The organism is Marinococcus sp. LNHM5E3-2.1, assembly GCF_056034365.1.
Genome location: NZ_JBQLIB010000002.1, coordinates 57,672 through 115,342 on the forward strand (window position 1 = coordinate 57,672; position 57,671 = coordinate 115,342).

The 57,671-nt window shown below is 47.9% G+C and carries 56 protein-coding genes (2 of these 56 cut by a window edge); 19 read left to right on the plus strand and 37 right to left on the minus strand.

Annotation, left to right across the window (positions count from 1 at the left end):
- Together ACTRXH_RS04520 and ACTRXH_RS04525 are read left to right on the plus strand one after the other, a co-directional pair.
- A protein-coding gene (locus tag ACTRXH_RS04520; protein WP_474280825.1) for an ABC transporter ATP-binding protein crosses the window boundary here: on the plus strand, positions 1-906 show its 3' portion. 228 nt of this gene lie to the left of the window's left edge; only the last 906 of its 1,134 coding nucleotides appear in the window; the start codon falls outside the window, past its left edge; its stop codon occupies positions 904-906.
- Positions 907-1,081: 175 nt separating this feature from the next.
- Positions 1,082-2,188, plus strand: a complete 1,107-nt coding sequence (locus ACTRXH_RS04525; protein WP_474280827.1) for an AI-2E family transporter — start codon at positions 1,082-1,084, stop codon at positions 2,186-2,188.
- Between the two features lie 62 nt (positions 2,189-2,250).
- Here the strand turns inward: ACTRXH_RS04525 and ACTRXH_RS04530 are convergent, their stop codons facing one another.
- The gene (locus ACTRXH_RS04530) at positions 2,251-2,679 is read right to left on the minus strand and encodes a small multi-drug export protein (protein ID WP_474280829.1); all 429 of its coding nucleotides are present in this window, start codon (positions 2,677-2,679) and stop codon (positions 2,251-2,253) included.
- A gap of 773 nt (positions 2,680-3,452) precedes the next feature.
- Here ACTRXH_RS04530 and ACTRXH_RS04535 point away from each other — a divergent pair.
- A complete protein-coding gene (locus ACTRXH_RS04535; RefSeq protein WP_474280831.1) occupies positions 3,453-3,665 on the plus strand; it encodes a hypothetical protein in 213 nt (70 codons plus the stop codon).
- Between the two features lie 113 nt (positions 3,666-3,778).
- On the opposite strand, the gene ACTRXH_RS04540 is transcribed toward ACTRXH_RS04535, so the two are convergent.
- The 6 genes from ACTRXH_RS04540 to ACTRXH_RS04565 all read right to left on the minus strand — a co-directional run bounded on the left by ACTRXH_RS04540 (position 3,779) and on the right by ACTRXH_RS04565 (position 9,546).
- Positions 3,779-4,261 (minus strand): (2Fe-2S)-binding protein, encoded by a 483-nt coding sequence (locus ACTRXH_RS04540; RefSeq protein ID WP_474281103.1) that lies wholly within the window; start codon positions 4,259-4,261, stop codon positions 3,779-3,781.
- Positions 4,258-6,534, minus strand: a complete 2,277-nt coding sequence (gene pucD / locus ACTRXH_RS04545) for a xanthine dehydrogenase subunit D (RefSeq protein ID WP_474280833.1) — start codon at positions 6,532-6,534, stop codon at positions 4,258-4,260. Before pucD ends, ACTRXH_RS04540 begins: the two co-directional genes overlap by 4 nt.
- The gene (locus tag ACTRXH_RS04550; RefSeq protein ID WP_474280835.1) at positions 6,531-7,397 is read right to left on the minus strand and encodes an FAD binding domain-containing protein; all 867 of its coding nucleotides are present in this window, start codon (positions 7,395-7,397) and stop codon (positions 6,531-6,533) included. The genes pucD and ACTRXH_RS04550 overlap by 4 nt, the downstream gene beginning before the upstream one ends.
- A complete protein-coding gene (locus tag ACTRXH_RS04555; protein ID WP_474280837.1) occupies positions 7,373-7,975 on the minus strand; it encodes a nucleotidyltransferase family protein in 603 nt (200 codons plus the stop codon). Before ACTRXH_RS04555 ends, ACTRXH_RS04550 begins: the two co-directional genes overlap by 25 nt.
- The gene (locus ACTRXH_RS04560; RefSeq protein ID WP_474280839.1) at positions 7,972-8,973 is read right to left on the minus strand and encodes an XdhC family protein; all 1,002 of its coding nucleotides are present in this window, start codon (positions 8,971-8,973) and stop codon (positions 7,972-7,974) included. The genes ACTRXH_RS04555 and ACTRXH_RS04560 overlap by 4 nt, the downstream gene beginning before the upstream one ends.
- Positions 8,974-9,183: 210 nt before the next feature.
- Positions 9,184-9,546, minus strand: a complete 363-nt coding sequence (locus ACTRXH_RS04565; protein ID WP_474280841.1) for a Na-translocating system protein MpsC family protein — start codon at positions 9,544-9,546, stop codon at positions 9,184-9,186.
- Positions 9,547-9,832: 286 nt separating this feature from the next.
- On the opposite strand from ACTRXH_RS04565, the gene ACTRXH_RS04570 reads away from it, so the two are divergent.
- Both ACTRXH_RS04570 and ACTRXH_RS04575 read left to right on the plus strand, forming a co-directional pair.
- Entirely contained in the window at positions 9,833-10,201 is a 369-nt protein-coding gene (locus ACTRXH_RS04570; protein ID WP_474261573.1) for a DUF485 domain-containing protein, read from the plus strand.
- On the plus strand, positions 10,198-11,763 hold the full coding sequence (locus tag ACTRXH_RS04575) for a solute symporter family protein (RefSeq protein WP_474280843.1): 1,566 nt from the start codon (positions 10,198-10,200) through the stop codon (positions 11,761-11,763). Before ACTRXH_RS04570 ends, ACTRXH_RS04575 begins: the two co-directional genes overlap by 4 nt.
- Before the next feature lie 169 nt (positions 11,764-11,932).
- On the opposite strand, the gene ACTRXH_RS04580 is transcribed toward ACTRXH_RS04575, so the two are convergent.
- Together ACTRXH_RS04580 and ACTRXH_RS04585 are read right to left on the minus strand one after the other, a co-directional pair.
- Positions 11,933-12,886, minus strand: coding sequence for an AEC family transporter (locus tag ACTRXH_RS04580; protein WP_474280845.1), 954 nt, complete (start codon positions 12,884-12,886; stop codon positions 11,933-11,935).
- A gap of 169 nt (positions 12,887-13,055) precedes the next feature.
- On the minus strand, positions 13,056-14,549 hold the full coding sequence (locus ACTRXH_RS04585) for a potassium/proton antiporter (protein ID WP_474261576.1): 1,494 nt from the start codon (positions 14,547-14,549) through the stop codon (positions 13,056-13,058).
- A gap of 271 nt (positions 14,550-14,820) precedes the next feature.
- Between ACTRXH_RS04585 and ACTRXH_RS04590 the strand changes: the two genes are divergently transcribed.
- Positions 14,821-15,123: a hypothetical protein gene (locus ACTRXH_RS04590; protein ID WP_474261577.1), complete on the plus strand. Its 303-nt coding sequence runs from the start codon at positions 14,821-14,823 to the stop codon at positions 15,121-15,123.
- A gap of 95 nt (positions 15,124-15,218) precedes the next feature.
- Positions 15,219-16,109 (plus strand): alpha/beta hydrolase, encoded by an 891-nt coding sequence (locus ACTRXH_RS04595; RefSeq protein WP_474280847.1) that lies wholly within the window; start codon positions 15,219-15,221, stop codon positions 16,107-16,109.
- 29 nt (positions 16,110-16,138) lie between these two features.
- Here the strand turns inward: ACTRXH_RS04595 and ACTRXH_RS04600 are convergent, their stop codons facing one another.
- Entirely contained in the window at positions 16,139-17,041 is a 903-nt protein-coding gene (locus ACTRXH_RS04600; RefSeq protein ID WP_474280849.1) for a cation diffusion facilitator family transporter, read from the minus strand.
- A gap of 184 nt (positions 17,042-17,225) precedes the next feature.
- On the opposite strand from ACTRXH_RS04600, the gene ACTRXH_RS04605 reads away from it, so the two are divergent.
- A complete protein-coding gene (locus ACTRXH_RS04605) occupies positions 17,226-18,218 on the plus strand; it encodes an alpha/beta hydrolase (RefSeq protein ID WP_474261580.1) in 993 nt (330 codons plus the stop codon).
- A 59-nt stretch (positions 18,219-18,277) separates the two neighbouring features.
- Here the strand turns inward: ACTRXH_RS04605 and ACTRXH_RS04610 are convergent, their stop codons facing one another.
- Entirely contained in the window at positions 18,278-19,369 is a 1,092-nt protein-coding gene (locus ACTRXH_RS04610; protein ID WP_474280851.1) for a M24 family metallopeptidase, read from the minus strand.
- 211 nt (positions 19,370-19,580) lie between these two features.
- Here ACTRXH_RS04610 and ACTRXH_RS04615 point away from each other — a divergent pair, with 211 nt between their 5' ends.
- Complete coding sequence (locus ACTRXH_RS04615) at positions 19,581-20,141, plus strand: hypothetical protein (protein ID WP_474280853.1); 561 nt, start codon at positions 19,581-19,583, stop codon at positions 20,139-20,141.
- Positions 20,142-20,307: 166 nt separating this feature from the next.
- Here the strand turns inward: ACTRXH_RS04615 and ACTRXH_RS04620 are convergent, their stop codons facing one another.
- On the minus strand, positions 20,308-21,009 hold the full coding sequence (locus tag ACTRXH_RS04620) for a peptidoglycan-binding protein (protein WP_474261583.1): 702 nt from the start codon (positions 21,007-21,009) through the stop codon (positions 20,308-20,310).
- Positions 21,010-21,357: 348 nt separating this feature from the next.
- On the opposite strand from ACTRXH_RS04620, the gene ACTRXH_RS04625 reads away from it, so the two are divergent.
- A complete protein-coding gene (locus ACTRXH_RS04625) occupies positions 21,358-21,480 on the plus strand; it encodes a hypothetical protein (RefSeq protein ID WP_474280855.1) in 123 nt (40 codons plus the stop codon).
- Positions 21,481-21,505: 25 nt separating this feature from the next.
- On the opposite strand, the gene ACTRXH_RS04630 is transcribed toward ACTRXH_RS04625, so the two are convergent.
- The 5 genes from ACTRXH_RS04630 to ACTRXH_RS04650 form a co-directional block, all read right to left on the minus strand.
- A complete protein-coding gene (locus ACTRXH_RS04630; protein ID WP_474280857.1) occupies positions 21,506-22,543 on the minus strand; it encodes an HD-GYP domain-containing protein in 1,038 nt (345 codons plus the stop codon).
- Between the two features lie 150 nt (positions 22,544-22,693).
- Positions 22,694-23,149 carry a universal stress protein gene (locus tag ACTRXH_RS04635; protein ID WP_474280859.1) on the minus strand — a complete coding sequence of 152 codons (456 nt, stop codon included), beginning with the start codon at positions 23,147-23,149 and terminating at the stop codon, positions 22,694-22,696.
- A gap of 72 nt (positions 23,150-23,221) precedes the next feature.
- Entirely contained in the window at positions 23,222-24,766 is a 1,545-nt protein-coding gene (locus tag ACTRXH_RS04640) for a CocE/NonD family hydrolase (RefSeq protein WP_474280861.1), read from the minus strand.
- A 1-nt stretch (position 24,767) separates the two neighbouring features.
- Positions 24,768-25,607, minus strand: a complete 840-nt coding sequence (locus tag ACTRXH_RS04645) for a YitT family protein (protein WP_474280863.1) — start codon at positions 25,605-25,607, stop codon at positions 24,768-24,770.
- An 86-nt stretch (positions 25,608-25,693) separates the two neighbouring features.
- On the minus strand, positions 25,694-27,175 hold the full coding sequence (locus ACTRXH_RS04650) for a BCCT family transporter (RefSeq protein ID WP_474280865.1): 1,482 nt from the start codon (positions 27,173-27,175) through the stop codon (positions 25,694-25,696).
- A 273-nt stretch (positions 27,176-27,448) separates the two neighbouring features.
- On the opposite strand from ACTRXH_RS04650, the gene ACTRXH_RS04655 reads away from it, so the two are divergent.
- The 5 genes from ACTRXH_RS04655 (at position 27,449) to ACTRXH_RS04675 (ending at position 31,366) form a co-directional block, all read left to right on the plus strand.
- Positions 27,449-28,024 (plus strand): GbsR/MarR family transcriptional regulator, encoded by a 576-nt coding sequence (locus tag ACTRXH_RS04655; protein WP_474280867.1) that lies wholly within the window; start codon positions 27,449-27,451, stop codon positions 28,022-28,024.
- Positions 28,024-28,905: a beta-keto acid cleavage family enzyme gene (locus ACTRXH_RS04660; RefSeq protein WP_474280869.1), complete on the plus strand. Its 882-nt coding sequence runs from the start codon at positions 28,024-28,026 to the stop codon at positions 28,903-28,905. Before ACTRXH_RS04655 ends, ACTRXH_RS04660 begins: the two co-directional genes overlap by 1 nt.
- A gap of 17 nt (positions 28,906-28,922) precedes the next feature.
- Positions 28,923-29,894, plus strand: a complete 972-nt coding sequence (locus tag ACTRXH_RS04665; RefSeq protein WP_474280871.1) for a 3-hydroxyacyl-CoA dehydrogenase NAD-binding domain-containing protein — start codon at positions 28,923-28,925, stop codon at positions 29,892-29,894.
- Entirely contained in the window at positions 29,884-30,354 is a 471-nt protein-coding gene (locus tag ACTRXH_RS04670; RefSeq protein WP_474280873.1) for a thioesterase family protein, read from the plus strand. Before ACTRXH_RS04665 ends, ACTRXH_RS04670 begins: the two co-directional genes overlap by 11 nt.
- 121 nt (positions 30,355-30,475) lie before the next feature.
- Positions 30,476-31,366, plus strand: coding sequence for an alpha/beta hydrolase (locus ACTRXH_RS04675; RefSeq protein WP_474280875.1), 891 nt, complete (start codon positions 30,476-30,478; stop codon positions 31,364-31,366).
- A gap of 13 nt (positions 31,367-31,379) precedes the next feature.
- Here the strand turns inward: ACTRXH_RS04675 and ACTRXH_RS04680 are convergent, their stop codons facing one another.
- The 4 genes from ACTRXH_RS04680 to ACTRXH_RS04695 all read right to left on the minus strand — a co-directional run bounded on the left by ACTRXH_RS04680 (position 31,380) and on the right by ACTRXH_RS04695 (position 34,760).
- On the minus strand, positions 31,380-31,760 hold the full coding sequence (locus ACTRXH_RS04680; RefSeq protein WP_474280877.1) for a DUF488 domain-containing protein: 381 nt from the start codon (positions 31,758-31,760) through the stop codon (positions 31,380-31,382).
- Between the two features lie 147 nt (positions 31,761-31,907).
- Positions 31,908-32,333: a zinc ribbon domain-containing protein gene (locus ACTRXH_RS04685; RefSeq protein WP_474280879.1), complete on the minus strand. Its 426-nt coding sequence runs from the start codon at positions 32,331-32,333 to the stop codon at positions 31,908-31,910.
- A gap of 291 nt (positions 32,334-32,624) precedes the next feature.
- Entirely contained in the window at positions 32,625-33,845 is a 1,221-nt protein-coding gene (locus ACTRXH_RS04690) for an NRAMP family divalent metal transporter (RefSeq protein ID WP_474280881.1), read from the minus strand.
- 126 nt (positions 33,846-33,971) lie between these two features.
- Entirely contained in the window at positions 33,972-34,760 is a 789-nt protein-coding gene (locus ACTRXH_RS04695; protein WP_474280883.1) for a carbon-nitrogen family hydrolase, read from the minus strand.
- A gap of 169 nt (positions 34,761-34,929) precedes the next feature.
- Between ACTRXH_RS04695 and ACTRXH_RS04700 the strand changes: the two genes are divergently transcribed.
- Positions 34,930-36,366, plus strand: coding sequence for a DUF2254 domain-containing protein (locus ACTRXH_RS04700; RefSeq protein ID WP_474280886.1), 1,437 nt, complete (start codon positions 34,930-34,932; stop codon positions 36,364-36,366).
- Between the two features lie 18 nt (positions 36,367-36,384).
- A complete protein-coding gene (locus tag ACTRXH_RS04705) occupies positions 36,385-36,870 on the plus strand; it encodes a cupin domain-containing protein (RefSeq protein WP_474280888.1) in 486 nt (161 codons plus the stop codon).
- Positions 36,871-36,943: 73 nt separating this feature from the next.
- Here the strand turns inward: ACTRXH_RS04705 and ACTRXH_RS04710 are convergent, their stop codons facing one another.
- Together ACTRXH_RS04710 and ACTRXH_RS04715 are read right to left on the minus strand one after the other, a co-directional pair.
- Entirely contained in the window at positions 36,944-37,978 is a 1,035-nt protein-coding gene (locus tag ACTRXH_RS04710) for a hypothetical protein (protein ID WP_474280890.1), read from the minus strand.
- 157 nt (positions 37,979-38,135) lie between these two features.
- A complete protein-coding gene (locus tag ACTRXH_RS04715) occupies positions 38,136-40,598 on the minus strand; it encodes an EAL domain-containing protein (RefSeq protein ID WP_474280892.1) in 2,463 nt (820 codons plus the stop codon).
- A gap of 243 nt (positions 40,599-40,841) precedes the next feature.
- Here ACTRXH_RS04715 and ACTRXH_RS04720 point away from each other — a divergent pair, with 243 nt between their 5' ends.
- Both ACTRXH_RS04720 and ACTRXH_RS04725 read left to right on the plus strand, forming a co-directional pair.
- Positions 40,842-41,927: a GGDEF domain-containing protein gene (locus tag ACTRXH_RS04720; protein ID WP_474280894.1), complete on the plus strand. Its 1,086-nt coding sequence runs from the start codon at positions 40,842-40,844 to the stop codon at positions 41,925-41,927.
- Between the two features lie 139 nt (positions 41,928-42,066).
- Positions 42,067-43,467, plus strand: coding sequence for a cell wall-binding repeat-containing protein (locus ACTRXH_RS04725; protein ID WP_474280896.1), 1,401 nt, complete (start codon positions 42,067-42,069; stop codon positions 43,465-43,467).
- Positions 43,468-43,514: 47 nt separating this feature from the next.
- Here the strand turns inward: ACTRXH_RS04725 and ACTRXH_RS04730 are convergent, their stop codons facing one another.
- The 14 genes from ACTRXH_RS04730 to ACTRXH_RS04795 form a co-directional block, all read right to left on the minus strand.
- Positions 43,515-45,875: an FdhF/YdeP family oxidoreductase gene (locus ACTRXH_RS04730; protein ID WP_474280898.1), complete on the minus strand. Its 2,361-nt coding sequence runs from the start codon at positions 45,873-45,875 to the stop codon at positions 43,515-43,517.
- A gap of 123 nt (positions 45,876-45,998) precedes the next feature.
- On the minus strand, positions 45,999-46,355 hold the full coding sequence (locus ACTRXH_RS04735; protein ID WP_474261603.1) for a Na-translocating system protein MpsC family protein: 357 nt from the start codon (positions 46,353-46,355) through the stop codon (positions 45,999-46,001).
- A gap of 56 nt (positions 46,356-46,411) precedes the next feature.
- Positions 46,412-47,665, minus strand: coding sequence for an L-lactate MFS transporter (locus ACTRXH_RS04740; RefSeq protein WP_474280901.1), 1,254 nt, complete (start codon positions 47,663-47,665; stop codon positions 46,412-46,414).
- A gap of 5 nt (positions 47,666-47,670) precedes the next feature.
- Positions 47,671-47,811 carry a hypothetical protein gene (locus tag ACTRXH_RS04745; RefSeq protein WP_474261605.1) on the minus strand — a complete coding sequence of 47 codons (141 nt, stop codon included), beginning with the start codon at positions 47,809-47,811 and terminating at the stop codon, positions 47,671-47,673.
- A gap of 107 nt (positions 47,812-47,918) precedes the next feature.
- Positions 47,919-49,082, minus strand: a complete 1,164-nt coding sequence (locus ACTRXH_RS04750) for an MFS transporter (protein ID WP_474280904.1) — start codon at positions 49,080-49,082, stop codon at positions 47,919-47,921.
- A gap of 148 nt (positions 49,083-49,230) precedes the next feature.
- A complete protein-coding gene (locus tag ACTRXH_RS04755) occupies positions 49,231-49,584 on the minus strand; it encodes a hypothetical protein (RefSeq protein WP_474280907.1) in 354 nt (117 codons plus the stop codon).
- A 343-nt stretch (positions 49,585-49,927) separates the two neighbouring features.
- Positions 49,928-50,695 carry a YveK family protein gene (locus ACTRXH_RS04760; protein ID WP_474280910.1) on the minus strand — a complete coding sequence of 256 codons (768 nt, stop codon included), beginning with the start codon at positions 50,693-50,695 and terminating at the stop codon, positions 49,928-49,930.
- Positions 50,696-50,740: 45 nt separating this feature from the next.
- The gene (locus ACTRXH_RS04765; RefSeq protein WP_474280913.1) at positions 50,741-51,967 is read right to left on the minus strand and encodes a polysaccharide pyruvyl transferase family protein; all 1,227 of its coding nucleotides are present in this window, start codon (positions 51,965-51,967) and stop codon (positions 50,741-50,743) included.
- Positions 51,968-52,004: 37 nt separating this feature from the next.
- Entirely contained in the window at positions 52,005-52,961 is a 957-nt protein-coding gene (locus ACTRXH_RS04770; RefSeq protein WP_474281105.1) for a glycosyltransferase family 2 protein, read from the minus strand.
- Between the two features lie 53 nt (positions 52,962-53,014).
- Positions 53,015-54,091 (minus strand): EpsG family protein, encoded by a 1,077-nt coding sequence (locus tag ACTRXH_RS04775; protein WP_474280915.1) that lies wholly within the window; start codon positions 54,089-54,091, stop codon positions 53,015-53,017.
- A 46-nt stretch (positions 54,092-54,137) separates the two neighbouring features.
- Positions 54,138-54,980, minus strand: a complete 843-nt coding sequence (locus tag ACTRXH_RS04780) for an FAD-binding protein (RefSeq protein ID WP_474280917.1) — start codon at positions 54,978-54,980, stop codon at positions 54,138-54,140.
- A gap of 94 nt (positions 54,981-55,074) precedes the next feature.
- A complete protein-coding gene (locus ACTRXH_RS04785) occupies positions 55,075-56,199 on the minus strand; it encodes a polysaccharide pyruvyl transferase family protein (protein ID WP_474280920.1) in 1,125 nt (374 codons plus the stop codon).
- Positions 56,196-57,326 carry a glycosyltransferase family 4 protein gene (locus ACTRXH_RS04790; RefSeq protein WP_474280923.1) on the minus strand — a complete coding sequence of 377 codons (1,131 nt, stop codon included), beginning with the start codon at positions 57,324-57,326 and terminating at the stop codon, positions 56,196-56,198. The genes ACTRXH_RS04785 and ACTRXH_RS04790 overlap by 4 nt, the downstream gene beginning before the upstream one ends.
- A 40-nt stretch (positions 57,327-57,366) precedes the next feature.
- Positions 57,367-57,671: the end of a glycosyltransferase family 2 protein gene (locus ACTRXH_RS04795; RefSeq protein WP_474280925.1), read on the minus strand. The gene runs 469 nt beyond the window's last position; the window shows 305 of its 774 coding nt (coding positions 470-774); the start codon falls outside the window, past its right edge — the gene reads right to left on this strand; its stop codon occupies positions 57,367-57,369.

Consider the following 57,671-nt stretch of genomic DNA (forward strand, 5'->3'; position numbering starts at 1 on the left):
GATATCGCGATGGTGTTCCAGAACTACGCCCTGTATCCGCACATGAACGTATACAACAATATGGCTTTTGGCCTGAAGCTCCGTAAGTTCAAAAAAGATGACATTGACCAGCGTGTAAAAAACGCAGCCGATATCCTCGGGCTGACAGACTACCTTGACCGTAAACCAAAAGCGCTCTCCGGTGGTCAGCGTCAGCGTGTTGCTCTTGGACGTGCCATCGTCCGCGACCCTAAAGTATTTCTGATGGACGAGCCGCTTTCCAACCTGGATGCGAAGCTTCGTGTACAGATGCGTACAGAAATCATTAAGCTTCACCGCCGCTTAAACAGTACAACGGTTTATGTAACGCACGACCAGACAGAGGCTATGACCATGGCGACCCGTATCGTTATTATGAAAGACGGCGTGGTGCAGCAGGTAGGCTCTCCTAAAGAAGTATACGATCACCCTGCTAACGTTTTTGTAGGCGGTTTCATCGGCTCACCAGCGATGAACTTCCTCGAGGGACAGATCAACGGCAATATCCTTGAACTTGGCGAACATAAGCTTGAAATCCCGGAAAACAAAATGCAGACGCTGCGGGACCGCGGATTTGCAGATGAAAAAGTAACCTTCGGCATTCGTCCGGAAGACATCCACCATGTAATGGGTGGTACTACTTCCTCGAAAAATAAACTGAACCTTGATATTGAAGTAGCTGAAATGAACGGGGCAGAGTCCATGCTTTACACCAGCGTTAACGGCAAACAGGTTATTGCCCGCGTGGATGCGAACAGCAGCATTCATGCCGGAGACAAACTCGACCTTTTCTTCAATATGGACCGCTGCCACTTCTTCAGCCCGGAAACGGAAGAAGTACTGACTCCGGAATTAAAAGATCTTTCCGCCACCTCCGCCACTCAGTAAAGCAGAATACGGCACCTGTTCCCATTCGGGACGGGTGCTTTTTTATGCTTTTTTAGAAAAATTTTGCTCCCATTAAGTACAGTTTTATGTTTCCGCCTGTATAATGAAGGGAACGTGTACAAACGTCTTGATTTTCGTTTATCCCTTATTAAGAAAAGAGTGGTGATTGTAAAACATGTACCAATACAAATGGTTTCGTGTATCGTTAGGTATACTGGTTTTTTTAGCCATTGCCTTTATGGCCCGGCAGGTAGACTATATTTTTCAGCCCTTATTCGTATTAGTAGGAACGCTCGCCGCTCCCATTATTATTTCCGGCATTTTAAGCTATTTGTTCCGGCCGTTTGTTACTATGATCTCCAAGTACATACCCCGTTCATTGTCCATCCTGCTTTTGTACGGTGTGCTTGTCGGTGTCATTGCTTTGATTATAAATTTAATCGGCCCGATTATTGCCAGCCAGTTTAATCAGCTGATCAACCAGATTCCCCGCTACTTTGAACAGGTACAGTCCTTTATCATGAACAACCAGAACCATCCGGCTATACAGCCAATAATGCAGGGGAATGACATCTCTATGGATTCTCTTGGCTCCCAGCTGCAGAATTCAGCCAGTACGATCACGGATTCGCTTGTTTCAACAATAGTTACAATAGGGAGTGCCATCGTCAGTTTCTTTGTTATCCTGTTTGTTATTCCGTTTGTGCTTTTCTATATTCTGCGCGAAGGCCATAAGCTTCCAGGCTTTATGCTGAAATTTGTGGATCGTGAACATCGCCCGGAGGTACACAAAATTTTACAGGATATGGACCGTGCGCTTGCGAACTATATTCAGGGACAGATTACCGTCAGCTTTATCGTGGGTATTCTTTCCATGATCCTTTTCTGGATTATCGGTCTCGACTACGTGCTCATTCTCGGCATCATCTGTATGCTGACGAACCTCGTTCCATTTGTCGGACCGTTTATCGGCACCATACCAGCCGTAATCGTCGGGTTATTTCAATCCCCGATTACCGCGCTGCTCGTTATTCTCGGTGTCGTTGTTATCCAGCAGTTTGAATCCAACCTAATCTCTCCGCAGGTTATGGGACGTGTGCTGAAGGTGCACCCCGTCACCGTCATTTTCGTTTTGCTTTTCGCAAGCAGCATGTTCGGCCTGCTTGGGTTGATTCTCGCTATACCGGCGTACGCCCTCTTAAAAGTGGTCGTTACCAACCTGTACCGGATTTGGCAGATCAACCGGCGCGGGCACAAACACCGCCGCGAAGAAATGATTTAATCATAGAAAAGGCCGGCAGCCGCATGATTGTGCGTGCTGCCGGCTTTTTGCTGTTCTAAACCTTAAAACCAACCGAGGCCAAGCTGCATCGACCCGGCAATGGCAATGCCGTAAATTAGAATACTCGTACCGGTGGAGAGAAACAATGTCCGCTTTGACATGCCAATGGCTTTGGCAATCACGGCAATGGCCCAGACGCCTGCAATCGGCGCCAGCAGCAGAATAACCCAGCCTCCGTACTGCTCTATTTTGCCCCGGAACCGGTTGCCGGCCAATTTTTTCATCCAATTGGAGAAAAAGCTGACTCTCTCCAGCTGGCGATAAAAAAGCGTCACGGTCGGCACCGCCATGAAGTTTCCCACGGCCGCCCACAAAACAGCCGATACAGGATCAAATCCTGCCCCCATCGCTGCAGGTACTGCAATGTAAATTTCAAACAGTGGAAAATAACCCATAAACCAGGCCAATGAAGCCATCAAGATATATTCCATTATTTCTCCCCCCTTTCCTACCGAAAATTTCACACAAAAATTATTTTAGCACGCGTTATTCCGGCTGGGAAGCGAAAAAACCTGTTAAGAAGTAATTAACTCCTTATATATATTAATATGTTCCAATTACTAAATATAACTATATATACATCAGTCATATGAATGTTTACTTGAAAAGCTCTGCTTCTGGAGCCGTCTTTTCAAAGCACTCTAAAGCACTAATATTTGTAAATTTTTTGCACATTTTAACCAAAGCAGCTATTTTTAAATTAACAGCGTGCAAAAATCCTCCAATTATCGGTTTTTTCGATAAAGAAAAAGGTGAAAACAGGTAAATAGTCCTTTAAAATACATATTTAATACTTTCCTCGTACTTTTTAATTTTTTTATCTCAAAATTACTTATATACCAGTATTTTCACATTTTACTATGTATCAGCATGCTTTTCAGACACCTTGAAAAAAAGATAGGCCTTTATTCTTGAAAGCGGGACCTAGTTCCCGCCTGCGCTTTTTTATGATTATTGTATTCCGTGTTTACCCAAAACAGTGAAGTGTTGATACTAAAGCATTTAACGCATATATTTTAGTACAATACTATAAATGCGCCCTGTATTTGCTGCCTCTCTTATCAGACCGGAATCCCCTCAAGCACGCTATCTGTAATTAGAATTGTTACTTATTTAGCATTTCTTCCAAATTTATATCGTGGTACGGTAACTGTAACGAACTTTTCCTTTCGACAATGGTGTAAAAAGTGTTAAGAGGGGGCGAATGGCAGTGTCGGAGAAAAATGAGACGCTTTATGTGGAATTGCTTGAATCTTCTGATGATCCGCATCAGAGCTTCATGGAGTTATCCCGTACGATTCTGGATCAGGGCGTCGACTCAGAGAAGAAAGTGGAAGTGATGCGAAGGCTTTTGCAGGCGTATGATACTGTGTCCCGCAGATACAAGACCGTTATACCACTTCGGAAAGTAACGTAAATAAAGATATAACAGGGGGAAGCCGGCAAGCTTGGGAATGCCGGCTTTTTGTATGGTTTTTTAATCTATGCAAGCATGCAAAAAGCCCGGGCGCGCAGCCCGGGCCTGATTTATTACTGGAGATTGGCGGCGGCTGCTTTCACTGCCCGGATAATGCCGCTGTAGCCGGTACATCTGCATATGTTTCCGGACAGCCCTTCCCGGATCTCTTCATCGTCCGGGTCCGGCGTATGCCTGAGCAGCGACTCTGCGGCCATGATCATGCCCGGCGTGCAGTAGCCGCACTGAAAGCCTCCTTCATTCATAAATGCCTCCTGTACTATACTGCAGCGCTCCTCTGTACCCATGCCCTCGATAGTCGTCACTTCTTTTCCTTCCACCTGGTAGGCAAGCAGCAGACACGAGCTTGTGAGCCTGCCGTCCACCCAGATCGAACATGCACCGCACCGGCCGATGCCGCAGGAAATTTTCGTGCCTGTTTCATGCAGCCGGTCTCTTAAAAGGTCGACGACCCGGTCCATCGGAAAAGCATCGACACTCACTTCTTCACCGTTTACGCGGAAGGTACACGCGTATGTGCCCTGCCGGTTCTCTATCCCCCGGGCATCTTTTCTGGTTTGTTCCAAGGCAGAAGCCCCCTTTGCTGAATCTGTTGCAGTACCCACTCTCTGGAAACAGGAAGCTTTTCCGGACGGGCTCCAATGGCCTGGTAAATAGCTTCCGCAATGGCCGGCGCCACTGCAATTGTTCCTATTTCCCCGACGCCCCTTGGTCCGTAAACGTCCCCTTCCATCACTTCTTCACGCGGCTTTACCGTCACATTATCCGGCAGGTCCTTTACCCCCGGCATCAAGTACGTATCAAAGTTTTCCGTCTGATAGTGCCCTCCGTTCATCACGGCGTCCTCCATCAACGTGTACCCGAGCGCCATGATGCCGCCGCCTTCAATCTGTCCCCTGTACCCCTGCGGATACATGACTGGCCCCGCCGATACGGATTGTTTCAAATCAAGCACCCGCACGGTGCCGGTTAAAAGGTTTACCTCTACCTCTGCGCTCACACCGCCGAAGGAATACAAATAATGACCGGAGTCAACTTCATCCGGCGTCACCGGAAAATCAAACGACGTATGCGTCTCAATATCCCCGTCCTGTACATATTCTGCCAGCGCCCTGTAGCTTAAAAAGAGCGAGGGCTCTGCGCCTCTTTTATGAATGCCACCTGCCTCCAGGTATAAATCTGCTCCAGCCGTACCGGTTACTCTCGATGCTTCGCTAAGCAGCTGTCTGCGAAAGGAGGTCTTCATGTTTTCCACGGCTGTCCAGACCATACTCGTGCCGCGTGAAGCGGTCGTTGAACCTGAAACCGGCACTTTATTTGTGTCACCGATTGTTATTTCAATATCCTCTTCCTTACAGGAAAATGTGTCTTTCATCACCGTTTCAATCACGGCTGTAATGCCCTGGCCGCATTCTTCAAACCCGAAAGCAGCTTCAAGCTTTCCATCCTTTGTAAGAGCAAGCCGCCCGCCAGAAGGGTCCAGCCGTCCATAGCCAAGACCACCCCCGTGCATGGATACAGCACCGCCCCGGCCGTTTTTCACCCAGAGGGTTTCTCCCGCATTACTCAGCGGCAGCTGCTGCCAGGCGGTGACGTCTTCAAGTATCATTTGTCCACCGTCCGTCGGAGCAATTTCCTGACCAAGCGGGCCGGCGTCTGAAGGCTTTCTCATATTTTTGGCCCGCAGCTTCGTTCCTTCCATTCCAAGCTTTTCTGCCAGCCGGTCCATCTGCCCCTCAAGCGCAAACGTTACCTGATTACCGCCAAAACCGCGAAATTCCCCAGCTACACCGTTATTTGTAAACACGGAAACACCGGTGGTCGTAATGTTTGGGATGGGATACAGCCCGCTGGCATGCTCGACAGCAAAGTCCAGAATCGCCGGGCCAAGTGTGGCATAAGCCCCGGTATCCGCATAAATAGTTGTTTCATGCACGAGTATGCGTCCGCTATCATCAGCGCCTGTCCGCATCGTAATTGTCATCGGGTGGCGCTTCAATCCTGCCCGTATCGACTCTTCCCGGGTGTTATGCACCCGCACCGGAAGCCCTGTTTTCAGTGCCAGCAGGGCCCCGTACGGCTGCAGGTTCAGCTCATCCTTGCCGCCAAACGACCCTCCGATTGGACTTGAAATGATGCGTATCTTCTCTTCCGGAGCGTCCAGAATTCTCGACAGCTGAAAACGATCTTTAAACCCGTGCTGTGTAGCCATGTATACGGAAATGCTCCCATCTTTTTCCGGGACAACCACCCCGCCCTCCGTTTCCATATAGCCATGCATCTGACGGGGCAGCTGATACGTCTCTTCGACAATACAGGTACAGCCCGTAAAGCCCTCCTGCAGATCCCCGCGTGTATAGGAAGCTTCATGCAGGATGTTCCCATTTTCGTGCAGCTGTTCCGCTTCGGGAGCCAGCGCTTTTCCGATCGAATCAAGCACAGCCAGCGGCTCGTATTCCACTACTACAGCTGCCAGGGCCTGATCTGCCGTTTCTTTTGAGTCTGCTGCCACTGCGGCTATTGCATCTCCCGTATAGCGTACTCTGTCTTCACAAAATACGGGCTGGTCCGGCATAACGATGCCAAAGCGGTTTAACCCCGGCACATCATGATGTGTCAGCACCGCATGAACGCCCGCCAGCGCTTCGGCCGCTGATGTATCGATTCTTTTAATACGGGCATGCGGGTATTCGCTTCGCAGCACTTTTCCGATCAGCATATTTTCTTCAAAACGGTCGGTTAAATACTTCAAGGCTCCGGTTACTTTCGGTACAGCGTCCGGCCGGCGCTGATTTTTTGGCTGTTTCATGTTTTATGCACACCTCCTTTTTCTGCATTATCTTCGAGCCACAGGTGGGATAAAAATAAGTGGGCAGCCGTCTGCAGGCGGTAGTTTCCTGAAGAAAACGGTTCATCCTCCGGCTGATAATCAGCTGCAAGAGCCTCAAAGAACGCTTCCGGGGTCCATCCGGATTCGGCCACACATGCTTCTGCATAGCGAAGCCGCACCGGGGCGTCTTTTCCGCCTACTAACGCAAGCCTCGCCCTCATGCTTCCGTCTCCCTGCCTGCGGGCGCAGCCGCTTACAGCAAGGAGCGAGGCAGTGAATGCTTCCCTGCGTCCGATTTTTTCAAAAAAGTGTATGCTGTCCGGCCCTTTTTTCAGCGTTTTTGGCAGCAGCACAGCTGTTAATAGAAACATACCGTCATAGGAAGCTGCTTCTTCCACTGGAATACGGGCATACGATTCCCCGTTCCAGATTTCGAGCTCAGCCTGCAGCGCAATCAGTGCCGGCAGGGTATCTCCGTGGCCGTACATAATGTTGCCGCCGATGGTGCCCCGCGTACGTACAGCTGGAGCAGCAATCCGCCGCAGCGTTTCCCCCAGTATTTCCCGGGAAATGACCGGCTCCTCTATTAATTGTTCGAGTGTCATACAGGCTCCGATCCGTACGTACTTTTCTTCTTCCTGCAGAGAAGAGAGCCCGAATATACGCTCAAGCACGATCACATTGCCGGTAAACGCCCTCCCTTTTTCCCGCTCGACCTGCCGCCACGTGCCTCCGGCGATCCATTCCGCATCAGGAAAATGTTCCTGATACAGAGCAAAAGCTTCCTGTACCGTTTCCGGCATCCATACCACCGGCGTTACTGGTGTGTGTGCAGCATCCATCTGTATTCCTCCTCGGTGTCAACGTCAAGCTGCTCGAATTGCCTAAAGCCTACGTACGGGCTTCCTGTCCACGTATGCGTCCTCCGCAGAATAGAAGCAGCCCCGCGGTCACCCTCCACACTCTGCAGAGCAGCAAACATTTGTTTTTTAAACAGCATAGGCGGCTGGTAATGCCTGCCGGTCCACATCCCGGTAAAATCGCACGTCTGTATCTGTGCCTGCGCTATTAACCGGTCAATCGTCTCCGCTGTCAGACCGGGCTGATCGGCAAGTACAACGAGAACCGCCTCCGCTCCAATACGTACTGCTTCGTTCACTCCAGCCCGGAGGGAATATGCCTGCCCTTTCACTGCCAGCGGACTGGCTGCAAGACGCACCGGACGTTTATTTTGTTCGAATATTCTGTTATCTATCCATACAGACTGATTCGTCACGACGATAACTTCCTCTGCGCTGCTCTTTAGCACCTGCTGCAGCGCACTGCTCCCGAGCGTCGTATTTCTCCACGGTTTTTCGAGTTTGTTATGGCCCATGCGGGAGCTTTTCCCTGCTGCTAAATAAATTACCGCCGTTTTCATGCCATCACCTCTCCAGTTTTTGCGGCGTTTTGAAGAGCAATCAGCTCTCCGATCACGCTTACCGCAATTTCTTCAGGGCCTTCTGCTCCGATCGACAAACCGATAGGGGTTGTAACAATCTCCGGCAGTACCTCTGTCTGCAGCAGGAGTTTCGTTCTCGCCTTTGAACCGAGTACACCAATATATGCCATTGGCTGCTGCAAAAGATGCGTCAGCGCCTCCCTGTCCCTTTCAAAATGATGAGTCATAATCACCGCTATGTCTCCGCGGCGAAACACCGTCTCTGACCACCATTCATGGGGAAACCCGAGCACCCTTCCGGCCTCCGGAACCTCATTTCTGACTGTTTCCAGGGCGGCCGGGCGCCAGTCGAGAACCGTTACCTCGTACCGGCACCGCGCCGCCATTTGTACAAGCGGAAGCGCATCCGGGCCGGCACCGAAAATAAACAGCCTCGGTCTTGGCAGGATCTTCTGGACAAATATTTTCTCGCCCCGGCTGTCTGAAACAGAAGAACGGCCGCTCCCACGCTTCATCACAGCCGCCTGCCCGGCTAACTGTTCTGTTTTTTCGTCAGGTTTCCCGCCGCAGACGAACCATCCGCTCTCTGCAGTCGTGGCCCACCTCAGCACTGCTTCTCCCTGTTTCACGAAAGCGTGCATGCTGCGCATAGAGCCTTTTAGCTCCTCCGTTACCGGCTCAAGCAGCACTTCAATCACTCCGTTGCACCCCGTGCCTTCTCCCCAGGAAAGCTCTTCATAGCCCCGCATGTCATATGAAACCACTTGTGCTCCCTCTGCATGCACGTCCTCAATCCGGCAATGCAGATCCCCTTCAAGGCAGCCCGAACTCAGCATCCCCACAGAGCTTCCGTCTGCCTTTATCAGCATGGACGTGCCTTCCTTCCGGTACGCCGATCCCTCCACATTCGTAATCGTTGCCAGTATTTGTTTTTCGCCTGCAGAAAGCTGCGGAATAATATCATGCAGATGGTCCATGCATCTCGCTCCTTTTATAAAAAAAGCCGGAGAAAGGCACAGGTATCTGCTCCTGCGTTTCTCCGGCCTCTTCATTCCCGTCTAACAGGAATCAAGCTTCCGTCTGGATGGAAAGAGAAGAACTGCCGGTCTACAGCAGGTCTTCTTCTTAACTATTTGTATTTATTTTACTTCCATCCAGGCAGCTTGTAAGGAAGGATGTCATATAACCTAACGCGATTTTTCTTCCAGGTAAATAACGGTCGCCGCTGCCCCTGATACAGGATCAAAATCCTTCAATACAGTTCTTACCGGCAAATTCAGCTCCTGGACCAGCAGATGATGCAGACGCTTCTTGAATTCGTCCACCAGTGCCGCATCCACCTGGCTGGTCAGAGCCTCATTGTGCTGTTCGAGCGCCCGTAGCGCGGGCACTCTTTTATGCTCCCCAAAAATAATACACTTGTTCTGTAACAGCTCGACCTTTAACGTTTTCACCCCAACATCGTACATCTCCTGGTTCACACTGTTGTACAACTGAGCAATTTGCTGCTTGATCCATTTTTCACTTTCAAACTGTTTTTCCCACACCATTACCCCGTCCTTTCGTTCATGACTTATTATAACGAATAACGCGGTCTTAGCCTATTTTCATGAAAGATTTTTTGTCGCCGGAATTATTAACTAGTAGTTTCGAACTAATTTATGTTTCTAACCTACTGTTATGCAACAATTTTGGATTTTTTCTGACATTTTCGATTGACGGAAGCGCTTTCATATTATAAGTTTAATTTGTCTCCTTCCTTTCTGCTGCATGTCGTTTCTGTTGATACTCTTACCTTACGCTAATTGAATTTTATTTGAAAAAGGAGGAAAAAATATGCCTGTCGAAAAAGAGTCTGATGCAACCAACGAAACCTTTACCTCTGGCGGCGGAGTGAAATATTCCGAAGCTGTGGAAAACCCTAAGTTTAAAAACCTCATGTCGAAAAAAAGAAAATTTATTGCGCCCTTAACGGTGTTCTTCCTGCTATTTTACCTGGCTCTTCCGGTTTTAATTCTTACCTCGGACGTGCTGAACAATTCAGCAATCGGACCAATCACCTGGGCGTGGATACTGGCATTTGCTCAGTTTGCCATGACCTGGACGCTCTGTATTCTTTACGTACGTAAATCCGCCAAATTTGATAAAGACGCCGAAGCTATCATCGAAGAAGAAGAACGCAAAGCTAAGGGGGATCATTCATGAATGCAACGGTCATAACACTATTTCTACTAATTGTCAGCCTCACCCTTGTTATTACGTACTTTTCAGCGAAAAAAACCAGCTCGGCCAGTGACTTCTATACAGCCGGCGGCGGACTGACCGGCTGGCAGAACGGCCTTGCGATTTCAGGGGACTACTTATCAGCTGCTTCCTTTCTCGGGATTGCCGGTGCCATCGCCCTATACGGCTTTGACGGTTTTCTTTTCAGCATCGGTTACTTAGTTGCTTACCTTGTCGTTATGTTTGTGGTCGCTGAACCGCTTCGTAACCTCGGCCAGTACACACTTGCTGACATGCTGAATGCGCGTTTCGATGCGAAAAAAATCCGCGGGGCAGCGGCATTCAGTACAATCACCATTGTCATTTTCTACATGATTGCCCAGCTCGTAGGGGCAGGAGCTTTAATTCAACTGCTTTTTGGCATACCATACATTTGGGCCGTTATTCTCGTAGGTGTCATGATGACCACATACGTGCTGTTTGGCGGCATGACTGCCACCAGCTGGGTACAGATCACAAAAGCTGTACTACTTATGATTGGTACACTGATTATTTCCATCATGGTTCTTTGGCAGTTTAACTTTAACGTCATTGCTATGTTCCGGGAAGCAGGACAGGCTACACCTGCCGGAACCAATTTCCTGAATCCGGGACAGCAGGATAACCTGCCGCTTGATTCACTGTCTCTCATGATTGCACTCGTACTTGGTACAGCCGGTCTTCCACACATTCTCATGCGCTTTTTCACTGTTAAAGATGCGAAAACAGCGCGGAGCTCGGTTGTTACAGCTACTTGGATTGTTGGTATCTTTTATCTCTTAACCGTCTGCTTAGGCTTTGGCGCAGCGATTTTTGTCGGTCGAACAGAAATCATTGATGCCAACCCGGCCGGTAACATGGCTGCACCGCTTCTTGCCCAGGCGCTCGGCGGCGATCTGCTGTTCTCCTTCGTCTGTGCCGTAGCATTTGCAACTATTCTCGCCGTGGTAGCAGGCCTCGTGCTTTCCGGAGCCAGCGCCTTCGCCCACGACCTGTACGGACAAATCATTAAAAAAGGGAAAGTCTCCGAACGTGAGCAGGTGGTTGCAGCCCGTACTGCTTCACTGACAGTGGCTGTACTTTCCATTGCACTTGCGATTTTCGCCCAGAACTTAAACGTAGCCTTTCTCGTGGCACTCGCGTTCTGTGTGGCCGCCAGTGCGAACCTGCCTGTTATTGTGTATACGATTTACTGGAGACGCTTTAATACAAACGGAGCTATTACCGCAATTGCGGTCGGCCTGATCAGCGCAGTCGGTCTGGTAATTATCAGTCCGAACGTTATGAACCCGGACGGAAGCGCATTTATCTCCGCTCAGGCGATCTTCCCGCTCACGAACCCGGCGATCGTATCCGTACCGCTCGGCTTTCTCGGCGGCTGGATCGGCACACTCGTTTCCAAAGAGTCGAGATCCGGACGCTACGACAAAGTGCTCTTCAAAGCCAACACCGGCTACCGCGAATACGACCTGCAGGGGCGTGAAATTAAAAAAGGAGAAGATTAATCATACAAAAAGCACCGGAGCAGCCGCTCCGGTGCTTTTTTACGCTCAATCAATATTTCTCGTTCTTTTAAAATAAGCTGACTTTTAATTTACAAATTTACAAATATGTTAACTAAAACTTTAACAAGTTCTCCTCTATAAAAAACCGAAGCACTCAGGGCGCTTCAGTTCATCCGGCGATATGCTGCGCGATAAACACGGTGACCGGTAAAAGAAGCAGGCTTATAGCCGTTGTGGCAATCAGCGCCACGATACCAAGCTGCTTGGAGCCGCCGTGGATGTAGCGCTCAAATAATACAGTCGCCAGTGTAAAGGTGGGCATCGATGCCTGCACGATAATAATTTTACCGAGAAGCGCCGGAATCGGCAGCAGCCACACCAGAAGACAGGCCGCAGCCGGCACAGCGAATACCTTCACGAGTACGGCTGTACCCATAAACCGCTTGTACCCGGTCTTCACCATTTTCCAGTTCGCAGACGTAATCGTCGGAATCAAAAGCCCGATCAGAATCATCGCAAGCGGCGCGGCCAGCCCCGAAATGGTGTTTACCGTTTCGAGAAAAATCACCGGAAGCATAATACCGGCGGAGGCAAGCAGCACCGAACTGACAAGCGTCAAAAACGGCGTATTTAAAATGGCTGTCAGCTGCCGGAACGAAAAGCGCCCCGGCTTCAACAGCAAAATACCAATAGTGAACACACTTGTCATGGTCCCGGCATCATACACCGCCGCGTACGACCCGGCTTCTGTTCCAAACAAAATTGTAATGAGCGGAATGCCGATAAACCCGGTATTACCGCACCCTGAAACGATCGCAAGCTGGCGGGCTTCCATGTCAGTATAATGAAACGAGCGCCCAATCGAATAGCCAAGAGCCATCCCGGTCCACGTAAGCCCTAGCGCGCAAGCATAAACCATCGCAAACGACGCCCAGGTGGAGCTGTTGAATTCGAGCTGAAAAATGCTGTATACGACTACAGCCGGGAGTGCGAAATTAATAGCCACAAAGGAGATAAAACGGCGCGTTTCCACCGATACATCGATCATTTTAGAGGTAACAAGACCGATCACCACCATCACGGCCATCATAAACACCGGCGTAATTATATCAATAATAGACATCCGTCTCGCCTCGGTTCTTTCATTATTTTCCTGAAGCTGCACGTGTTCTATCTTAATACAAATCAGTAGGATTGAAAACGAATGAAAGCTTGCTGTATCAATAAATTATATGCAAGCGCTTCCCCTATGCCAAAAAAAGCTGCCCTCCAGGCTGGAAGGCAGCGGTCCGTTACGGGGAGGTCTTAGGTTCAGGGTGCTTCTTGCGGTTGAGCAGCCGACGCAGATCGTCCTTTTGCTGTCTGGAAACGAGAATGTACAGAAAATCTCCTTCCTGGATCTCAGTATTACCGCCCGGGGTGACGAGTTCATTATTTCGCACCATCGCGCTTACGGTCGCATCATTTGGAAAATTGATTTCATACAGCTGTTTCCCTACAATCGCCGATTCCTCACTCGCTTCAAACTGCACCATTTCCGCATTCGCCGAGCCCATGCTGACGAGCTCGATGGAATGGTACGGTATTTCTTTTTTCGGCCCGACCAGATGGAGAAGCTTCGCCACATAGGAGATGCTTGAGCCCTGGATAAGCGCGGATGTCAACACGATAAAAAATACGAGGTTAAAAATCAGCTGGGCATTATCGAGACCGGCGACCACGGGAAACGTTGCAAGTACGATCGGCACCGCTCCGCGCAGGCCCGCCCAGGAGAGAAACGTTCGCTCCTTCATCGTATAGCCGAGAAATGCCGTAGATATAAAAACGGCAAGCGGCCGTGCGATAAACATTAGAACAAAGGAGAGCGCAATGCCGGCAAGCATCACGTCTGCCGTAAATACCTGACCCGGAAAAGCAAGCAGACCAAGAATAATAAACATCAGAATCTGGCTCATCCAGGCGAATCCTTCATTAAACTGAAAGATCGAGTAACGGAACGTCAGCTCAGAGTTGCCGATGACAAGCGCAGCTATGTATACTGCCAGAAACCCGCTCGCTCCAACAGCCGCTGTCACGCTGTAGGCCAGAAGCGCAAAGGCCACCGAAAAGATCGGATACAGACCACTGGATTCGAGACCGATATGATTGATCGAAAACGAAGCGAAGCGGCCAAACAGCAGCCCTAAAACAATGCCCGCCCCGATCTGCCAGAAAAATGACGGAATGAGCATCCAGATGTTGGCATCCATGTTTGTAAGAAGTTCAATAAAAGAAATCGTTAAAAAAACAGCCATCGGGTCGTTCGTTCCCGACTCGGCTTCAAGCGTGGCCCCGAGCTTGGCTTTAATATTTCGTTCCTTCAGAGCGGCAAAAACGGCCGCCGCATCGGTCGAGCCGACAATCGAGCCAAGAAGAAGCGCTTCATACCAGGTAAAGTCGAGCAGCAGATATGCCATGCCTCCTACGCATAAGGAGGTAATCACCACGCCCGCGGTCGCAAGCGAAATCGACGGCACCGCCACCCGGCGCACAGTCGCCCATTTTGTCTGCAGGCCGCCCTCAAACAGAATAATCACAAGGGCAAATATACCGACCAGCTGGGCTACTTCAGCATTATCAAAATAAATAATTTCCAGGCCGTCGCTTCCGATCAGCATGCCGATCAGAATAAACAGCACGAGGGCAGGCAGACCGAGCCGGTTCGAAAATTTAGCAACAATAACTCCGGCCACCAGCAGTAAACCGACAAGCAGAACGGCCCCATCGTTTGCTTCCAAAAAGTCCAATATGTTTCGTTCCTTTCATGACACATATTCTGCATGCGTTATGTTTATAGTTTTACGGTGAATTAATAGGAGAGCATTCGAGCCGACTGTGAAGAAGAAGGCCGCTGAATCAAACGGGGAAAATGGTACATAATAATATACTCTTTTTATCTTAACATTGATTTTTTATTCTCCATAGCGATCAGCCCTTTTGCGTTTTCATGCGTAACGAAACCTTTTACAGGGAAAAGACGTATAGTGGTATACGCACATCAAAAGGAGGCAACCATTCATGGAAGTATCCCGAATACTCAAATGGGTCACCGGCGGGATCGAACTGTTTCTCGGTATCCCAATTATAGGTGGGCTCATTATTATCAGTACAGGCTACGTGCCGCTGAATATTATGCTTGTCGTCCATATTATCGCTCTTATCGCGTCCATTTATGACAAGCAAAAGAAAACAGGCAACATTCTCGGCATCATTACTTCCGTTGTGGCCTATATCCCTGTCGTTGGTATGTTCATGCACATCCTTACCGGCATCTGGCTGCTCGTTGAAGCCTTTGGACCTCAGCGCGAGAAAGAAATTTAAAGCGGGGCACGCCTTAAACGGGCGTGTCCTGTTTATTTCTGCCTGAAAACAGGAATATGATTGTTAATACTTTTCAGGAAAGGAAGCAGTTACTTATGACCAAATGGAAAACGTCTACGCAGGCAGCTATGCTGCGCTCTTTTCAAAAACGCGTCAGTCAGCAGTCCCAGTCGTATATTACCCCGCCGCCGGCGGATTCGGTCAGCACCTCCTCGTATCTGGTCGAAACGACACCTGGAGCCACACCGGTACATATTTATTATCCGATTGCGGACGTTTCCAAAAAACTTCCGGTATATATCAACCTGCACGGAGGCGGCTTTGTGATGGGCAGCGCCAGCGAAGATGAGGGCTGGTGCAAATATATTGCCGCTGAAGTGCCGTGTGTGGTGGTAAACATCGACTACCATTTGGCGCCGAAGACCCGCTTTCCTGCCCCGGTGCTTGAAGTTTTTGAAATTGTTGAATGGCTGACCGCACAAGCCGGGCGCCTGTCGCTGCAGATGGATAACTACGTGCTCGGCGGCCACAGCGCCGGAGGCAACCTTGCCGCCACGGCGAGCATGATGCTGCGTGATACCGGCCACAAACTCCCGAAGCTGCAGATTCTTGACTATCCGGTTCTTGACCTGCAGACAGATCCTTATGAGAAGCCGGCTTATTCGACTGCCATTCCGCCGTACATTGCGCAGATTTTCAACGACAGCTACCTGCAGACACCGCAGGATGCCCGTCATCCCTACGTATCGCCGTTATATGCTGAACATCTCGAAGGACTGCCTCCGGCGCTCGTCATTACCGCTGAATATGATTCGCTCGCCAGAGAAGCAACCCAGTACGTGAGCCGCCTGGAAAAAGCAGGCGTCGCTGTGCAGCATTACCCATTTTCTGCGACCAGCCACGGATTTACCCATATGGGAAATGAAGAAACCGCGCTCGAGGCGTGGGCCACGATCATTCACGAGCTCAAACGTGCCTTCAAATAAAATAAACCGCCCTTCACGGGGCGGCTTTTTTAGTTACATATCGTGTCTTCGCAGATTTCGCGGTTTTCCATGTCGATCTGGATGGTCGTATGGTGGATCCCGTGCTCCCTGTGCAGCAGCTCATTGGCATTTTTCAGCGTTTTCTGCTGGCTCGTGCCCTCTTCAACGACCAAGTGGCAGCTGAGCGCCGGGAAGTCTGACGTAATCGACCAGACATGCAGATCGTGCAGATCCTTGACGTGCTCGACAGTGAGCAGCTGTTCCTTTATCTGCTTCGTGTCGATTCCCTCCGGCGTGCCTTCCATGAGTACGTGCACCGAATCCCGCAGCACCCGGAGACCGCTGATGAAAACAAGCACTGCAACGACCATGCTTGCGATCGGGTCCGCAAGACTCCAGCCAAACAGCATGATTAAAATCGCAGCTGTAATGGCACCGACCGAGCCGAGCAGATCTCCCATAACGTGCAGAAACGCACTCCGGACATTTAAATTTTCATGATTATCCCCGCTGTGAAGAATACGGGCCACAACAATATTAACGATCAGGCCGATAGTGGCCACAATCAGCATCCCTATGCTCACCACGGACGGCGGATCCATTAAACGCTGAATGCCTTCATACGTAATATATACAGCAATCACCATCAGCGCGAGACCGTTGATAAACGCAGCCAGCACTTCAAACCGCCGGTAGCCGTAAGTTTTCGAAGAGGTCGCGCTCCGGCTGCCGTACCATATTGCTGCAAAGCTGAGGCCGAGCGCTGCTGAATCACTCAGCATATGCCCTGCGTCAGAAAGCAGTGCCAGACTATTCGTCCACAGGCCTCCAATCACCTCAACGACCATGAAAACAGTAATTAAAATAAATGACCATTTCAGGGCCGTCTGGTTTGTCGTTCCGTGATCATGGCTGTGCCCTTCATGTGCCATAATGTCTCCTCCCTGTTTCTTTACCTTTTATATTCAAATCATCTTTTGATTATATTATACCACTTCCACTCTTTTATTCAAACATTCTTTTGAATAATAAAATGTATAAATTTTTCTTTAAAAGGGAATACAGTACCGTACGTAGAAGTTAACGTTACAAAACCCACACAAGGAGAAGATGTTTATGCACAAACTCGTCAAACAGGCAGGCCTTGGCGCCTGCGGACTAATCGCTGCAGCAGCTGCCTATGCATTCTTTTCACCGCGGCCGGCTGCGTGGTATGTAAAGCAGGCCTTCAAGGGCGGCCTCGAAACCGAAGCGCCCGACTTTGCCGAAGCAGCCGAAAAAACGGTACAGTATAAGGATATTGACTACGAATCCCAATACCGTAACGGACGGCTTGATATTATTTTGACGACGAAAAAAGAAGAAAAAACGCCGGTTATTTTTTGGATGCACGGCGGCGCCTACGTCGCAGGCGACAAGCAGGATGCTTCCAAATACGTGACCTATCTGGCTGCCTCCGGCTATAATGTGATCAACATTAATTACGCACTCGCACCGGCCGCCGCTTACCCGGCGCCATTAATCCAGCTCGATGAAGCGTACCGCTATATTAAACGGCACGCCGATGAGTATGGGATCGATCTGACCAATATTTTTTTCGCCGGCGATTCTGCCGGGGCACAGATCGTCTCCCAGTATGCGGCCATCCAGCTGAACGAGGGGTACTCCCCTTGGGTGCCGGTAAGACGGCATATTGATCCGCTTTATATTAAAGGGGTGCTGCTGTTCTGCGGCCCGTACGACCTTCGCCAGATCGCCGGCGCACCACTCGGCTGGTTCAACCGCTTCCTGTTCAAGCGCATCGGCTGGGCATACATCGGCACTTACAACTGGGAGGAAGCTCCCGCGCTTACGGAAATATCGATGCTCCAACGTCCGCCAGAAAAATTCGCGCCTACTTTTATTACAGACGGCAATAAAAACTCCTTCGACACCCAGGGGCGCCGGCTTGCTGCCCTGTTAAGCCGCCGCGTACCCGTTCGGGACATCTTTTACGATAAGGATGAAACGCCGGTCGAACACGAATATCAATTTATCATGGATAAGCCTGCCGCCCGGCAGACGTTCCGTTCCCTGACTGCTTTTATTGATACGTACAGCCGTACGTAAACGACGAAAAGGGCCTGCTGCGCATACATGCGCTTCAGGCCCTTTTTCTGCGCCGGCTGTTACACGTCCAGCAGCGTCCCGAGACGATTCATAATTTCCCCGCCTTGTTCGCCGACAATCACGTCGTCCTCGAGACGAATGCCGCCCCATCCTTCAATATACATACCCGGCTCAATGGTGAGTACCATACCGGCTTTAAGAAGCTCATTGTTCTCGCCATGAATCGACGGCGCCTCGTGCACGTCCATACCGAGACCGTGACCGACGCGGGTGATGAAATAATCGCCGTACCCGGCTTCTGTAAGTACGTCCCGCGCGGCTTTATCCACGTCCCCAATTCGTCCGCCGTCCCGGCACGCCTCTATCGCTGCTGCTTTCGCCTCCGACACAATCTCAAGACGCTCCCGGGTAATTTCATCGGCTCCGCCAAACACCCAGGTGCGAGTCATGTCCGAGCAGAAGCGTCCATAGCGGGCACCGAGATCCACCAGAATCAGGTCTCCCTTTTGTAGCCGGACTTCTGAGGGAACGCCGTGCGGATAGGCGCTTTTTTCTCCGAACAGGACGATCGTATCAAAGGCCGCACCGTCCGCTCCCTGCTTTTTCATCATCTCTTCAAGCTGATGAACGACCTCCCGTTCAGTCACTCCTTCCCAAAGCCCTTCCGCAACGGTTTCAAGCGCCCGTTCAGTAATATCCACTGCGTGCTGAATCTGCTTCAGCTCCTCCAATGATTTCACCTGGCGGCTCTGCATAATCACCTGCTCAAAATCTGTATAGCGGACTCCCGGATAGATGTGCTGCAGCTTTTCGAACCGGGCAACAGATAAATGATTTTTCTCTACTGCGAGCCGGACAGGATTCGGCATCTGTTTATGAAGTGCTTTTTTCATACTTTCCCACGGGTCCTCGCTGTCTGTGTAGGTAACAATGCTTCCGTGCCATCCGCTTCTTTCCACCAGCGCCTTTTCCATTCCCGGGCAGACAATCAGAGGCTCTCCATGCTGAAAAAGGACAAGCATCAAAAGCCGTTCATGCGGGTCTGTGTAAAAGCCGCTTGCATAGTAAATATCAGCCGGATTCGTGATAATGGCTGCGTCCTCCTCGCGTTCTATTAACGATCTCGTCCATGCTTCAATTACCGCATTCATTTTTTGGCCTCCTTTTTCTTTAGTATCGCACAATTTTTTAGATACTTTCCAGCCGTTCCTTGTTTTGTACAAGGTTTGCCTGGAGGCAAAGACGGGAAATAATGACAACGATAAGTGAAACAATACCCTTTTTGAATGCGTACACATACATAGATAAACAGCGTGGTGGTTTCGCGCATACCGCGCAAACCATGAAGGGGGGACAGCATCTATGCAGAACCAGGAATGGATCTTTAACGATATACTTTTCTTTTCCTCCCACAATTCAGTTCCAGTCTACAATCACGGAGGGGAAACGATCGGCCTGCTTGAACGGGCCGACGCCACATCCATCGACGTTAATACCGATCATATGCGTACCGGGGACGCTTACCGGTTTAAAGATACGCACGGCCAAACGCGCATGGCCATGGGCGTGAAAAAAGGCAAAATGCACCGGCGCCTCCGCTATCATTATATGTTTCAGCCATGCAGCGAAAGAAAAGAAATTGAGCTGCGTGATCAAATATTTTTTCCTTACTTTCGTTTTCATGTAAAGGGACGCGTGAACGATGAACAGCTCGAAATCTACCAGACCCGTCACGAACAGCTGATTGTGCGGTGCGAAAAAGTAACTGTCGCGACGATTACCTTTAAAAATTCCGGATGGAAGGTTTCAGCCTCTGTTAATAAAATCCAGGATTCCTGCGTAACAACTCCGGAATTTCTTACTCTCGCCTACTGTATGTTCCGCCTGAACGACTTTGAATCCTCCGATATTAAAACGCTGTAAGCAAAGCACGTAACAGAAAGTTTTCTTCATTAATATAAGATTGACGCATAGTCCTATATGAAGGCTGGTTAACAGGAGCACTGAACGGTGCTCTTTTTTATAGCTTCAGGTATATTAAAAAACCCGCCTTCCTTTTTAGGGAAGACGGGTTCTGTTCGTTTATTGATTAGTCTACTACTGTTACTTCTACGTCCTGACGCCCGAATTCATAAGCGTCCGATTTTGTTGGTACGTGAATGTCGATACGGTCGTTATTGATGGCACCGCCAGTATCGGCTGCTTCATACGTGCCCATGCCTTCAACCTTCACGGTGGAGCCAAGCGGGATCACGTCCGGGTCTACGGCAATAACATTAGCGTCGCGGTCGTTGTTCAGGTTTTTGCCTGTAGCGGTAATGCCGCTGCAGCCGGCACATTCAGCCGTATATGCAGTAGCTTCCATCGTCATGGTGTCGCCGCCTGTGCTGGCGTCACTGCTTGTCGATTCTTCCGAAGAGCTGCTGCTTTCGCTTTCTGAGGAGCTGCCTTCAGAAGATTCGGATGTGGAAGCTCCTTCCACTGCTTCACCGCCGTCTACGTCATCAAGTGCCGCGCGGGTGTTTGGTCCGATAATGCCATCCACGGTCAAGCCCTGATCGCGCTGGAAGCTGCGTACGGCGCTGTCCGTGATCGGGCCGTAGATGCCGTCGACGGCGTAGTCGTAATAGCCTTCATCCTCGAGGACGGACTGTGCTTCGGATACATCGTCCCCGCGGTCCCCTTTATTTAATAGGTCTGCTGCGTCCGACACGGCTGGTGCTGCTGCAAGAAGTCCCGTTCCGAGTGCGAAACCACCGGCCCACTTCATCGATTGACGTACAGAAAACATATGTGAATACCCCCAACTGTTTGAATTTCTCTCACAGCAAGAACTATAACGGACCACCACGGGGGTCTTCAAGCTTATTAGTTAATTGTAATTACATTGTAATTTCTATGTAATTATTACTAATGCATGATAAATTCCCGTAACAAAGTCTCTGTTTTTTCGGATATTCATGAATTTCCCGGGCAGAACGGCTTAGAGACATCCTTCTCTTTGCTATTCGTTCCGGGTGATGCCGTAACCACATTACAAAAGCTTTTTAAGTCTGTTACAGGAATTCTGCTTTTTTTCACTAAAGTAGTAAGCAAACGGCACGGGGATTCTCAAACTAAACCGAAGGGGTGCTTCGGCATGTTTACTGGAAGCCTGATTGTCCATATCACTGCAGGGTTTCTGGCTCTCGGCGTGTTTTGGATACCGTTGGTTACGAAAAAAGGCGTGCGCACGTACAGGCTGGGTGTTATTCCCAAATAAAAAAGCTGATCCTGAAAAGAATCAGCTACTGCTCTGTCTGTTGTCTGATCAGCATGCGCCTGATGCGAAGCGTGCGGTTTGTCGGCACGTAAAATACCTTAGCCGAGCCCTCTTCCTTCAAAAGAGGAAAGGTCGGAAGCTTATCATCAATCTTAATAATGGTGGCAGTACGTCTGTCTGTGAGCTCCACCGTAGCTCCCAGTGGAAAAATTTCCAGGGTTTCACACAGCCTGGCCACATGTTTCACGTCCACGCTCTCCTCCTGCAGAATAATCCGAATGGCTTTATGAGGACAAACTGCATTTCTGTACGGCCGGTGGAGCGACAGCGCGGAATATATATCCAATACGCCAATCAGGCGTGCCTGCTGCGATATCTCATTTCCCGCAATACCATAAGGATATCCCCTGCCGTTTAAACGCTCATGATGGTCACGAGCCATCACCGCAATATTTTCCGAAAATTTAAACTCTTTAAGCAATTCGTATCCGGCCAACGGATGGGTCTGAACCATCGCCATTTCCGAGCCGTTCAGGGCACCTTTTTTCCATAGTATCTCCTGTGGCACCTTCAGCTTCCCCGCATCATGAAGAAGACAGCCGACTGCAAATTCACGCACATTTGGAAAACCAGATTCGCGGGCCAGCAGGGCCCCTAAAATAAATACATCAAACGAATGCTGATAAGTGTATGGATCCCAGTCCTGCAGCTTATCCATCAGCGCCTTCACCTTCGGTTCCTTTATGATGGTGCAAAATAAATTTTCCAGCCATTCATAGCGCTCCAGGTCATTCAGCGCAAAACCGAACCGGTATTCATTGCCAAGGCCGAGCACGTTTTCCAAAAACAGGCGTTTTAACTCCTGTTCACTCATCTGCGCTCCTTGTTCTACTGGTTCGTTACCGTGTTGAATTTTCACTGCTTCAATGCCCCATCTGTGCAGCCTGTCGATCCATTCCTTCGTTAATACCTTTCCTTTTTTTAACGCCAGGGTGCTTCCTTTGTATACATCCTCTCCCAACACGTCTTCCGGTCGTAAGTCTTTGATCAGCCTCTCCGTCATGATCTCCACCGCCCGTCATCGTATTTATTATTTAGTATTCAGTTGCATATTAGGTATATATTCACAGTACTTTAGTTTGTTATTAAAATCAATATATAATATGCAAGTTATTCCATAAAAAAACCGGAAGCCTATGGCTTCCAGTCCGTATTACTTTTCTTCTTTACTGTCCACGATCAATATATCGCAGCTGGCCGAACGGACGACGGCTTCCGAGAAGCTGCCCATCAGCGTGCGGTCCATTTTGTTTTTGCTCGTCTGCGGAAGCAGCACCAAATCAATCTGATAGTCCGGCACTACCTTCTGCAGCAGCGTCTGCGTCGGGGCCCCGTGCTCCACAATCAGCTTCGCATCGAGCTTCCCGTGCCCGTGAGACTCTGCTTTCTGCTTCACGGTGTGAAGCGTTTCGGTTGCTTCTTCTTCAGCTTTTTTTAAGACATCTTCTTCATAGCGGGCAAACGGGCCATAGCCTTTTTCCTCAACCATAGATGCTAAATAAAGCTTTGCTCCGTGAAGTTCGGCCAGTTGGCAGCCTTTTTGTACGACATGCTCCGGCACGCCTGCCGTCGGATGTACGCCGATTAGAATATTTTTGTATAGTTCCATATTTATACGCCTCCTTATTAGGTATATGGAATGCGTATTATGACTGTTCCCAACTACTGGGAAATGTATGCATCAATCATGGAAAACAGGAGGCGTTCCGGCGGGCATATGCAGCTGCGACGTCCCATGGATTTCTGCCCAGCCGGGATGCTGCAGGCTTTCTACGCGCGGAAAACTGCTCAAATATATTTCAACACGCAGCCGGCTCCCTGCCGACAACCGGTACGCGGTCCGGCCGATATCGATGGTATGCTTCCCGGCCTGCACGGTATCCACTACGTTCCAAGCCGCCCCGTCCGGCTTTACTTCGCTTACCCGCAGGCCGACCGGAAGACCCGGGCTGCTCAATGTCAGCCGCAGATGCGCCTGCACGGTGCCGATCACTTCCCAGTCCCGGCCGAAGGGCGCGCTCGTGTACACAAGCACATCGCTCCGCTTCTGTATTTCCTGCTGGTCAAAGCTTCCTGCCGGAAAGCCGTTCATTAAAATATTTCCGCCGTTCGTCGGCACCGGATGCTCCGGGTTATGCCGCGCTATCCGGCCGGGCGCTCCCTGCTCCGGTGCTTCCGTGCCTAGCAGACCGGCCGGGTCCAGGTAAAGCACTGCTTCCGCCTGCTCCTCCGGCAGCTCTGCGCCGCTTCGCCATTCGCCGGCGTGCATTACGTAATAGTGTACCGGATTCCCAGGCGGCGCTGTTTCGCCCTTCAGCCAGTGGTCGAACCACCGTAAAAACAGCCCGGTCCGGTCCACCTGGGCTTCAGGAAAAAGGACGTCTCCCGCCCGGCCGCTCTGGTCCTCGTGCGTCCACGGACCGATCCAGAGCTCTGCCGGGCCGGATGTTCTTTGATATAAATCGATGGTTTCCTCCAGAAAGCAGTCGTACCATCCGGCAAGAAGGAGAGCCGGCACTTTAATATTCTCCGGGGCGGCCTGCATATGCTGCCTCGCTTCTCCGGAAACGTTTCCAAGCAGAAAGTCTTTGTAGTACGCCGGAAGGCCGGCTGCTGTCACCGGAGTCCATGCGAGCGGGTCCCCTTTCCCGAGCCAGTCCGGCAGATGCTCAAGATACCCATTGATACGTACCGGGCCTTCGGGCTCCTCCACCCGCTCCAAATGGTCTGAAAGCATGGAACCGGCGACCCACGACTGCCATTTGCCGAGCTCAAACACACCCCGGCCTCCCCGCATCGTGTTCCAGCCGTCCGCAAATGCCATCATTGGCGCTATTGCCTTTAGCGATGGCGGTTGTTCCGCTGCCGCTGCCACCTGGGTGAAGCCGTGGTATGACATCCCGATCATGCCGACATGCCCGTTCACCTCCGGAAGGCGAGCCGCCCATTCCACCGAATCATACCCGTCGGCAGCTTCATGGATAAACGGATAAAATTCCCCCTCGGAGGCAAACCGGCCGCGCACGTCCTGAATCACCACCACGTAGCCGGCCGCTGTCAGACGTTCAACATCAACGAACGTTTCCCGGTAATGACGGCTCGTTTTGTCATACGGCAGCCGGAGCAATAAAGCCGGCCAGCTGCCTGCCTGGTCCGGATGATACACGTCTGCGCGCAGCACGGTACCGTCACGCATCCGTCCTTCCACCTGCTGTTCGATACGCATGCTACGAGCGCACTTCCTCATGGCCGATCGAAAACGTTCCGCCCGACACGTCCTTGACATTATGGACGACGATGAACGCATTCGGATCCACTTCTTTAATCACCCGTTTCAGACGAAGCAGGCGGTGCGAGTGAATCACAATATAGAGCACGCGGCGCTGCTCCTTCATGTACTCACCTCTGCCGTCAAAAACGGTGGCACTCGAAGCAAGCTCTCTCGTAATACGCTCGGAGATCTGCTCGGAGTACGGGGACACCACGTTGAGCGCTTTTTTCGAGTCAAAGCCGCCGAGCACGAAGTCGGTGACCACCTTCCCGATGTAGAGCGTAATCAGGGTATACATGGTAGACACCGGCCCGATGATAAAAATTCCGGCAATCACGACAAGCGCGTCCAGAACGAGCGTCATGCCGGTCAAATCCCAGCCGAGCTGCTGGTTAAAGGCACGGGCAATAATGGATGTGCCTCCGACAGAGCTTCCGGCCTGATAAATAAAGCCAAATCCGACCCCGGTAATGGCCCCGGCGAAAATCGCCGCAAGCATTGGATCCTCCATCGGCTGGGCATACATGCCTTCAAAGATCCAGATAAACACTGAAAACAGTGCCACGTTAAAAATCGTTTTATACACCATGTGGCTCGGCAGATAACGAACTCCGACACCAAGCAGCAGAATAAAAATAATCGGTGTTGAAATACTCGGCGAAATGCCGAGTCCGTAATAAATTAACAGGGACATCCCGACGATGCCGCCCTCGGCAATGGAGTTTGGCATCGCAAGCTGCGTCACCGCGAGCGCAAACAGCAGTGTGCCGATAATAATGTACATTATATTTTTCATACGTTCTTCCCCCCATATATATTTCAGACAAAACTATATTATAACGTAAAAAAGAGCAGGAACGCAGCCTGCGTTCCTGCCCGCGCTTATTTGCCGCGTTTTTGGTCGAGATTTAAGGTCTTGACAATGCCCACGCACATTAAAATAACAATAACTGAAAGCGGCAGCGCGCTGACTACAATCGCGGTCTGGAAAGCACTCAGGCCGCCAACCACTAATAGAATCGCAGTGACGGAGACGAAGAACACGCCCCACATGATTTTTATCGATACCGGCGGGTTCAGGCTGCCCCCGGTTGTCTGCATTCCGAGCACAAACGTCGCAGAGTCAGCCGTGGTTACGAAAAAGATCGTCACGACGATGATGGCAAACACGGACATAATGCCCCCGAGCGGATACGTCTCAAGCACGTAGAACAGCGCTGTTTCGAGCGACTGCGATGATACCTCGCGTCCTTCAAAAAGCTCGAGGAAAATCGCGCTTCCGCCAAGCGTGCTGAACCAGAAGAACGAAACGATCGATGGCACGAGCAGTACGCCGGCCATAAATTCACGAATCGTCCGTCCCCTTGAGATCCGGGCCACAAACATCCCGACGAACGGTGTCCACGAAATCCACCAGGCCCAGTAGAAGACAGTCCAGTTCTGCGTCCACGATGCCTCCTGCTCATCAATCGGATCCATGCGCAGCCCCCATCCGAGGAAGTTCTGGACGTAATCCGACAGACCGGAAGCAAACATGTTAATTAAAAAGAGCGTTGGTCCGGCGATCAGCATAAACAGCAGCAGGATGCCGGTCAGACTCAGGTTGATGTTACTTAAATATTTAATACCCCGCTGAATTCCCGTGCTTGCTGATGTTACGAAAATAATCGTCACAATCGTCATGATGATGAACTGCACGCCAAGATTGTACGGCACGCCAAAAATAAACTGCAGGCCGGCGTTAATTTGCTGGGAGCCTAGTCCAAGTGAGGCCGCGACTCCGAACAGTGTAGCAAAAACAGCAACGATATCGACCACGTTCGCGACCGGTCCATACGCATATTTTCCGAGCACCGGCCGGAGCGTCGTGCTCATCAGCCCCGGTGCCTGATAGCGGAACTGCTGCAGAGCAAGCGCCAGTGCCACCAGCGCATAGATTGCCCAGGCATGCAGTCCCCAGTGAAGCCACGTCGAGGAAACGCCCCGGATGGCATCACCTTCCGCACCGCCCTCGCCGTTTGGCGGGCTCGAGAAGTGCCCGATCGGTTCGGACACACCGTAAAACAGCAGCCCGATCCCGATACCGGCAGAAAACAGCATCGTAAACCAAGTGAGCCGGTTAAACTCCGGCTTTTCGTCCGGCTTTCCGAGCCGCACCTTTCCGTATTTACTGAAGCCCAGATAAACGGCGAAAATTAACAGAAGCGTCACTAAAATCTGAAAATACCAGCCAAAATGCACAAATACAAATGCCTGGGCAGCAGTCATTGCTGCTTCAAGCTGCGCTGTAAAAAATACGCCGAATGCTAAGAATAGTAGGATAAGAACGATCGACACTTTTAACACAGTCGTCATTTTTCTCATTATGTATGTACCTCCTCCATAGTCTTTCCGCTGCAGTCGTTCACAACGTCCTTCATTATAGAGAAAGCCCTCTGAAAAGAAAAAACGCGTAAGCCGTCAAAAACCCGTGTAAAATCTATGCAATTTTTATTGCACAGAGTTTATGGTTCATTATCTTATATTTCCTTCCTTTCTCGCCCTCAGTGACCCCAACCTGCATTTTTGTCTTTTTTTTGAAACGTGATACAGTTAGACGCGTGGAAAACAGAGAAAGCTTTATAAAGGGGGAGCGCCATGAGTGCCTCAGGGGATAAAAACCAGCTGCTTGAACAATTGAATGAAACCGAACGGCAGATTGCCGACCGTATTTCCGACAATATGAATACGTTCGGCGTGTCATCGACGATCGGCCGGCTGCTCGGCATTATTTACATGAACCGCGAGCCGATGACGCTCGATGACCTGGCCGAAGCAACCGGAATGAGCAAGACCCGGATGAGCCAGGTGATGCGCCAGATGATTTCGTTAAACATCGCAGAAAAAGAGCACGTAAAAGGCAGCCGCAAGGAGCATTATAATGTGGAAAACGATTATGTGCAGACGTTTGTGTCCCTGTTTACGACAAACTGGCGGGAAGTGATCAGCAAAAACCGGCAGTTTGCCAACAAGCTGCAGCGCGAAATCGATGAGGTCGCTGCTGCAAGCGATGGTTCAGCGGAGGTAGACCAAAAAATTACCGAGCTCCGCAAAGAGCTCGACGAATGGGTCGCGTATTATAACTGGATCAGCCGTCTCGTTGAATTTTTCGAAAGCGGAGATATTTTCGACGCTGTTCCAATAGAGAGAAACGATAAAGGAGAAGATAAATAATGGGTCAAAAAACAATCATTACAAGCGCCGTTACCGGCGCCGGAGAAACGACAGACAAAAGCAAGCATGTGCCGGTCACGCCGGAAGCTATCGCCCGTGACGCCATCGAAGCAGCCAAAGCAGGAGCCGCGGTCGCACACATTCACGTCCGCGATCCGAAAACAGGGGCCTACAGCTTTGACCCCGCCCTCTTCCAGGAGGTCGTGGAACGCGTCCGCGAAAGCGAAACCGACGTGGTGTTAAACCTCACAGCCGGGGGCGGCGGCGATTTTGTGCCCGATCAGAAGCACCCGGCCACCGGCGGTGACGGCACGTTTGTGCAAACCCCGGAGGAGCGCCATCTGCCCGTGGGAAAATTCCTTCCCGAGATTTGCACCCTTGACTGCGGCAGCCTGAACTTCGGCGACCAGGTGTATCTCGGTCCGGCCGGCTGGCTCCGTGAGCAGGCATCGCTGATCCAGCAAAGCGGCGTGAAGGCGGAAATGGAATGCTTTGATACCGGCCATGTCCGCTTTGCCAACCAGCTCGTTCGCGAAGGCCTCGTAGACGGCGACCCGCTCTATCAGTTCTGCCTCGGCATTCCATGGGGCGCGGAAGCAGACGCGGAAACGATGCTTCACATGAAGCATCACCTGCCGGAAGGCGCCAACTGGTCGGCGTTTGGCATCGGCCGCCTGCAGATCCCGATGGTCGCCCAGGCAGCCCTTCTTGGCGGTAACGTCCGCGTCGGCCTCGAGGACAATCTTTACCTCGAAAAAGGCGTGCTTGGCACGAATGCCCAGCTCGTCGACAAAGCTGTGCAGCTGCTGCAGACGCTGAACGTAGAACCAATGACCCCGCAGGAAGCGCGCGATACGCTCGGCCTGACGAAACAATCTTAAATTTTTAGGAGGACCTCATGAATCCCTCAACAACTACTATTGCCGTCGTCGGAACCGGCGTGATCGGCAACGGCTGGATCGCCCGTTTCCTCGCGCACGGCTTTCACGTTATTGCCTGCGACCCGGCGGACGGCGCCGAAGAAAAAACCCGCAGCACTGTTACATCGCTTTGGCCGAAGCTGAAGGAAAACGGCATGCACGACGATGCCTCCATCGATAAGCTTACATTTACGACTGACATTTCAGACGCTGTGTCAGACGCTGCCCTTATTCAGGAAAATGTGCCTGAACGCGAAGACATTAAACGAAGCGTGCTCGCCCAGATTGATGCACACGCGCCAGCCGAAAGCATAATCGCTTCAAGCACGTCCGGCTACAAGCCGACGACGCTTCAGACCGACTGTACCCGCCATCCGGAGCGCGTCATCGTCGCCCACCCGTTTCACCCCGTCTACCTGCTTCCGCTTGTGGAGCTTTCCGGCGGCGAGCAGACGACAGGTACCGAAATGACACGCGCCCAGGAAATATATGAGCTTGCCGGCATGAAGCCGCTTGTCATGAAGGGCGAAGTGGACGGCCATATCGCCGACCGGCTGATGGAAGCCCTCTGGCGGGAAGCCCTTCATATTGTGAACGACGGCCATGCCACCACCGAAGAAGTCGACAAAGCGATTGTCTACGGCGCCGGTCTCCGCTGGGCACTCATGGGACCGTTTTTGACCTTCCATCTGGCCGGCGGTGACAAAGGCATGACCCACATGCTCGAGCAGTTCGGTCCGGCCCTGAAAGCACCGTGGACCAGTCTCGAAGCCCCGGAGCTCACTCCTGAATTGAGCGAAAAAGTGATCGAGGGCACAAAGGAACAGTCCGGGGATAAAAGCGTCGCCGAGCTTGAAGAGCGCCGCGATGAATTTCTTTTAAAGCTCATGAACCTGCTGCACGATGGCAGCTACTGGCCGGCAGAAAAGGTGCACAGCCATGACAAATAACCATACAGTCTGGAACGGTAGCGTAGAAAAGGAATGGGTGGACTATAACGGACACATGAATGACGCCGCTTACGCTTTAGTTTTCAGCCGGGCGCTCGATGCGCTTCTTGAAGACGCAGGCTTGACTGCCCGCTTTATCGAACAGGAGCAGTACACCGTATTTACTCTCGAAACGCACCTGATGTATCTGGCGGAGGCCCACCAGGATCAGCCGCTCGCCGTATCAGCGGTGATCCTTGATCAGGACGCCAAGCGGCTGCATCTGTGGTTTGAGATGCTTGACGCTAAAAATGAAACAATCGCTACGAGCGAACAAATGGTGATGGGAATGGATCAGTCCGCCGGACGGCCCGCCCCGTTTCCCGAAACGCTTCAGCAGGGCTTTGCCAGAGTCCCAGTCCTCTCTCTAGAGAACTGGCCGGCTAAAGCCGGACGCTCCATTGGAATTAAACGAAAATAATACAGCATCAGCCGGTACTCTCTTAACGAGTGCCGGCTGATTTTTTATGCTGGACAATTTTCAGCTTAACAAAAGGCTGCGGCAGGAATAGGCACGTAGAGAGAAGAAAGGAGTGGCACCAATGCCCGTATGGAGAACCTACCTGTTGACCGCGCTTCTGCGCGCGTTTCAGATACGACTTCGCCGTTATTCACCGACCCATATTACCCCGCCTTTGGCAGAGGCGGTCCGCACGGATCCCTACATTGTTGAAACGGCTGCCGGCGCGACGCCCGTGCACATCTATTATCCCGAAAAAGCTGAAGGCACGGCTCTTCCGGTGTTTGTGAATCTGCACGGCGGCGGCTTTTTCATGGGAAGCTACGCCGACGATGAAGACTGGGGCCGCTATGTCGCCGAGCTGACCCCCTGTGTGGTCGTGAATATCGATTACCACCTGGCCCCGCGCAGCCGGTTTCCATTTTCCCTGTTTGAAATCCGGGACGTGATCGCATGGCTGCACGTCCATGAGGATTGGCTCGGCCTGAATATGGAACGCTTCGCCCTCGGCGGACACAGTGCCGGCGGAAACATTGCAGCATCAACGCTGCTGCTTTTGCGCGACACCGGGGCGCCGATGCCCGCAGTTCAAATTTTGGACTCGCCGATTCTCGACCTTGCGACTGATCCCCGCGAAAAAGCATTCTTTCCCGGAGCGATTCCCATTTTTGTGGCGGATCTGTTCACGGCAAGCTACCTGGAAACGGGCCAGAGCACTGCGCACCCGTATATTTCCCCGCTCCGTGCGGAATCACTCGAAGGGCTGCCGCCGACGCTTGTGTTCACCCCGGAATACGATTCCCTCGCCCGCGAGGCATTCCGGTACGCAGAGCGCTTGAAGCAGGAAGGCGTGCCGGTGGAGTATCAGATGTTTCCAAAAACCATTCACGCCTTCACCCATGTCGGACGAAAAAGCACCGCAAAAAAAGCGTGGGGACTCGTCGTCTCCACGCTTCAGGCCCGCCTGCTGTAGGCGGGCCTTCGTATTACCCGTCCGGATGCGCCGGCTGCTGATCGAGAATTTCCTTCAGCACCCAGGCGTGATTTCGCTTTACATCCTCTGACGAAAAGACGAGCGTCACGTCCTTGTCCTGCATCCGCACAATTTCTTTTAGGCGCTGCAATTCTTCGCGTTTGAGCTCATCCTGCTCAAGCTCTGCCTTATACGCCTCCTTGAAGCTTTCGAACTTTTTCGGTTCGTCCTCAAGCGCCTTCTGGAGCTCCTTCGACGGGGCAACACCGTCCACCCATTCATGAATATCGGCACGCACCTCTTCGACTTCGTTCGGCCATTCCTTCTCAACAAAAATCCGGTAGCCGTCGTCCGTATCTGCTTTCTTATGGAGCCGCTTGCAGTATATTGGCATTGGTATCATCCTTCATCTGTGTAATTTTAAATCTCTCTTCCCGGCTCTTTCCTTTCCGGGACAATGGGCAAACGTGCAAAAACTGATTCTCTATTTAAGCAATATAAAAAGAAGGAACTTTTGCAGTTCCTCCTCATTTGTATAAAATTAATAATAGTAGCTGTTCGCACCAATTACAAACCCGATCAGCATTCCCATAATAGCTGCTGCAATACCGGCAATAATCATAATCATTCCATGGGTTGGCTGCCCCTTAGTCCGGACGAGGAAGCCCATAATCACTGAAACTGCTCCAAACACCACCGGAATGAAAATCAGTGAAAAAGCGACCGAAATCCAGCCAATAATCACAAACGGCAGTGTATTTTTGTCACTGAATGCTTTTGAAACTGCGTCTGTAGTATTTTGTGTTGGTGGTTGATTCGTGTTTTGGTACTGACCAGAACTTGAAGCTTGTGGCTGAATGTTGTCCGGTGATTGCTGATTGACAGATGGCTGCATGTCCTGACCGCAAGAAGGACAAAAGCGTCCCCCTGACTCATTTTCTTTCCCGCAATTCGGGCAATACTTCATACAAATCCCCCTTTTAATAATTACAATATACTAGTCAAATTGTACCACTAAATGACAAAAAATTGTAATAAAAATAAAATTTTATAGTAAAAAGCATAAAAAAATAAACCAACTTTGAGTTAGAGCGCTCCAGTGGTTTATTTTTCCCTGAGCCGACCCCTTTGAAGGGTCAGTACTGATGTTGGCGGTCCGTGTTCGCGCACAGGCCGTTTTTTGTTAAATGAATTTATACCACAGGCGGGCGAAGCTATTCAATCTCCTTCGGCCTGCAGAGTGTTTCCTTTTAACATTCTACTGCCACAAATCCGCAATTCCCTGCAGCGACAGAAATCCTGCCACCAAGGTGACCAACACTGCCACTATCCCAAAGATGAGCATCCAGGCCGGGTGCCTGTATTCCCCGACAATGGACTTTTTCCTTGAAGCAAGAAGCACCGATCCGAGGGTTAACGGAAGGATTAACCCGTTTAAAGCACCAGCCACGATTAACAATGTTACCGGCTCCCCGACAATCGCAAACACAATCGTGGAAAAAGCAATAAAGCCGATGATCAGCCATTTATAATACTTTTCAAGCTGCGGGTGAAAGGAGCGAATAAATGAAACACTCGTATACGCCGATCCGATCACGGAACTGATGGCAGCGGACCAGAGCACCACGCCGAAGATTTTATAGCCGACATTGCCGAGAGCGATCTGAAACACAGACGCCGCAGGATTTGCTTCATCAAGCGTATACCCTGCAGACACGACACCCAGCACGGCAAGGAATAAAAGCACTCTCATAACTCCGGTCGTTAAGATGCCAAAATTCGCAGCTTTCGTGACAAGGGGAAGGGCTTCTTTCCCCTTGAATCCCCGGTCGATCAGCCGGTGCGCACCGGCAAAGGTAATATAGCCGCCCACGGTTCCGCCAACAAGCGTCACAACCGGGAGCACGAGTACTGCGTAATCCTCCGGGAACACGCTACGAACTACAGCTTCTCCAACCGGCGGGTTGGTCGTGATCATCACATAGCCCACCATCGTGATCATCACGATACCGAGAATGGGGATAAGGATATCCACCACTTTTTCGGCGCTCTTCACAGTAAAAATGATAATAGCGATCACCCCGGTGATCACCGCTCCCACCTGTGGGGAAATACCAAACAGCACGTTAATACCAAGACCTGCCCCGGCCACGTTCCCGATGTTAAAGGCAATACCGCCGAGCACAATGAGCGCCGCTACCAGGTAGCCGAGCCCCGGAAATACCATGTTTGCCACGTCCTGCCCCCGTTTTCCGGAAACAACCAGCACCCGCCAGATATTTAACTGGGCGCCAATATCAATAATAATCGATGCTAAAATGGCAAACGCAAAACTAGCCAGAAACTGGGACGTGAATTCTGTTGTCTGTGTTAAAAATGCCGGTCCGATAGAGGAAGTGGCCATTAAAAAAATGGCTCCCCACAGCACCCGGCGCTGTACGCCTTTTTTCAACAGATCGCTTTGGTTTTGTTCCATCATTCACCGCCGCCTTTCTTCATTCAATCGGCTGCTGCAGCTGCTACACTTTATCGCATGTCAGATCGTCTGATGCCGGCTCAGGCTGTGCAGTTCAACGATTTCTTTTCCCAAAGGCTGCTTTCTGCTCTATTCATACAACTCCGGCACCCGGCTGTCAAAAACGGGTACGTTTTTACGGACCTCTGCCACATTGGATAGATCCAGGGTTTCTTGGAGCGTTTCCTCGCCGTCCACGCTCCCCTTCTGCAGCACGTTGCCCCACGGATCGATAAAGGCCGAGGATCCGGCGAATGTAATACCATCATAGGAACCCGGGCGGTTGCACGTCACGACATACATCTGGTTTTCCACCGCCCGCGCCGCACTCAGCACGTCCCAGTGATTCCGTCGGCTGTCCGGCCATTCCGCCGGGATAAACAACAGCTCACACCCCTGCAGAGCGAGGCTCCGGATAATTTCCGGAAAACGAAGGTCATAGCAGATTACGACCCCCATTTTGATTCCGTTAATCTCAAACACCTTCACCGGCTCGCGCCCGCCGCTTAAGTACGCCGGCTCGTTCAGCATCGGCACGAGATGGATTTTGTCATAATCATATACAAGCTCCCCTGTGTTATCTATCACAACGGCCCGGTTATACACCTTCCCGTTTTCTTTTACCGCGATCGACCCTCCCATGATATGAACATCATAGTGTTTCGCCGCCTCCTGCAAAAAACGGATCGTTTCGCTGTCTGCCGGATCCTCCGCAATATCCTGAAGCTCCGGCAGCGTATACGCGGTCGTCCACATTTCCGGAAGCATGACCATATCCATGCTGCCAGGCTCCTGCTCCCTGAGCCACCGGCTTACCTTTTCCCGGTTCGCTTCCGGGTCTCCCGCCACAATGTCCATCTGATAAACGGCAATATTCATCGTTTTCCTCCTCCTGTATATGTATCCTATTACGATTCAATATACCACCCGGCGCTGACGGAGAAACAGGGCCTATTTTCCGGTACTTATTTCATTTACCCTTCGGAACCTTTATGCTTAACTGTAGCGGAAATTATACAAACTCTTAAAAAAGAAAGCGGGTGAAACCATGCTTCATATGCTGTTTCGCATGATGCCGGCACCGGTAAAACGGCTGCTCAGCATGTCCTCCCGCCAGCGCTGGCACGAAACGCGTGCCAGCCTGTGGGTGCTGCCGGCTATTTATATTATTATCGCTTCTCTTTTATCGATTCTCTCGTTTTGGATCGAATTCAGCCTCCGGCCGGGATGGACACTTTTGTCAGCATTCACGACAGAATACTCGCTCACCCAGACGATGTACAGCACCATGCTGTCCGGGGTGCTGACGCTCAACGCGTTCACCTTTAACTCAATGCTGATGGTGCTCACGAACATGTCGAACCAGTTCACGCCGCGGGTGCTGCTCAATTTCATTTCCAACCGCCGCACACAGCATGCGATCGGTATCTTTAACCTCTGTTTCTTCTATCTGCTGATCGTATTTTTCTTTTTGGATTCGTCCATCAGCCAGTACACGGTTTTTCCAATTGCGGGCGTGCTCATGACGGCCTTTTCGGTGCTGAACTTTATTTTGTTTATTAACCACGCCACCAAATGGATGCAGCCGCCAAGCATTACGACAGACATGAAAAAACAGTCTGAGGAACGGATTTTAAACACGCTCTACTACGACCTTGAAAAATACCGGGCCGACAACCCGGACCACCTCAGCCTTTCCTATCTGCCGCAGGAGAAACAGGACCAGGCAACAAAGGTGGCGTGCGAAACGTCCGGCTACCTGCAGATTGTCGATTTTGGCAAGCTGATCCAGGAAGCCCAAAAGGATGGCCTCGTGATTCAGCTGCACTGCAATATTGGTGATTTCCTGCTGCCCGATTTGACACTCTTTTCCTACTGGACGACCGAGGGCACCACCGTGGACGAAGTGGATGAGCAGAAATACCGGCGCATGCTGTTTCTCGGTGACCGGCAGAACGAAATTCAGGATCTCGGATTCGGAGTCCAGAAGCTGAAGGATATCGCTGTGAAGGCGGTGGCCAACGATGAACCGGGGACACTTAAAGACACGCTGTATCAGCTGATTGACCTGCTGCTTTCCATCGCCAAAGTCACCTCGTTCACACCGTATTTGTCCGACGGGGAAAACGCGCTCCGCGTCGTCATGAAGCAGGAGTATTTTGACGATTACCTGTATACGGCCTTTGGACACATCAGTGTTTATGTGAAAAACGACCCCGTTCTCACCAATATGCTGCTTGAAACGCTCGTGCTGTTAGCCCGCTCGCTGCCGGAGGATAAAAAACAAATCTGCTGGAGCTACGGCCAGGTGGTCGCCCAATCATTCGCGGAAAAATTCGCCTATGAATTTGAAAAGCGCTCCTTTTACAGCCACCTGCGGACGCTTTCGATCGAAGCCCGTGACCCAAAGACTTTCCAGCAGCTGGTGCAGGAATTCATTGAAAAAGGAACGCTGCCCGCAACGTATAAAGAAAATTACAGATAATAAGAGGGAGGCTTCTCTATGACTAAAGCTGACGAATGGATCCGAGAACTGCAGCTTGAACCGCACCCGGAGGGCGGCTTTTTCCGGCAGACGATGAAATCGGAGGAGACAGTCACTACGCCTATTGGCAGAACCCGCGCCCAGTACACGAGTATTCATTTTCTCGTCCGTTCCGGTGAGCCTTCCCGCCTCCATCAGCTGCAGTCGGACGAAATGTGGTATTACCATACCGGCGCTCCGCTTGACGTGCATATGATTCATCCAGAGAGCGGGCACCATGAAATTATGACGCTTGGACCGAACCCCGCTAATGGCGAAGTGCTTCAGGGCATCGTGCCGAAGGGAACCATATTCGGGGCCGAAGTCCGCAAACCGGAGCAGTTCGCACTTGTCAGCTGCGTCGTCGTTCCCGGCTTTGACTTTGCCGACTTCGAGCTGCTCGCGCGTGACGAACTTACCGCTGCTTATCCAAAACACCGGGAAATGATTGAGCGGCTGACGTGATAAAGCATAGGAAAAGCCCGTGCAGACTCATTTGCGCGGGCTTTTCTCTCTAATAAATTATGGCTTGAAAGCTTTAGTTTTTCGCTCCCCATTCTTTTTGATCCAGTAAATCTGCTATTTCTTTTGTATTTAATTTAAGATTAAAGCCTGGGACGTCTGCTAAATCAAAATACCGCTGCCCCATCAGCCCTCCTGATGTTGTTTTTTTGTACTCCATCCCCTCAAATTTATCTACAAAGAAAAAACGATGCCCTTTAGCAATTAAGAACCCCTGCTCTTCTTTTGCTTTTTGAATAACTTGTTTAACAATACTTTTTTGTTCCTCAGTAATATCCTTAATTTGCGTCTCGATTACCAAAAATTCATCGGTCTCTTCGTCGTATTCAATATCGGCACTGTTTGTGATTTGACCGATACCGCGTACTGCTTTGTTTGCATACAAGCCTAAGTACTTATGCTGCTGATAGCCCCGGGATGAAGGAGCATAGTACACTCCGTACTCCATGTTCTGATCCAGGGAACTGCTGGCTAAAACCACTCTCATTTTTGTATGGGAATTATCAATCAGCCCTGCTTCATTACAAAACGCTGCATAATCCTCTACTACTTCGCCCAGCCCAAAATGCTGGCTTTGGATGACCTCTGCTGCTTTATCACAAATTTCTTTAAAAGTTACTGGTACGAATATAATTTTATTCTCTCTTTGTTCATTAATAGCGGTTAACTCTTTGATAATTTTTGTTTCATAGGCTTTATCAATAGGAGTTTTGTTTATCCAAAGAAGTACCTGCTGGTCTTCATTGTTAAAGGAGTTATGGTGTTTAATTAATTGCTGAATCTGTTCTTGACCATACAGCTTTGTTTCGATAATGATTTTAAAGCTCTGCTGACGGATCACTCCGTCTGGCACACTTTCTTTTGCCTTTACCTGTTGTTCAAACGACAGTCTCGTATCGATTTTCTGATCCACTTTTTCAATTAAATTGTTCAAAAACTGATTGAACGTGTCCGCGCTGTAATTATACAACCGATTGAACAAGAGCAGTGTATTGTTGGTGACCATATTTTCTTTTTGTGAATACCTTGGAAAATAATGAACCTGGGACATAACAAACCTCCATAAATAAGCTTTTTGAACTAAGTCTTAAAAATTAATTTACACTAATTGTAATTTAATTTCCAGAAAAACATTATGGATGATAAGGATAATAGCGTTTCCCCAGCAAAAAAGCCCGTACAGACTCATCTGCGCGGGCTTTCCAAATTCAAGACGTATATTTTTCATCCCGGCGCCCTGCGTATTCGTTTATCGCTTCAGCCGGGAGCGGCGGGCTGTAGTAATAGCCCTGGTATTCTTGGCACGCTTTTTCCGAGAGGAGGCTCAACTGCGAGCTTTTTTCGATTCCCTCTGCGATCACGTTAAAGCCAAGACGTTGGGCCATATGGATAATGCTTTCCACGATCGCTTCCTCGCGCTGCCCGTCCTCGATGTTGTCCATAAACGATTTATCGATCTTAAGTGTATTCAATGGAAAGTCCTTCAGGTAGCTGAGCGATGAGTAGCCGGTGCCAAAATCATCAAGAGAGATGCGGATACCCCTGGCCCGAATGCTTTCCATCAGAGGCACCGACCGTTCCGGATCCTGCACAATGCTTTCCGTCAGCTCAAGCTCCAGGTATTCCGGGGGAAGGCCGGTATTTTCAAGAATTTCCATAACCATATTCAAAAAGTCCGGCTGCTGGAACTGAAGGGTGGAAATATTCACTGACATTCTGGTTACCGTGCTTCCGGCTTTTTTCCATTCTGCCATCTGCCGGCACGCCTCCTGTAGAATCCAGCGCCCGAGCGGGATGATGAGTCCGGTTTCTTCAGCAAGCGGAATAAATTCTCCCGGCGGCACCATTCCGAGCTCCGGGTGCCTCCAACGCACAAGTGCTTCATAGCCCTTTATTTCTCCGCTGACAACGTCCACCTGCGGCTGATAGTACAACAAAAATTCTTCGGTGATGATGCCCTTCCTAAGTCCGGACTCGAGCAGCATTTTTTTGGACACCTCTTCATTCATATCGGCCGTGAAGAAGAAGTACTGATTTGCGCCGCTGCTTTTCGCTTTGTACATCGCCGTATCGGCATGCTTTAGCAGGTCCTCCGCTGTTTCCCCGTCCTCCGGATACACACTGATGCCAATCGAGGCGGAAATAAACAACTCATTTTTCTCTATTGTGACCGGTTCATTCAATACCTGTACCAGCGAATGAGCCGTGTTCCCTGCCCCGTAGCCGGTAGACTCCGGCAAAATAACCACAAATTCATCCCCGCTCTGCCTGGCCAGAAAATCCGTTTCCCGCAGACGCTTTTTCATCCGTTCAGCGGCAATAATTAAAAGCTCATCACCAATACGGTGCCCGTAGACGTCGTTTACATTTTTAAACCGGTCCAGGTCAACAAACAGCACGGCCAAATTCGCCTGAGACAGCTGCTCAAGCATATGGGTAAGATGCTCGTTCAGCATACGCCGGTTCGGCAGCCGGGTTAAATCATCCCGGTAAATCAGCTCCTGGATACGTTCATTCTGTTTGATACGCTCCGAAATATCGCGCACAATTCCGGTATATACTTTTTGGCCCCCGCTTCCCTGCCGGGAAAAGGAAAGCTCGAGCGGAAATGTCCAGCCATCGCAGTGCAGCCCTTCCAGCTCAACGAGTGAGGCACTTTCCACATCCTCGCCGGTTTGATGAAAATACTCCACCCTTCTTTGATACGCACTTGGAATAATCGTTGAAAGCGGCTCGCCGATAATATCTGCCTGCCGGTGTCCGAAAATACGCTCTGCCGCATCATTCCAGGATACAATTTTCATATCCATATTGGACGTAATAATTGCATCGTTCGCCGTATGAATAATGCCCCGGTACAAATCATCGATGTAATCCAGCTCGTCTTTCTTAAATTCGATCTGACGTTCAAAAACAGCCACAATGGTCGTAATAACTAAAATCATCATAATTCCAATACCGATAAAAATGGACAAAAGCTCCGTTTGAACGGCAGTGCCATCCATTCCCATTCCGGCGCTTCCGTGTTCAAATGACGCTCCGGCCATGCCTGTATAATGCATGCCTGCAATAGCCGCTCCCATCAAAAGCGAACTTCCGATAAAGCCGATCTCCTTCCAGAGGCGTTTTTGAATGGACGGCACGACCGAAAGCAGCCGCAGAGCGGTAAACGATGCCAGATAGGCAATCACGACGGATATTATCACAAGTACCGGGCTGTACTTTATCTCTGCATTCATCTGCATCGCTGCCATGCCGATATAGTGCATCGACACAATGCCGCTTCCGATAAAAACAGCGCCAAGCAGGTGCCACCGGAGACCCGGTTTGAAAAATTGCAGAATCAGAAAAGCCAGCCAGCTGGCCCCCACCGCCATCACAATGCTCAGCACAAGCAGCCCCGGGTCATATGTAACCGGCATACCCACATCAAGTGCGAGCATAGCAATAAAATGCATCGACCAGATACCGCCGCCGAGACACAAACCGCCGCTCATGGCCCAGACGGCTTTATGCTTCGATCCGGCCGCTTTTAGTCGGCCGGCGGCGTGAAAGGCTGTATAGGAGGCAAATGCCGCAATCAAAACAGACAGCACCACTAGTCCAGGACTGTACGATTCATAAGTAAGCTCCACCACGTTCACCCCGAATTCATAGCATTTTCCAAGCATAGAATATTACACATCTATGTCTTTTATCGGCAGGACCATGAATATAGTTGAGCTTTAGTCAAGCAAGTACAGTGTTAGTGCTTTATGACTAATGTCCAAGCTTTTCAACGTATCGTTCGTTTTTACTTATTTTCATCTTTTCGTTCCTGTTCCTTTTTTTGGATCAAAGAGGTGCTATTATTGGGATAAAACTCTTGTTTGAATCTAAAGTTCAGCTTGAGCCAAGCAGCGACGGGGGATGCTATGCTGTCAGGATTTTTTATTAATATAACTATTCTTATATCGTTTATCTATTTGTTTCACCGCCTGCTTTATAAAACACCTTTAAGCACGGCTTCACCAGTAAAACAAAAAATAGCTGCCGGTGCCGCCAGCGGGATGCTGGGGCTTGTCCTGCTTGCCTATACCATTCCGCTGAACGAGACGACTATCATCGACCTCCGGCTCGTGCCGGTTACGTTGATGGCTGTCTTTGGAGGCTGGGTGCCGACTATTATCACCGGAATGATTATCGCAGCCAGACGGCTGCTCATGGACTTCAGCCCTTCTTCCCTCCCTGCCCTGCTCCTCATTGCTTTCAGCGTAGTCTCAGGCGGGATCGTCCATACTGCCGTGAAAAATATCTGGCGGCGGGCGGCCTGGATGATTGGACTCACCACTCTTTATATGACATTGATGCTTTCCATACTGATGCCGTTAACGGTCTCGCTTCCTGTTTCGGCTTTTTATTTTCTTGCCTCCCTTACAGGTACAGGTGTTTCTGTTTACATGTTTGTTCATTTAAATAAAGTGAACCAGATGTTTAACCGCTACCAGTACCAGGCGTACCGGGACAATTTAACGGCGCTGTACAACCAGCGCGCCTTCCAGGAGCTGCTCGGGCAGGCCGCAGAGGAATATCCCGCAAGCAACCGCTCCCTGTCGCTTTTAGTGCTTGATATCGACTATTTTAAGCAAATCAATGATACGCACGGACACCTCGAGGGCGATATGGTTTTAAAGCAGCTCAGCCATGTAATCGTTGCTTCAATCCGCCCGGGTGATGTTGCCTTCCGCATCGGCGGCGAAGAGTTCGGCGTGATTCTTTACGACTGCGATGAAACGCACGCATTAACCATTGCCGAGCGCATCCGTGCCGATGTTGCCCGAACCCCGTTCATCGTTGCCGGGCGCCCCGCTCCCGTCTTCATCACCATTTCGATTGGAGTCGGGGCCTACCCGGCCTCCGGAAAAAACGTTCATGCTTTGTATGACCTGGCGGACCAGGCGCTGTACCAGGCAAAACGACAGGGACGTAACTGTATTTGTACTACTGATGAAGTTGGTTAATAAACATGAATAACATCTGCATGAAACAATAAATAAGACCTAATACCTAAAGTGGTACTATTAAATTTAACTTTATGCCTTTATGCTTAGAATACATTATGTTTTGAAAAATATGTATTCTAACTATAAGGAGCGTTTTATGCATACACATATTAAAGCTATGTTCGCCATAACTGTTGTCGTGGCATTTTTTTTGAGTCTTTCCATCAGCGTTAAAGCAGAAGCAGCTGAACGAATTTCCGGAGATGACCGGATCGGCACCGCTATCGAAATTTCTCAGTATGGTTGGGAAAACAGTGATTCAGTGGTCATTGCCAGATCTGACCACCCTGCAGACGCTCTAGCTTCGGCGGGGATTGTGGAAATGGCTGATGCACCCATCCTGCTTTCCAGAACTAATTCTTTAGATCCGCGTATCATGGAGGAGGTTCTTCGACTTGATGCTAAAACTGTTTACCTGCTCGGCGGAGAGGCAGCTCTTTCTTCCAGCGTAGAACAGGAGTTTCTAAGTGCAGGGATCAATGTGGAACGCGTATCCGGAGCAACCAGATATGAAACAGCGGAAGAAGTGAATGACACTGCCGGCTATTCCAGTGCTTCTTCGGCCATTCTGGTCAGCGGGGAAGTAGCTGCCGACGCTTTAAGTGCGTCCGGCATGGCTGTAGATGACAGCCTCCCTATTTATTTAACGAAAAAAGACAGCCTTTCTACTGACCTTCCCCCTTCAGTCAATTATGTCACTATTTTTGGCGGCACTAATGCCGTCAGTTCCCAGGTTGTCGAGGAATTGGAAGCTGAAGGAATTAAAGTAAGAAGAATTAAAGGTGACACTCGTTACGAAACAAGTGTCAAAGCGGCTGCGTCTTATTCACCCGGCAATTACAATCTGCTGGTTCGCGGCACTTCCGTAAAAAGCGATGAAGAAGATTATCCTGATGCCGTAGCTGCTGCCGGCCTCGCGAATAAAATCGGAGCGTCTATTGTGCTTTCTCACCCTTCACAGGCACAGGCCTCCACCACCAATTATTTAAACAGCTCGTATAATACCAACATTATTTTAGGCGGAACGGCTGCTATATCGGAGCAGGTAAAGGTTTCCTATGAAGAAGCTGCTCCCGGAGATGCACCCGACAGTGTCGAATTAGTGGAAGGCATATCCACCTATACGATCGATAATATTATTGAGTCCGGTGAAAAATATATCGGTACGCCTTACCAATTTGGGGCCCCGCCCTATACCACGTCCACATTTGACTGTTCCTCCTTTCTTCAGCTTATATTTGCAGAAAATGGTATTACACTGCCCAGAACTTCCCGGCAGCAGTACCAGGAGGGTGTAGAGGTGCCGGAAGACCAACTCGAAAAGGGCGACCTCGTCTTTTTTGACACCACTAATGATGGTTCCATTAACCATGTCTCGATGTACATCGATGAAGAAACGCTATTTCATGCCACCCTCAGCAGAGGAGTCGACTATACTGGATACACAGATTACTGGAAAAGTCATTTAGTCGGTGCTAAGCGTATTACAGAAGAATAAAAAGAACCCAGGACTGCTCAGGTTAAGAGCTCATCCTGGGTTCTTTTTTACGCCCCTGGCGTATCCTCAAGATCATCCACCCGTTTTTCCAAATACTCGGTATCCTTGCGGGCGTTGAATTTTTCGGCTTTTTCCACCTTTACGCCGATATTGTAATCCGGTATTTTCGCAAACTGCTCGTAGCGACCCTTTGGCAGCAGGAAGTTACCCTCAGGAAAATGGACGCCCAGATTGCCCTTCGCCATGTCAGCAATCCGCGCCCGGCCCTGAAACACGCCGTACTGGTTGTACAGCACGACCGCCTCGCCGTCAGCGATCCGGTTTTCCTTCGCATCCGCTTCGTTCATGAGCACGTCATCACGCTCCGCCCCGTTGATCGGATCGGTTTTTTTGTAGACCATCGAGTTAAACTGCTTGCCGCGCCGGGTCGTCAGGTAAAAGTCACCCGGCTGCCGGTTCAGGTCCGGAATTTCGACCGGAATCAAATTGCCTCGTCCATCAGTTGTCGGACAGACGCCGCCTTCGCACAGCCATGCCCCGCCCCACTGGAACACGTCGCCCTGCTTTTTCAGATGCTGGACGCCGTTGTAGTTCGGGTTCGCCTTGGCCATTTCCTCGCGTACCTCGCAGCCATCCTTAAAATCAACCAGATGAGCCGTTTCCGGTTTCACGCGCCTGGCGAGGTCAATATAGATTTTCCATTCCGCCCGTGCTTCCTCAATCTTGTTTTTGTTGCCTTCGATTTCCGGGGAAAAATAGACCATCCGCTCGGTCGAGGTCGACGTGCCGCCGTCCTCCTGCTCGTAGCGGGTTTTCGCCGGCAGCACAATCACCGCCTCCTTCGCATCCACTAGCGTCGACGTATTCAGGATGATGTCCTGGTGCACACGGACGTCGAGCTCCGAGAGCGCCTGTTCCACAAAATCCGGATCCGGCATCGTTTCCAGGAAGTTGCCGCCGGACAGGTAGTACATTTTGATTTTGCGCTCGTGATCCTCAGGCAACATGATGTTTTCAAGCGTCACGCCGACGACGTCCCCCTGCCATTTCGGAATGTCAAAGCCCCAGAGCTTTTCGATCCGTTCGATGTTGTCGCCTTTAAAGTCGCCGCCCGGAAGCACAAACGGATCGGCGCCCATTTCTCCGCTTCCCTGCACGCTCGAATGGCCGCGAAACGGCATCAGGCCGCTGTACTGACGGCCGAGAAAGCCGCGCAGCAGCGCGAGGTTTGCCACCTGCGAAATGTTGTCGGTTGCAAACGAATGCATCGTAAGCCCAAGCGCCCAGGCGAATACGGCGTTTTTGCTGCGGGCAAGCAGGTCGGAAAGCTCGATGATCCGCTCGCGGGTCACGCCGGAGGATTCTGTAATTTCTTCCCACGACTGCGCCATTACCTGCTGCTTCAGCTCTTCGTAGCCGTTCACGTGCTCGTCGACGAAGTCATGGTTGATCGCAGATCCCGGCACCTCTTCCTCCATGTCGAACCAGTGCTTCATGATGCCGTGCATAAACGCAATGTCGCCGCCGATATTAATCTGGTAAAAGTCGTCCGCAACCTTGGTGCCAAACAGCGCCGATTCCGGATTCGACGGAATCCAGTACTCGTCCATCGACGGCTCGCGGTACGGGTTGATGACAATAATTTTCGTGCCCTTTTTCTTCGCCTCGAGCATGTATTTCGTAGAGACCGGCGAGCTGTTGGACGCCACGCTCCCCCAGAACATCAGCACGTCGGTGCCGATCCAGTCCTGATAGTTGGCTGTCGATGCCCCGACCCCGACCGATCGCTTCATCGCGGTCTTACTCGGCGAGTGGCAGATTCTCGACGCGTTGTCGATATGGTTTGCCCCGAGAAACCGGGACACCTTGGCGGCCACGTAGTACGATTCGTTCGTAATGCCGCGCGACGTTAAGTAGAACGCATACTGCTTCGGGTCGAGCTCCTTCATTTTATCCGCGATCGTATCCATCGCGTCGTCCCAGCTGAGCCGGGAAAACTTGCGCTCGCCCTTGCGGCGGATCATCGGATACGGCACCCGGCCGAGCTCCCGGAGTTCGGTGCTCGAGTATTCGCGCAGCTCATCAATATCCTTGTTTAAAATCTCATCCTCTACTGCCGGCATCGTGTTCAGCCGCAGCACGTTCAGCCGCGTCGTACAGATGTGCGGGCCGCTGAGCGTCTGGTCGTACAGCCCGGATACTCCGAGGGCGCAGCCGTCGCAGACGCCCTTCGTAATAATGTTTTTCGCGTAGCCGAGGTTGTCCTTGTTGCCCCAGGCGATTTTCATCGAATCCCGGATATGCTTCGGCTTCACCTTGCCGAGACCGAACGGAATCGGGCTCACCCAGTGCTCCGGCGCCGGCATTTTGGCTTTTTTCATTGGTCCCTGGTGCTTGGTTTCTCCCATAATCAATAACTCCTTTATGTGTAATAATAAAAAAACCACCTCACGCCCCGGAGCCTGAATCGCCCGGAGCGCAAAGCGGTTGAGTCTTTTGCAGGGTCGCTGCGAAGTGCCTAACCTGTGTATTTAAGAAAACTTCTCCTGAATATTGTCACTGAACACGAAGATCGACATGCCGAAATCCTTTTCGATATCAATATCCACATACAAATCGACGAATGTGCTGCCGAGGAATTCTTCCATCTCCACGGGATGGTTCTTTTTGTACATGTCCTTCACCATCTCGGTCCGGGCCGCCCGCAGCATCTGTTCACCGTTGTCGGCGGCAGCGATAAACTTTTCCACCGGCGACAGGTTGCCCTCCATCTCGCAGATGGCCCAGTGCTTGCAGAACGTGGTGTTGATTTTGCCCGGCCCTTTGCCCATATGGCGTTTGCGGAACGCTTTGACCAGATTACTGAACTCAGCTTCGTATTTGTTCATTTTTTTCACCTTTACTATTTATGCTCTCTAAATCTTATGCGCCGCGGCCGCAAAAATCAACTCGAAAGTCTCTCTGCCTTAGCCGGCTCAGCGTTCGCCTGCTTCAGCTGGCGGATATCGATACGGATTAAGAGCGATACGAGAAGCGCGACGATAAACATGCTGCCAAAAATCGAAAGCGTGAGCGCGTAGCTCTCGGTGACCCCGCGGATCCAGGAGGCAAGCAGTGGTCCCACCAGGCCGGCTGCCGCCCAGGCGGTCAGCACGTAGCCGTGAATGGCACCGAGCTGCTTCGTGCCGAAAATATCGCCAATATACGCCGGAATGGAAGCAAAGCCACCGCCGTAGCAGGTCATGATTAAGAACAGCGCCAGCTGGAACAACAGCGCGACGGTCAGGTTCGGCAGCGCAAAGAAGATCACGATTTGAATCAGGAAAAAAGCCGTGTACACGTTCGGGCGTCCGAGATAGTCGGAAATACTCGCCCAGGCAATGCGGCCGGCGCCGTTGAAAAAGCCCATCAGGCCGACCGTGGTGGCCGCAGCGGCTGCCGACAGTCCGGCAATTTCCTGCGCCATCGGGGAAGCCACCGATAAAATCGCGATCCCGCACGTGACGTTAATGAACAGCATCACCCACAGGTACCAGAAGCGGCGCGTTTTGACCGCCTCGTTCGCCGTCAGCTGCGCAAGGTCCGGCTTCTGCTTTCCAACAGCCGTGTATTCCTTCATGTATCCTTCCGGCGGACGCTCGAGGTACAGCGCCGAGCTCATCATCACGATAAAATATACTGCTCCTAGAATGAAAAACGTTAACGGAATGCCGGTGCCTTCAATGAGGGAGGCCATCACCGGGCTTGCGATCATCGCCGCAAAGCCAAATCCCATAATCGCAAGCCCCGTAGCGAGACCCCGGCGATCCGGAAACCATTTCACGAGTGTCGACACCGGTGTGATGTAGCCAATGCCAAGACCGATACCGCCAAGCATGCCGTACGTTATGTATAACAGCCACAGTGACTCCATCATCGTCGCTGCCCCGGAGCCGAGCATGCCGAAGCCGAAAAAGCTTGCGGCAACCATCCCCGATACCCTCGGGCCATGCTTTTCAACGAAGTGTCCCATAAATGCAGCCGACAGCCCCAGAAACAGGATCGCAATGCTGAACGTGAGCGACACGGCGCTTAAATTCCACCCGTAGGCGTCAATGAGCGGATTGGTGAACACGCTCCACGCGTAGACCGATCCGATCGAAATGTGAATCCCGACAGCCGCGAGCGCAATCAGCCAGCGGTTTTTTGTTTTGTTCATTTCTCTCACTCCCCAATATGTAATAATAAAAAAAGCGCCGCCTGCTCCGCCGGGATAAAAATCCCCAGCAGAAACAGAACGACGCTTAGCTTCAGGCAGGACCTCTGCCGAAATACCAATGTAATCGTTTCCATAATTATACTCATTTAAAACCGCCTGCAGGAGCGCTGCCGCGATGTTTAAATGTTACAGCTTTCTGAACATCTTTATCATAGCTGTTTTCGGGCTGAATTTCAATTGTTTTTTCAGTAGGTCAGGTTTTCGCTTCACTTCCCCGCACCCGCGGCGCCCGGTATGCCATGAGCGCGATTACCATGGCGACCACCACAAGCGCGCTTCCGGCCCAGGAGGTGGCGGCAACGACGGACTGCTCCACGACAATACCGCCGAGAATCGAGCCGATCGCAATGCCGACCTGGAGCGCCGACGTGTTGACGCTCTGCTGGATGTCGGACGTTTCCGGTGCTACCGCAATCAGATAGCTCTGCTGCGCCGGCGCAATCGACCAGCTGAGAATACCCCAGATAATCACAGCTATGATAAAGAGCGCCATCGAGTTGGTCGCAAACGGCAGAATGAATAGGATAACCGCAAACGACGCAATGAACGTGAGCGACATTTTTTTGGACCCAAACTGATCGGTGAGCCAGCCGCCGATGCCTCCGCCGGAGACCGCCGCGGCCCCGAAAATAAAGAACATGGCGCTGATCCAGAATGAATTCAGTCCCATCGTCTCCTGCATGAACGGGTTAAAGTAGCCGTACAGCGTATAGTGGCCCGCAAGCACCAGAAGCGTCACGCTGTGGATGCCGACGATCTTGATATCTTTAAGCGAGCGGATCTGCTGGCCGACAGTAACCACCTGCTCCGGTTGCATGCGCGGCAGAAAGCGGATCATGACGGCGCCGATCAGCACCGTCAGCATCGCGATCATCACAAAGATGATCCGCCAGCCGAACGCCTCCCCGATGAGCACCCCGAGCGGCACGCCGAGGACGAGCGCCGAGCTGACCCCCATCGTCACGAGGCCGATGCTGCGCGAGCGGTATTTCGCTTCCACGAGCTTGGGTGCCATCGTAAGCGCAAGCACAATAATAAGCGCCGCACTCGCTGCGGTTACAAACCGGGCGACCATAAGGACGGTAAACGTCGGTGCCAGGCTTGCGCCTATATTGGCAATCGCAAATACCGCAAGCGCCCATATGTACACCGTTTTCCTTTCCACATTGGACGTAAATGACAGCAGAAGCGGGCCCGCCACCGCAAAGACGAGGGCAAAAATGGTAATCAGCTGCCCGGCAATAGCAATCGACACCGATAAGTCCTCCGAAATGAGCGGAAGAATCCCGCTGATAATCAGCTCGACCATGCCGACGATAAACGCCGACACCGCCAGTAAGTAAACACGTGAATTCATAGCACAGTGACCTTCGAAAGACGCCTCCGCCTTTCGTTCCTTTCTATCCTAAAATTTTCTATCTCATTCTAACACGAACCTCCCACCGGAAACGATCATCTGCCTGCATAAAAAAGCAGCGCCCCTAACGGGCCCTGCCTTCTCTCATTTATATCAGCTGCACATTTTGTGTCGGTTTTTCGTGATTCTGGTACTGTTTGGCCATAATGCCTTCCGGGGTAATCTCCCAATTAGTGATCGAAAGAACCAATTCGTGCCGAAAACCGGTCAGGCGGCAGGAGGCAAGCTCCTCTATGTGTACCGGGCGTCCCTGCAGTTCTTCGAGCAGTTCATACGTTTCCGGCTTCCACATCATATATTCGTTATAAAAGAAGGGAATGAGCAGTCCTTCTTTCCGTTCCTTAGCCTGTTCGTAGTTCACAATTGCACTATCACGAAAAAGAGAGCCGATGTCTTCCCAGCGATCCGAGCGGACCTGGGCAGCAATGAATGTGTTTCTCATCTGTGACAACTCCTTTCCCCTCTCTATTCCCAGAAGAAAGGAAAGTTAGTCATGAATGGTGAATGTTTTCATAAGAAGCGCACAAATTCATTGCGGCTGAAGCAGTTCCACCAGCGGCAGTGCCACTGCGCCGAGCATGGTTGCTTTGCTGCCAAATTCGGTAATGACGACTTCTGTCTGCTTGGTCTGCTGAGTGAGAGTTTTTTCTTGAATGGTTTGCTTAGAGCTTTTTTGACCTTACCACGATGAGAAAGCCTCCCTTGAAACAGAAAAGTTTTAACTTTTAAAATTAGACTATCCGTAAAATAAGAATCGAGATATTTAAAAGATATTTACAAGTTCTTCAGAAAATTTTTTTTGCTTTTTCTTTTTCTCGGGCTTTAGTTCTTAAAGTAGAATTTACCTGTTGATTGCTAGACGCCTTTGCGAGGTCATTATCTGCCATATAAGGCACTATACCTAAAATAGGAATCCCCAACTCTTTTTCAATGTCTTCTTCATTTTTCAAAGATTTATCCATATATTCAAGTAATAATGCTAAACCCACTCCAATCAAAACCCCTAAAATCAAAGCCACAAATAAATTAATAAAAGGTTTTGGAAAAATTGGAACTTCACTATCTCCTAATTGAGCTTGAGATAATATACTAACATTATCCACTTCCATTATTCCTGATATTTCTTCTTCAAATGTTTGAGCTAGAGTATTTGCCAATGTTACGGCTGTCTGGGGAGAGTTCTCTGTTACAGTTAGAGTAGCTACTTGAGATTCTTCTTCTGCTGATACTTCTATTTTAGATCGTAGTTCTCCTATAGAGCCGTTATAATTTGATTGCTGTAAAACTGGTTCTAATATAGCCGGGCTAGTCATAATAACCCTATAAGTACTCATTAATTCTCGACTAGATTGAAGATCACTAGAAGAAATTTGTTCGTTTTCAGGTTGCGCCTGGTTAACCAAAATTTGTGTACTTGCTTCATATCGTGGAGTTAGCACAAAAAACGTAATAACAGCACCTATAAATAACGTTATGAGAATTACACTTACAATTAATCTAGTTCTTTTCTGGACTGTGTTGAAAACTTCTTTTAGATCAATTTTCCCTTCCATAAGCTCCTCCAATACAAGATTTCATACTAACTAAAATTATGCCATCTAAATTTTGATCTCATCAAATAAATTTTCGTTTTCACATTCTTTTTTTTGCTTTTCAATAATTGATACTTCATTGCCATAGTTTTGGAGCATCAATTTTACCATTTTTATTATTTCTTTCACTTCGACATCTTCTCTTACATCGAACAAGTACTTTGTTTGAGAAAAGTTTTCTAGTAATTCTTGATATTTCACTGCCCAACCAAAAACCAAAGCAGGTACCGATTTCTTATAAGCATGGATTATCGAATGATATCTAGAAGCAATTACGAAATCAAATTGGGAAATTACTTCTTCCATTTGCACGCAATCAAACTCGTCGTTTATTAATATTACTTCATCGGTCTCTTTATATTCTTTTTTAATATTTTCGCAAATCTTTTTATCCTCGTTTGAGTGAACAAGTAAATATACATTTTTATTTTCAGCTAATAATATATTTATTATCTCTTTATATATTTCGTACTGTTTGGCAGTATTTTTAGAGTTCATAATTTTTTCATTAGGTACAATAGCAACAGAATTTTTTTGAATATCAATTTCACTTTTTTTTGTTTTTACAACATTAAAATTATAAATGTGCGATAAATTATATTCATGACGAGTCTGCAAAACTATATCATAAGCAGATTTAAGATTTTTTAAATTGAATTCTTTCAAATAGTTCAAGCCTTCGGTTTCTCTGGTGTAAATAACATCTGGATAACTTAGATACTTTTTCATCAATGGGAACACTATTTTTTTTTGTTTTTTAGTGTATTCGAAAGGTCCAAAAGATTGTGGCAATAATATCATTCTAATATTATGTTTTTTAGCAATGATTATGTTATATAAGTAACTCAATGTGGCATTGTATCCACGTTGAGAAGATAAAGCAAAACCACTAACATCTAACATTAAATCTGTATTTTCTAATATAGTTGCAATTTCTTTAAGCTCTTCTTTAGTTTTTCCTGGACCTTTAACTAAATACTTCAAATAGTTTTTTATGCCTACAGCAAAACTCACATTCTCTTTAAGAAATTTCATTTTTGTCCTTAATGGCCATTCTAAAACTTTGAAGTTTAAATGAGCTGCTTTTTCTTTCTCTTTCTCATTAAAAACTGAGGCAAATAATATAATTTCTTTTTGTGGATATTTTCTTTTCATTTCATCTACTGCTTTAAAAGTCATTGCTTGGGCGCCTTTATTTCGGAGTTGTCCCCCTACTATCACTACATATTTCATAAAGTACCTCTTTTTCATTAAATTTTATCTTTGATTATCATTTTAAAAACTTTTTCTTTTTTTTAAACGCTAAAAAGTTTTTTTTAACTTTATTATAAGAAAAAATAGGATTAAGAAATCGATAATTAAAAATTTCTATTTTATTTTTTTTTAAAGTAAAGTAGGTGAATATAGTATTTTTAAAACCTAATTGATATGCAATTGAATTATACATCATCCCACGCCCGCTTAAGTTAATTATTTTTTGTTCTTTTTTACTTAATTCCTTTTTAAGAAATTGAATATACTCAACGCGAACTTTTAATCTATCTTGGAATACATTTTCACTAACGCTATTTATTAAACTTCCTTTTGTTTTCGTTACACAATATATCGCTTCGCGAGATACCTCAAATTTTTCCATGTGAAAACCTAACTTGGCAGAAAACATAGTGTCATTTGAAGCCATAACTTCATCAAAGTAAATTTTTTTCTTCTTTAAAATTTTTGAGTTGATTAATTTAGACCACGGCACAGGAAATTCATACCTTAATAACAATTCTGATTCCCTGCTTCTGTTTTCAATATATTGGTTAATAATATTCTTATATTTTATATGCCTGTCAGATAGTTCGCCTGATTCGACCTCTATACTAGTAGGCGTAAAAAAAATAACATCATTATTACTCCATAAATATTTTTTTATAATTGAATAAAAACCGTCTAAAAAAAAGTCATCTGCATCTGCAAAAAGTAACCAATCTCCTCTAGCTCTCTCTAATCCAATGTTTCTGCAAACCCCTGCACCTTTTTTAGTAGTAGTATTTTCTAAAACGTATACATTACGATTATTTTCGTTTCTTTTTAGTTCAAGAAAATTTTCTGCTTTTAAATCACTTTTATCATCTACTACAATTATCTCTATCATTTCATCATTAGGAATAGAACTTAATAATCTCTTAAGCATCTCAAAAGAATTATAGTGCGGAATAATTATAGAAATTAAAATCTCAATCCCTCTTTTTCACAGTTTATTTCAAATCATCGCTAAGATTTGGAACATGATCTTTAGTATCTTAAATTAAAATTACTTTCATAAGGTATAAAGTAGGAATTTTCTGGATTACTCATGCCATTCAAAATAGTAAATAAAAATAATAGAGTGTAGAGAGTCAATATTATATACTCCACAATCTTTTGCGAATCTTTTTCAAACAATAATACAAATTTAGGAATAATTAATACCATATAGATGCTAAAAAAGTAAGTTAACCTGGTAAACATAGGGACGTCCATAGACAGAATATAACTCAATATATATAAATAAAAAAAATTGAAAGCTACAATTGATTTTGTAGTTCTAATTACTATATCTTTCAATAAAATGAAAGCAATCAATAAAAGTAGGTTAATATAAAATACAATACCATAATCGATTTCTCGTTCGTTATAGTCTGAAGCAATATAATTATCAATGTAACCCCCAAGATCTAAAAAGGGTAAGTTATTTAAAATAAATTCTAAAAGAATAGTCGTAATTCCTAAATTGGTCAATAAAAACGTGCCCAACAAAACTAAAAGTAAAGTGATTTTTTTAAAATTCATTCTAGCAATAAAGTATAAACCAAAAAATAAAATACTACTATAGTGAAATAACATAGCCACTAATACCCAAACACTAAATTTGATAAAATTTTTATTGATGATATGCCTGGAAGCATAGAAAATAATAGCTGCTGCCAAAATTTGTCGAACTACATTTAGCGAAGGAATGAAAACGAAAATTAACAATATTAAATATAATACAGGTTTGTATATGTATTCATCACGGCTATAAAAAATAAGTCCTTTGTATATAAATAACATAGTCAAAAAACTTAAACTTAGAAACATCACTTGACTGTTTAAACCTATATTCGAGATAAAGTCACTTAAAAATATGAAGCCTGGCTCTGCTGGAACTTCATATCCAAAATTAATAAGTTCAAAATACCGTTGATAAGTAAAAAAGTCGGTTCCTACTCCATATCTCAAACCAGAAATAAGTGCCAATAGTAAAAAGAATGTAATATCAATTTTATTAATGTTTTTTGAATCAGTCATACTGAGAAAATAGACTAATATTAAAAGCAGAAGATAAATCAAAATTATCCAACCCAATCAAGAAATTGTTTTATTTTAAATAAAAATTTCATTTCCAAATAATTACTTCTGGTTTAGCTTTTTTTCCAAACAATTTATGAACTAATTGTACTCTTTTTATTAATGTAATTGCTTGTGAGTAAGTGCCTTCACCCTTATTTAAAAGCCAATTTGAAGTTTTACTTGAAAAAGCTATTCCATTTTTATAACCCGGATGTATCAATCTTACTATATACATAATTTTTCGATCGTGTGCACAAAAAACTGAACCAAAACTACTTGCACTGTAATCTTGGTATTTTTTACTGAATTCCATTCTTTCTTTCTTTGTTTGTTTTGGTTCTGTAACAAATTTGAATTTAACGCCTAAAACTATATAATCATTATTTTTGAAAATAGAATCTCTATAAGAAAACCTACATTCTTCTTTCGTTAAAACTTTAGTAGCACCATTATGATAAACGTGCACTTCTTCAATAAAGTCACTTATGCACTCGTTATAAACCCTTCCCCTCCCTGCATTCATAACTATAGCTCCGCCAACTAAAGCGGGTACCGAAAAAAGATATTCAATGCCATAGTATCCTTCTTTATTAATTTCATTAATTAGTTTCTGTACTCCAACTGAAGCTCCTGAAAAAAACTCTCCGTTGCCTAAATGAGTTATTGTTTTATCCATTTTTTTTAATGAAATTACATTATCGTACTCTTTTTGATCATTCATTAAGATATTTGAGCCGCCGCTTATTATATAAAAATGTTTTCCTTCAAGTTCATTAATTAAGTTTATTAATTCCTTTTTACTTTCTGGGAAATACATTATTTTTGCGGTCCCTCCTATCTTAACATTTGTGTATTTCTTTAAATTTTCATTATATAATATTTGCACCATAACACCCTTCCAGCTCATTGCGATTATTAGTAATTTCAGCGTAAAATTTTTCGCTAATAATCTGATAAATAGGTAAAGACTTCTCTTAAATTATTTAATCACTGTAAATAGAGCTTTTCAAAAAGTTTATAGATTTATTTCTGTGTGCTTCTAAATTATGCTCTGCACGTTTAAAGTTTATACTTTTATTTACATCGTTAACTGTCATATCCTCGCTTAAAATTCGATCTTCTAATTCTGTTATCTTTAGAATATTTATTATTCTCTCATCTCTTCCACTATCACCTGACAATATTGCTACAAAAGGAACATTCAAAATAATAGCCATAGCTATACAATGAAAAGAAGCAGAAACTACTAAGTTAGAATGAAGAATTGTACCAATAAACACAGTAGGCGACATAGAATAAGCGACTTTGGTCTGAGAACTAATAAAATCTTTTACTGTAAGGTTTCTTGTTAATTTATGTATTTTATATTTAGCAACAGGGTAATTAGTTAAATTAATAAATTCCTCAAGTTGTCCAGGCTGGTTAGTGTATGAAAAAATATAATCATTCTTCTTTTGGCTTTTTTCCTCCAATATATTTATCCACTCGTTTTTGCTCAATAAAAATACTGGATCTAAAACATGCTCAGCATTTCTTTCAGTTAATTGTTTGATTAAATTGACCCCATACTCTTCTCTCGTGGATAGATGCTTGATCTCTTCTAAATTTTTAGCATAATCATTTTTTAACTCATTTGGAATATCGACTAAACCAAAGCTTGAGGCATAGGAGATTTTTTCATTCGAATTATGCACAAAATTTAAAAAGAAGGCAAAATCCTTCCCATTATGCGTATAATTCCAAACTTGATCGCTACCTACCACAAATTTATCATACTTATTATTAAGTTTTTCTAATGCTTTATTAGTAGTATATCTTTTTTTCGTAGTATTAAGTTTTTTTGAGTAAAATTTTTGAAATCTTTTTCTTCTCGTACTCATAAAAATACTGCCAACAAGAAACTTCAATGCACTTCCGAAATTTCTCTTCTTTAATTCCTCAAATATATGGTATCTCATATTATAAGCATTTTTTCTATGATCGTTCACGTAATCTATAACTTCACATTCAACGCCAGACATTTTTTGAATAGCTTGTTGAGTCGCAAACACTTGTAAGGCAGCGCCATAGTTTAACGCATTATGGAAAGTTATTAATCCAATTTTCATTTAGTAGACTCCTCCATTAAAGTATTTTTATAGAATTCTTCCATCTTTTTAGTAATATTATTCCAATCGAAGAAGTCAGAACTTTTTACACAATTGTAAGAAATTTCTTCATAATTATTTACTATCTTCACTATACATTTTTCAATATATTCAGGATCGTTACTCGGAACCGCATAACCTACTGTACCGTCCTCAAACAACCCATCGAACCCTTCATCCTTCGTATATATCACAGGAAGGCCTTGAGTCATGGCTTCAGCATAGACCCGGCCAAATGTTTCTGTAATAGAGGGCATAACAAATATATCGCTATCATTGTAAACTTCAATTAACTCCTCTTTCGTTAAATAAGATAATACTTTTACGAAACTAAACTTTTTAATTTCTTTTAAAATACTTTTATCCTTCACTTGGCCTACTACCGTAAAATTAACTTTATAGCCTTCATGAATTAATTTTTCTATTGCTTTTATTGTAGTAGTAATATTTTTGTTTTTGTCAATCTTGCCTACGCATAATATATTTATACTGTTCTTGTTATCCAGGGTTTTTGGTTCTGCTTTATTTTTTAACCAAAAATCTTCCACACCATTTGGCACTACAATACTTTTAGTTTCTATGTTTTTTTGTAAACTTTTTTTTACATGAGTGTCCAGATACTTCTTTTTATAACTTGGAGAAATAAAAACTATCCCAGAAGCGTTGTTAACAATCTTATTGGCAATTCTTTTAAAAAAAGGTACTTTTAAAAATACATTCATATCTGTACTACGCACAGAAACTACATATGGAACGCCCAAAGACCTTTTAATTAATAAAGCTACGTAGCCCCCATTAAATAATGTGTGAGAATGCAATAGATCATACTTAGAAGGCTGCGAATATCTAATCATCGCTCTATATATTTTTCTTTGTTTTAAGTGAAAAATAAATCGATCTCTTTTATTAAAACATTCTTTATGTATGACCTTTTGATCCATTATATGACTGTATTTTTCATCTATTTTTGCACCTTTAACTACTGCATTAAAGGCCTTTACTTCATGACCATATTTTTCAAGCCTATCCATAGAATCTCTAAAAATCATTGCTCTATGGTAATAAGTACATAAATATAATAATTTCATAATTTTTTCTCCAATAGTTAAGTTTTATAGATATTTAAAATTACCTTAATTTAAAAACTGTAACAAATACCCAAAATATTATAAGAAGTATCGAATGAAATAAAGAGAGCTTTTCAATTTTTCGATAAACTTTCCAATGATATTTTACTAAGCTTGTTTTTTGGCTCGATAGGGCGTTATTTCTAACTCTATGACTAGAAAGTTTCTTCTCTAGCCCATATAAGTATTTTGCTTTTTTTATAACTTGAAGCCACATTGCATAATCATTTCTTTTTAATATTTCAGGGCCTTTAAATTTACCTAATTCTGAAGAATTATACATTACTGTAGAATTTCCAGGGCATC

Bases quoted from the DNA above. Each gene is read 5' to 3' on its own strand.
- ACTRXH_RS04665 (WP_474280871.1), top strand. From the start codon at position 28,923: ATGAATCCCTCAACAACTACTATTGCCGTCGTCGGAACCGGCGTGATC.
- ACTRXH_RS04695 (WP_474280883.1), bottom strand. From the start codon at position 34,760: ATGAATATTGCCGTTTATCAGATGGACATTGTGGCGGGAGACCCGGAA.
- ACTRXH_RS04645 (WP_474280863.1), bottom strand. From the start codon at position 25,607: ATGAAAAATATAATGTACATTATTATCGGCACACTGCTGTTTGCGCTC.
- ACTRXH_RS04575 (WP_474280843.1), top strand. From the start codon at position 10,198: ATGAATGCAACGGTCATAACACTATTTCTACTAATTGTCAGCCTCACC.
- ACTRXH_RS04755 (WP_474280907.1), bottom strand. From the start codon at position 49,584: ATGAGAAACACATTCATTGCTGCCCAGGTCCGCTCGGATCGCTGGGAA.
- ACTRXH_RS04525 (WP_474280827.1), top strand. From the start codon at position 1,082: ATGTACCAATACAAATGGTTTCGTGTATCGTTAGGTATACTGGTTTTT.
- ACTRXH_RS04580 (WP_474280845.1), bottom strand. From the start codon at position 12,886: ATGTCTATTATTGATATAATTACGCCGGTGTTTATGATGGCCGTGATG.
- ACTRXH_RS04650 (WP_474280865.1), bottom strand. From the start codon at position 27,175: ATGAGAAAAATGACGACTGTGTTAAAAGTGTCGATCGTTCTTATCCTA.
- ACTRXH_RS04565 (WP_474280841.1), bottom strand. From the start codon at position 9,546: ATGGTGTGGGAAAAACAGTTTGAAAGTGAAAAATGGATCAAGCAGCAA.
- ACTRXH_RS04640 (WP_474280861.1), bottom strand. From the start codon at position 24,766: ATGCGTATCGAACAGCAGGTGGAAGGACGGATGCGTGACGGTACCGTG.
- ACTRXH_RS04630 (WP_474280857.1), bottom strand. From the start codon at position 22,543: ATGACGGAGAGGCTGATCAAAGACTTACGACCGGAAGACGTGTTGGGA.
- ACTRXH_RS04760 (WP_474280910.1), bottom strand. From the start codon at position 50,695: ATGGAAGGGAAAATTGATCTAAAAGAAGTTTTCAACACAGTCCAGAAA.
- ACTRXH_RS04740 (WP_474280901.1), bottom strand. From the start codon at position 47,665: ATGAACAAAACAAAAAACCGCTGGCTGATTGCGCTCGCGGCTGTCGGG.
- ACTRXH_RS04675 (WP_474280875.1), top strand. From the start codon at position 30,476: ATGCCCGTATGGAGAACCTACCTGTTGACCGCGCTTCTGCGCGCGTTT.
- ACTRXH_RS04765 (WP_474280913.1), bottom strand. From the start codon at position 51,967: ATGAAATATGTAGTGATAGTAGGGGGACAACTCCGAAATAAAGGCGCC.
- ACTRXH_RS04790 (WP_474280923.1), bottom strand. From the start codon at position 57,326: ATGAAATTATTATATTTATGTACTTATTACCATAGAGCAATGATTTTT.
- ACTRXH_RS04595 (WP_474280847.1), top strand. From the start codon at position 15,219: ATGACCAAATGGAAAACGTCTACGCAGGCAGCTATGCTGCGCTCTTTT.
- ACTRXH_RS04570 (WP_474261573.1), top strand. From the start codon at position 9,833: ATGCCTGTCGAAAAAGAGTCTGATGCAACCAACGAAACCTTTACCTCT.
- ACTRXH_RS04685 (WP_474280879.1), bottom strand. From the start codon at position 32,333: ATGAAGTATTGCCCGAATTGCGGGAAAGAAAATGAGTCAGGGGGACGC.
- ACTRXH_RS04660 (WP_474280869.1), top strand. From the start codon at position 28,024: ATGGGTCAAAAAACAATCATTACAAGCGCCGTTACCGGCGCCGGAGAA.
- ACTRXH_RS04745 (WP_474261605.1), bottom strand. From the start codon at position 47,811: ATGAGTATAATTATGGAAACGATTACATTGGTATTTCGGCAGAGGTCC.
- ACTRXH_RS04705 (WP_474280888.1), top strand. From the start codon at position 36,385: ATGACTAAAGCTGACGAATGGATCCGAGAACTGCAGCTTGAACCGCAC.
- ACTRXH_RS04550 (WP_474280835.1), bottom strand. From the start codon at position 7,397: ATGGATGCTGCACACACACCAGTAACGCCGGTGGTATGGATGCCGGAA.
- ACTRXH_RS04635 (WP_474280859.1), bottom strand. From the start codon at position 23,149: ATGGAACTATACAAAAATATTCTAATCGGCGTACATCCGACGGCAGGC.
- ACTRXH_RS04750 (WP_474280904.1), bottom strand. From the start codon at position 49,082: ATGAATTCACGTGTTTACTTACTGGCGGTGTCGGCGTTTATCGTCGGC.
- ACTRXH_RS04610 (WP_474280851.1), bottom strand. From the start codon at position 19,369: ATGAATGCGGTAATTGAAGCATGGACGAGATCGTTAATAGAACGCGAG.
- ACTRXH_RS04605 (WP_474261580.1), top strand. From the start codon at position 17,226: ATGCACAAACTCGTCAAACAGGCAGGCCTTGGCGCCTGCGGACTAATC.
- ACTRXH_RS04625 (WP_474280855.1), top strand. From the start codon at position 21,358: ATGTTTACTGGAAGCCTGATTGTCCATATCACTGCAGGGTTTCTGGCT.
- ACTRXH_RS04530 (WP_474280829.1), bottom strand. From the start codon at position 2,679: ATGGAATATATCTTGATGGCTTCATTGGCCTGGTTTATGGGTTATTTT.
- ACTRXH_RS04670 (WP_474280873.1), top strand. From the start codon at position 29,884: ATGACAAATAACCATACAGTCTGGAACGGTAGCGTAGAAAAGGAATGG.
- ACTRXH_RS04560 (WP_474280839.1), bottom strand. From the start codon at position 8,973: ATGGACCATCTGCATGATATTATTCCGCAGCTTTCTGCAGGCGAAAAA.
- ACTRXH_RS04590 (WP_474261577.1), top strand. From the start codon at position 14,821: ATGGAAGTATCCCGAATACTCAAATGGGTCACCGGCGGGATCGAACTG.
- ACTRXH_RS04600 (WP_474280849.1), bottom strand. From the start codon at position 17,041: ATGGCACATGAAGGGCACAGCCATGATCACGGAACGACAAACCAGACG.
- ACTRXH_RS04785 (WP_474280920.1), bottom strand. From the start codon at position 56,199: ATGAAAATTGGATTAATAACTTTCCATAATGCGTTAAACTATGGCGCT.
- ACTRXH_RS04735 (WP_474261603.1), bottom strand. From the start codon at position 46,355: ATGAACAAATACGAAGCTGAGTTCAGTAATCTGGTCAAAGCGTTCCGC.
- ACTRXH_RS04535 (WP_474280831.1), top strand. From the start codon at position 3,453: ATGGCAGTGTCGGAGAAAAATGAGACGCTTTATGTGGAATTGCTTGAA.
- ACTRXH_RS04555 (WP_474280837.1), bottom strand. From the start codon at position 7,975: ATGAAAACGGCGGTAATTTATTTAGCAGCAGGGAAAAGCTCCCGCATG.
- ACTRXH_RS04730 (WP_474280898.1), bottom strand. From the start codon at position 45,875: ATGGGAGAAACCAAGCACCAGGGACCAATGAAAAAAGCCAAAATGCCG.
- ACTRXH_RS04780 (WP_474280917.1), bottom strand. From the start codon at position 54,980: ATGGTGCAAATATTATATAATGAAAATTTAAAGAAATACACAAATGTT.
- ACTRXH_RS04700 (WP_474280886.1), top strand. From the start codon at position 34,930: ATGCTTCATATGCTGTTTCGCATGATGCCGGCACCGGTAAAACGGCTG.
- pucD (WP_474280833.1), bottom strand. From the start codon at position 6,534: ATGAAACAGCCAAAAAATCAGCGCCGGCCGGACGCTGTACCGAAAGTA.
- ACTRXH_RS04620 (WP_474261583.1), bottom strand. From the start codon at position 21,009: ATGTTTTCTGTACGTCAATCGATGAAGTGGGCCGGTGGTTTCGCACTC.
- ACTRXH_RS04715 (WP_474280892.1), bottom strand. From the start codon at position 40,598: ATGCTTGGAAAATGCTATGAATTCGGGGTGAACGTGGTGGAGCTTACT.
- ACTRXH_RS04725 (WP_474280896.1), top strand. From the start codon at position 42,067: ATGCATACACATATTAAAGCTATGTTCGCCATAACTGTTGTCGTGGCA.
- ACTRXH_RS04690 (WP_474280881.1), bottom strand. From the start codon at position 33,845: ATGATGGAACAAAACCAAAGCGATCTGTTGAAAAAAGGCGTACAGCGC.
- ACTRXH_RS04680 (WP_474280877.1), bottom strand. From the start codon at position 31,760: ATGCCAATATACTGCAAGCGGCTCCATAAGAAAGCAGATACGGACGAC.
- ACTRXH_RS04655 (WP_474280867.1), top strand. From the start codon at position 27,449: ATGAGTGCCTCAGGGGATAAAAACCAGCTGCTTGAACAATTGAATGAA.
- ACTRXH_RS04615 (WP_474280853.1), top strand. From the start codon at position 19,581: ATGCAGAACCAGGAATGGATCTTTAACGATATACTTTTCTTTTCCTCC.
- ACTRXH_RS04720 (WP_474280894.1), top strand. From the start codon at position 40,842: ATGCTGTCAGGATTTTTTATTAATATAACTATTCTTATATCGTTTATC.
- ACTRXH_RS04710 (WP_474280890.1), bottom strand. From the start codon at position 37,978: ATGTCCCAGGTTCATTATTTTCCAAGGTATTCACAAAAAGAAAATATG.